This is a genomic window from Paracoccus sp. PAR01 (genome assembly GCF_014851995.1).
In the GTDB taxonomy this organism is placed as follows: Bacteria; Pseudomonadota; Alphaproteobacteria; order Rhodobacterales; family Rhodobacteraceae; genus Paracoccus; species Paracoccus litorisediminis.
Genome location: NZ_JACVAW010000013.1, coordinates 57,672 through 108,748, shown reverse-complemented (window position 1 = coordinate 108,748; position 51,077 = coordinate 57,672). Strand labels below are relative to the sequence as shown.

The following is a 51,077-nucleotide window of genomic DNA, read 5'->3' as shown; positions in this document are numbered from 1 at the left end:
TCAGCGCCTGATTGTAGCTATGCCAGTTGGTGGTCTTGTACGTGGTCTTCGCCGGTCTGCTCATGGCCGCCAGCTATCATGCTGGATTCGCGCAGTGAATCCCTAGCCGCATTTGCGCAACAAGGCCCCTTGGCGGCCTCATGCACAAAAACATCGACTTTATGCGTTGCCGCAAGAGCAAGAAATGTCGAATAAGCCGCTTCGACTGTGTGATCGTCCTCGAGCCCGATCAGGATGTTCGTATCAATGAGATACGATTGCTGGCTCATCTTGAAGGGCCTTTCTCAAATCGTACTTGGCATACAAAAAGGACTGTGGAGGCTCAAAACCGAACTTCTCGCGAAGTTCGTGCAGCGGCAGCGGGCGGGAAAAAGACTTCACATCGCCGAAAACTAGTGCGTAGCCGTGATCGAGACCCTCGAAGTACTTGTCGAAAAGCGGACGTTCGATAAACGCCGTTCTTTCGAACTCGGTCCAGATTTGTTCAACTGGTAGTTTCAGGACGTCACGGATCGAAGCAATGCCTACCATCGCTTTTACGGGCGAACTCGAATAAATATAAGCTAAGGCCCCGTTCGGAACAACGATCGGAAAACGACGTCGCAGCTCGACGGTCTTCATTCCCGCGAGAATTTTCTCCGAATAGACGGGCTTTATCGACAGCACCACGTCTCGTTGCGGTTTGAACGGCTCCTCACCAAATATCGGAAGGACCAATTGATCGTCGTCGCCTTGCTCAAAGTCGAAAGGTGCGCTGTGCAACCGCGCGGCAATCGGGGCGTCGGTCGGAAAGTGCGCGTTCAGGCGTAGCGAAGCACCAAGCGCTTTGACGTAGCGCTCTACGGTGCTGAGGTAGATTTCGCCGCCGTTTTCGATCTTGGATATCGCGGCCTGTTTCACGTCCATGCTCGCGGCGACTTGCTCTTGGGTAAGCCCCGCTATAATGCGCAGCCGCTTGAGCTCGGATCCGACACGTGCTGCTCCCAGAACGCTTTCAACCGCCTCTGCCTCAACGATTTTTCCGATGAGCTTGCCCACTTACGCCCCTTTTCTTTTTTCGAACGTATAGAATTTCCGACTATTCCCTGCAAGGAATATTTTTGTCCTGTTGAACCGCCTCCGCACCACGCGACTGTAAACGATAGAAAGAAAGAGCTTTACGAGAGCACCGGCTCATGGCCCGGAGTAGGTTGATCGCGCGATGGTGGGTATGACCCATCTAGCACGATTTGCAGCAACGGTGCGAAAGGCGGTTTCCACCGAGTAGATCGAATGTGATGCAACGCTCTCGCTTCGTGTGCTGCGCTCGCGAGAGGCAGCGAGGTCCGCATGGTTGCTGCGTCTCAGCCATTAGGATGCAGGCACTACTGATGAAATCCCGCCAGAGGAACCTCTTCGCCTGATCCCTCACCTTGCCGTCATTGACGCGAGGCTGAGGAATGAACGGACCACATTGGACTGACCAGTTCTTGGTGATCGCCGCGCTCGTTTGGGCGTGGTTGACCGGCGAGGCATGGCGCGCCTCGGTGGCCGGCGCTGCTGGCGGGTTTGTTCGCTGGCTGATGTCCGAGCGCCGCCGAATCCGCGAATTCTTCGTTTCGGTCGTCGCGGGCTGGTTGATGGCGACTTATGCCGCGCCCCTGATGCTGGCGATGATCGAAAGCCATTTCGGTCCGCTGAAGGGAGACGCCAGCGGCACGGCGGGTTTTGCCGCCGGTATTGCCGGCATGAGCATCGCCAAGCTGATCCTGGACATGATTGAGGCGCGCACGCGGCGCATCACCGGGGGTGGGCAGTCCGATGCCTGAATGGGTGCGTGCCTGGATCCGTGAAGAACTCAAGACCTGGGCCTTCGTCGGCGTCTGCTTCCTCGCCTTGCTGTCAATCGGTTGGCTCTAGGAGGCGGAATGTCGGGCATCGCAAGGATCATCCTGCACTGGACGGCGGGGCGGAACACGGTTTCCGCGCTCGATCGTCAGCACTATCACTTCATTATCGACGGCGCGGGCATCGTCTGTGAGGGCGTTCATGCACCCGAGGACAATCTCGGGGTGCTGCGCGAGGGCAGCTACGCTGCGCATACGCAGAACTGCAACACCGGCGCGATCGGTGTCGCTCTGGCGGGCATGGCCGGGGCCGAGGAAGCGCCGTTCACAGCCGGGGCGTTTCCGATGGGTGAGGTTCAGGTTGAGGCGCTAGCGGCGCTCAGCGCGAACCTCTGCAAGCGCTACGGCATCCCCGTGACCCGTCAGACCATCCTGTCCCATGCCGAGGTGCAGCAGACGCTTGGCATCGCACAGCGCGGCAAGTGGGACATCGTGTGGCTGCCCGGCATGGCCAAGCCCGGCAACCCGGTCGAGGTCGGCGACAAGATCCGCGCCCGCATCGTCGCCGCCATGGGCGCGGCCCCGGCGCAGATCGAAACGCCCGCCTTGCCCAGTTCCCTGCCCAGCATCCAGCGCGGCGATGTCGGCGAGCTGGTCACGCGCGCCCAGACCATTCTCACCCGGCTCGGCTTCGCGCCTGGCCAGATCGATGGCGATTTCGGCAGGCTCACCCGGGCCGCCGTGGTCGCCTTCCAGAAGGCCGAGGGCCTGCCTGCCACCGGCATCATCACCGCGGCCGTCTGGGTCGCGCTTCTCAAGAGGAAATGAAATGCTGCTCTTTCTCATCCTGGCACTGATCGTCGGCGCAATCGCGTGGACGATCTTGGTGCGCAGCGGGCACGGTGTTGTCGCGGTGCTGACCGCGTTCCTGCTGCTTCCGGCGATGTCGGCATCTGCTGGCACGTTCGATACCATCATCAATGTCATCGCGCCCAGTTCGGTGGAACTCATCGGCGCGGTGCTGACCGCCTTCATCGGCTGGTTGGCGCTTATGTTGCGGCAGCGATTTGGTATCGAGATCGAAGCCCGGCACCGGGAAGCGTTGCATTGGGCGCTCTATAGCGCAGCCCAGCTCGCCATCGCCCAGAAGCTGACCGGCCCAGCCGCCATCAACCTGATCAAGGGCTATGTGATCCGCAGCGTTCCGGACGCGATGGCCAGTCTCAATCCGTCGTCTCAGGTGCTGAGTGATCTGGCCAAGGCCAAGCTCGAGCAGGTCGCGGCCGAGAAGGGGACGGGCAGTTCGGAGGTGGTGGTCGATAAGCTGGCCGAGGCCCTGAAGCGCGCGGTCGCGGCCTGATCCGTGAACAGGTGCCGCATTCCACTGTGGTCGAGGCCTTCCCCCGTCGTGCGGTGCCTGCCGCCAGCGGGCTCTCGGATGCGGGGTGGCGACACGGACCGGTGCCTCTCCGTGCTCGGCAGGGGTGGCTATGTGTAGCATTCGAGCAACACCCCCCCGTGCCACGGGTCCGTCCGCGGGGGGTACGCCATGCGGGGGGCCATTCCCCGCGAAAACTCATTTGTGCGTGGCCGTGCCAGCCGCGCTTTATCTTTATGTTTGAGGGGCAGGGATGAGCCGTAAGGGCAAGCTGGTGTCCCGCGCGGAACTCGCTGATGTCATGGGAGTAACGCCTCCCACTGTCGACCGCTGGGTGGTGCGTGGTTGCCCGGTTGAAAATAAAGGCGGCCGCGGTCGCGCCTATCAGTTCAACACGGCTGTCGTGAAGGAATGGCTCCTCGAAGAGGAAAGGGCTTCCCTCCTTTCGACTGCTGACGCCAGCGAGACCGAGTTACTGCGGCGCGAGCTTTCGGCCAAGACCGAACTGGCAGAGCTCAAGCTGGCCCGGGAAAAGCGCGAGGTCGCACCGGTCACGGAATTGACCCGGGCGCTGTCCATCGCTTTCGCAGGTGTGCGTTCGAACATGCGGACCATCGCCGACAGGGTGCCGCGGATGATCGTCGGCGAGCTCGACGAGCGCCGTATCAAGAATGTCCTGCGGGCCGAGATCGATCAGGCCCTGCTGGTGATGTCGAAGGAGGCGCTGGTCGAGGAAGATGACCTCGAGGAGGACGGCGAGGACGAATGACGATCCAGTTCAGCAACCGCGCAGCGGTGGTTGACGCGGTCTATTCGACCCAGAGCTTCCTTGAACCGCCGCCGGATCTGGCCCCCAGCGTCTGGGCCGAAAGCAGCGTCGTGATCCCGATCGGCAACGCAGTGCCGGGTCCGATCCGTTTCGACAATGCCCCTTACCAGAGAGAGCCGCTGAACATGACCGCGAACCCGGATTGCTTCCGGGTTTCCCTGATGTGGGGCGCGCAGGTGGGCAAGACCCTTCTCGCGCTCTGCGCGCAGGGATACCGGATCGAACAGAATCCCACCTCGCAGATCATGATGCAGCCAAGCCAGGGCGACCTTCACACCTGGCTTGAGACGAAATTCAATCCTCTCGTCGATGCCAATGAGAGGTTGCAGGAGCTGATCGCCAAGCCCCGAGGCCGCGACGGGGTGAACAACCAGCGCATGAAATCCTATCCGGGTGGCTTCATGATGTTCTCATGGGCTGGATCCCCGAAGACCATGCGTGGCCGGTCGGCACCGTTCATCGTTTGCGATGAGACCGATGGTTATGACCGCACGGCAGAGGGTGATCCCGTCGAGTTGCTGGCGCAACGCGCGGCGACCTTTGGCGATCAGCGGCTGATGCTCGATATCTCGACGCCGACCTTCAAGGGAACGAGCCGCATCGAGGCGGCATTCCTTCAGGGCGACCAACGTCGCTTCCATGTTGTCTGTCCGCATTGCGGCCATCACCAGGTGCTGCGGTGGGAGCGGGTGCGTTGGGACAAAGAGGAAGATGGGACAGACCAACCAGAATCGGCACGCTACGCCTGTGACCACCATGATCCCGAGACCGGCGAGATCCGGTGCATGTCGCGCTGGACCGACGGCGAAAGGGTCGCGGCCATCCGGAACGCGGAAGCGCTCGGTGCGGGCTGGAAGGCAACAAAGCCGTTTCGTGGCCATGCATCCTATCACCTCAACGAGCTCTATTCCTGCTTCAGGAAGCTGCGCGAAATCGTCCAGTCCTACCTCGACAAGAAGGCGGCGAACGATCTGCAGACCTTCACCAACGTCTCGCTTGCCGAGACCTGGGAAGAGCAGGGCGAACAGGTCGAGGCGGGATCCCTGATGGCGCGTGCCGAGGACTTTGCTGCTGCTGTCCCCGCAGGGGCCGCTGTCCTGACCGCCGGCATCGACATGCAGCAGGATCGCCTCGAGGTCGAGGTGGTCGGCTGGGGCTTGGGCGAAGAGAGCTGGTCGGTCGATTACCGGGTGCTTTGGGGGGACCCGCTGCAGGGCGAGGTTTGGGACGAACTCGACGCGGTACTTTCGGAAACCTGGCAGCATGAAAGCGGGGCGATGCTGTCGATCGGCGCGGCCTGTCTCGATACCGGTGGCACCGCCGGCATGACGCAGGCAGCTTATGAATATGCGCGTGGCAAGACCGGGCGCCGCCTCTTTGCGGTGAAAGGCGTACCTGGCTGGGGCAAGCCGATTGTGACCTCGCCCATGCGCAAGGCCAGCGGCAAGCGGGCGCGGAAGGTCGATCTGTTCAATGTCGGTGTCGATGAGGCGAAGGTGGTTGTCACCCGCCGCCTCGGGATTCAACGGTCCGGGCCGGGCTACTGCCACTTTCCAATGTCGCGGGAGCCCGAATTCTTCGCGCAGATGACTGCCGAAAAACTGATGACGAAGACCATTCGCGGTTTCAGCGTGCGGGAGTGGCACAAGACCCGTGATCGCAATGAGGCCTTCGACTGCCGGGTCTACGCCACCGCCGCGTTGAAGATCCTCAACCCGAATATCGCGCGCCTGGCAAAGAATTTCGAGGTCGAAGAGGCAGAGGTTGCACCAGCTCCGGCAGCCATCGTCAAGACCACGGTAAGGCTGAAAGACGCCGTGGATGCGATCGCCGCGGCGCGGGCGGCCAGCACTGAAATCCCGCCAGAGGAACCAGAGCCCACCAAACCCCAGTCTGTTGCCAAGCGCGGACAGCGCACGCGCCGTCGCCGGTCTGGCGGCGGGTGGGTAAACGGATGGTGAGGCGTGGCCTGTGTGATCCCTGAGAATTTCGTGGCCGGGACCACGTTTGACCGGCTCCTGACCCTGATCGCCTATCCGGCACCCGACTGGGAGGTCATGCTGTTCCTGCGCGGGCCGGTGGCCGTGGATGTGACCGGGGTGGCCGAGGGCTCGCAGCACCGGCTTGCGGCCGCGGCTGCGGTGACGTCGGATTGGCTGACCGGGCTTTATCTGTGGTCGCTGCGCGCAACCCGTGAGGGCGAGGTGCTGACCGTCGATGAGGGCCGGATCCGCATCGCGCCGGATGTTGCCGCAATCGCCGGTGCGTTCGATCCCCGCAGCCATGCCCGCAAGGTGCTGGATGCGATCGAGGCGGTGATCGAGGGCCGCGCCACCATCGACCAGCAGAAATATACGATCAACAATCGCGAGCTGTGGCGGACCCCGATCGCCGATCTCCTGCTGTTGCGGAGTCGCTATCGCGACGAGGAGCGTCGCGAGAAGCGGGCAGGGCGCCATGGGCAATCCCTGCTTGGCCGCCAAGTGAAGGTGCGCATCTGATGGCGTGGCCATTCACCCGCAATCTCGCTGCCCGGAAGGTTGAACCTGCCTTGGCGCGCGCGCCCGAGATCCTGCCGAGCCGCGTGCCCAAGGTTGTTGCGCGCCGCGGCCCGACCGTGTCGCTGCGCATGTTTGAAAGCGCCGCGACCGATCGACTGACCGCGAGCTGGCCCAGCACGCCGATCCCGGCCGATTTCGTGGTGCGCCGGAACCAGAAGATCCTTGTCGCCCGCTCGCGCGAGCAGGCGGCGAACAATGATTACATGCGCGGGTTTCTCCGCATGGTGCGCCAAAACATCGTCGGCCCGCATGGGGTCAGGCTGCAGGCACAAAGCCGCAACGCCGACGGCACGCTGGAAACCACCGCGAACGATGCCATTGAGTCCGCCTGGGACGAATGGTGTCGGGGCGAGAATTGCGATGTCTCGGGCAAGCGCAGCTTCCGGCTGTTGCAGGGTGTCGCCGCCACCGGTGCCGCGCGCGATGGCGAATTCATGTTCCGCGAGATCTGGGGTGCTGATGCCGGGCCTTGGGGTTATGCGCTCCAAGCCCTCGATCCGCAGCGCTGCCCGCTGGACTATGACGAGGAGTGCCGACCCGATGGCAGCTTCATCCGGCATGGCATCGAGTTCAATCGATACGGCAGGCCGCTCGCCTATCTGTTCACCACCACCGATGAGCAGGAGGCCGATTACATCTATGGCGGGCGTGCCTTCCAGCGCATCCCGGCGCGCGAGATCATCCATGGATTCGTCGAGGATTTTACCGGCCAGAAGCGTGGCCTGCCCTGGGCGACAACCGCGCTCTGGCGCATGCGCATGCTCAGCGGCTTCGAAAACTCCGCCTTGGTCAATGCCCGTGTTGCGGCCAGCAAGGGTGGATTCTTCCAATGGAAGGACGATCACGGACCCGAACCGGATGAGGATGAAGATCTCACCATGGAGGCTGAGCCGGGCGTGTTCCAGGAGCTGCCAGCCGGGCTCGAGTTCAAGGAATGGAACCCGCAATACCCGAATGGCGAGTTTGCGGCCTTCGTGAAAGCCAGCTTGCGCGGCATCTCGACCGGGCTTGGCGTGGCCTACAACAATCTCGCCAACGATCTCGAAGGGGTCAATTTTAGCTCCATCCGCCAGGGCGCGCTCGATGAGCGCGAGCATTGGAAGGACCTGCAGGAATGGCTGATCGAGGCCATGATCGACCGTGTCTATCGCAGCTGGCTTCGTGTCGCCCTGCTCGCCGGCAGGATCCGCGTGGCCGGGCGACCGCTGCGCGCTGAGGGCCTTGAGAAATATCGGGCCGTCGCGTGGCAGGCCCGCCGCTGGGCGTGGATCGATCCGCGCGCCGATGTCGCCGCGGCCGTTGAGATGAAGAACAACCTGATGGGTAGCTTCGGCCAGTTCATCCGGGACCAAGGCCGCGATCCACAGTCGGTTTGGCGCGAAGTGGCCGAGGACATCACGCAGATGCGCGCGGCAGGCATTCCCGAAGACTACATCCTTCAGGCCATGGGCCGGAAGTTGAACCCGAAAATCCCAGAGCAAGAGGGGGATGGCAATGCAACCGGCTGAGTTTAAGCGCGGCGCGACCTTCAAGGCGGATCTGTCCTTCGATGACGACGACGAATGGGCGCTCGTCTATCCGCATGACAGCGTCGAAGCCGCCGTGAAGTTCGGGCATCGGCGCTATCCCCTTGCCATCACGGTCGATCCGGTGAACCGCAAGATCACTGCGGTCGCCGACGATACCGCGAATTGGCCGATCACCGGCACCGGGCTGGCAAGTTTCGATTATTGGATCACCAAGGGTGGCGAGCGGCTGCCCTTCCCAGGATCACACAATGTGCCGCTGAAGATCATCGAGGGGGCGACGCGCTGATGCAGATCACGATCTGGGGGGCCACTACGCAAGCGACGGTTCTGGCAGTTCCACTGCTGGGCGTTCCCACGCTGAAGGGGGACAAGGGCGATCCGGGCGAGGTCTCTCCCGAAGCCCAGGCCCGTATCGACGCGGCGATCGAGGTCAACGCCAACCTGACCGCCGTCCGAGTGGAAATGGAAACCGCTCGCGAGCAATCAGTTGAGGCAGCTGAGGCCGCCGAGCGGCATCGCGCGGCAACCGGGCAGGATCGCACCGCCACGACAGAGGACAGGACAACGACCGGGCAGGATCGGGCGGCGGCGGAGCAGGCGCGTATTGATGCGCAGCTGGCGGCGATCGCGGCGGCGCTCAACGCCAGATATTTCGACACGATTGCTGCGGGACGCGCGGGGGTGGCCGATGACGAGGCTTTCGCGGTGCGTGCTGGTGGCGCGGACGGCCTCACCAGAGCCACCATCTACCGTCGCGACAGCGCTGCCGCACAGTCGGTGATGGTCGAGATCGTGGCATCGAGTGAGGTTGATCGGCTCAACGCCCTGGTCGGGCCGAATGGCAATCAGTTCCTGCTGGTGGCCTATGATTCAGCCGGGCAACCCGTCGCCTATCTCGATGACCTGGCTGAATGGCATCTGGCGCGTCTGGGTACGCGGTCGCTGCAGCAGCATATCGTCGATCTGAACGAACAGGTCGCACAGGTGGGACCGGCGATTGCCAGCATCGACCTGACCACCAGCACCGCCCTCTGGCGCGTCCTGACCAGCGACGGACGGTCGCCGCTGCTGCTGGATGATATCGGCAATCTCTATCTGGCCAAAATGGGCGCGCGCCCGGTTCAGGATCAGATCCGTGCTGCACAGGACCGGCTGGTCGAAGCGGCCCCGGCCATCGACAGCGTCCAGCGCGTCGCATCGCCGCATATCCGCCGCACCACCTCGGCCGAGAACCACGTGATCGACCTGATGGACGAGCTCGGGAACTGGTATGTCCCGCGCCTCGGGCACAAATCGGTGCAGGATCACATTCTGGAGCTGCGCGACAAATTCGCCGAACTGCCCGGCAATGCCGTGGCCGAAATGCTGAAGCGCCGCCGGGTTTACGATGGCGTCCATGATTTTGCGGTCCCGAATGACGGGCTGACCGATGCCTTTCCAAGGATTCAGGCCGCGTTGGACCAGCTTTCCTCGCAGTCCAACCTGCTCGGTCCCAGCATCCTCTATCTGCCGCCGGGCGCCTATCGGCTCGAACGCTATCTCTGGGCGCGCAGCAATGTCACGCTGGTCATGGCGGGTTGGGGCAAGTCCCGTCTGCTGCCGATCGGGCTGAATGGCGGCATCAACTATTCCGGGGCGACGCCGCTGACACGGGCCAATTTCATTGATGTCGAGATCGACGGCAGTGAGCAATTCGACCCGGCCGGCGCGCGTGTCGGCACCAAGGGTATGTTCTTCCAGCGCTGGTCGGACTGCCAGTTCCTGCGCTGCTTCATCCACGATACCTGGGCGACGGGGCTTGGCATCGACTTCTCACCGGGCGGTTCGTGGATTCTCGATGGCCGCTATGAAGGTTGCGGGCGCGGTTCGCAGATCGGCGATCCGGGATCGTCGGGGATCGGCATCGGCACTGGTGTCTATGACAAGGAACCGCTGATCATCAGCCGCAACATATGCCGGTCGAACAAGAACTTCGGCATCTTCCTCGAGCGCCAGCACCAAGAGGCCCATCTCTACGTGTCCCGGCAGAACATCATCTCCGAGAATATCTGCTCGGAGAACGGCTGGGGCATTGGCGAGGTCGGCGGCGGTGGCACCGTGGTCATCGGCAATCAGGCCAACGACAACCTGCGCCACGGGCTCTATCTCTACAGTGGCACCATCCATATCGGGCCGCATGGCGGGCCGCATCCCGGCGTCGAGACAATGTTTGCCGAGAACGTGGCGACTGGGAACGGTCAGGACGGGCTGCGCTATGACGCGACCCGATCCATCGGGCGGGCGGGCTTCTACACCGATCATAACCAGCTTCACCGCAATGCCGGATGCGGGATGCGGATGATCGGCCATGCCTCGCTGGCCATGACCGACTTCGCTTTCCGCAATGACGAGATCAAGGGCAACGGCGCCCATGGCATGCTGTTCGCCCAGGGCAATTTCCGGGCGGTAGACATCCTGCATCCCCGGTTGATCGACAATACCGGGGCGGCGCTGCAGATCGATGCCGCCCTGACCGATAGTCGCATCCTCGGCCTGACCGCCCGCTCCACCCTCGGGACGGCTCTGCAGACCACCGCGCTCGCCGGATCCGGTGCGCTGACCAATGTCGACATCTCGGAATGCGTGCAGACCGGGCATGCCACGCCAACGGCCCTGATCGGGCCGCGTAGCAACCTCACCCTTGGCCGCAACCCCGGCCTCAGCTTCTAGGAGTTCAATTCAATGGATGTCACGCGGCCCGATACGCTCGCCGCCTTTGCCGGTCATGATGTTGGCGAAAGTGTTCTCGACGACACTCTGCATCCCCCCGCGGGCGAGGCCGGTCAGGAAGCTCATGGTGTTCGCGGCGGGTCCACCAAAGGACCAGAAGCAGTCATTGAACCTGCAGCCCATTATCCCTGGCGGTTTGCCTCCGCGGAACACAAGGGTGCAGTTCTCAAAGGTGCACATGGAAAATGCGATGCCATCTATCTCGATGGTTTCGTTCCTGAATGTTTGGTTCTCGATAACCACTGGGTTCCCTCGGGTGATTGCTGCGGCATTCGTCTCGAGGTCGCTCATGATTCGCAAGGAGCTTGAATAATGTCTGTCGTGCTTCGCTCCAACATGCCCTATCGCGGGGCTTTGGCGGACCTGCCGCCGCTCAATGCCCCGATGCCAGCCGATGCCGCTTGGTATGCCGATTTCCTGAACGATCTCTTTATCACGACCGCCGTGCGCGGCACCGATCCGACGCAGATGTTCAATTTCTCCGCGATGCGGGAACGCTATCTGCGCAATGCCGCTGGCGGCTACACGCTGGCCGCGGCCGCCGCTGCCGTCCGCAGCGAATACAATGCCAGCGGCCAGAAGCTCGGCCTGCTGGTCGAGGGCGGCTCCAATCAGCTGCTTCCGGCCGCCATGCGCACCGATCTTAGCCAGGCAACGGCGACCGGCCTGGCCGTGGCGACGGGCGCGGCCCCTGATCAGGTCTGGGACCGCTGGTATAGCCTGACCCCGACCGGCGATGCTGGTCATGATCTACGCTTCGCCTCCGAGGCCGCGGTTGCGGCAAGCCACCGCCGGACCTTCGCCATCGAGCTGAAAAGCGCCGGGCATCGCTTCGTCCAGCTGTCTTCGGGGATGCCGGGCGAGGCGACGGATTTCGCCAATTTCGATGTCGTCAACAAGCTGGTGACCCTGAACGGCGGCGGCGTGACCTTCGCGGGCGTGCTGCCGACGGCCGAGGGCTGCATCTGCTACATTCAATACAGCTCGGCGATCGCCGGGATCGAGGCCCCGACCGTCTCGCTGATCGCCTCGGCCGCTTCGGCCCGGCAGGAAGCGGCGGCTGCCAGTGCGCTCGGCCCGGTGCAGGCGCGGCTGCCGAAGCTCTGGACGAACGCCACGATGACGCGGGTGGCGCCGCGATCACCGCTGCCGGTCAACGCTTCGGTGCTGTCGGATCGTTTGAACCTCGCGGCCCCGTTCATCGTCACCGATTATACCATCGCGCTCCGCGCCCGCTGTTCGCCTTGGCTGAATACCTGGCAGCCGGTGCTGTTCGCGCTGGCGAGCGGACAAAGCGCGACCACGGGCGTTTCCCTGCGCGCGACCACGGCGGGCAATCTGGCGCTGGTCAGCAGGGTGTCGAACACCATCAGCGTGCTGCATGAGTTCAGCCGGGTGCTGCAGCCCAGTGAGATTGTGACAGCGGCGTTTTCGGTGGCCAGCGACGGCACCCTGCGCCTCGTCATGGGGTCGGAAACCTATGAGGGGATGGTTCCGCAGGCAGTCGGCGCGCAGCCCTTCGTGCTGTCCTCGCCGGTCGAGATGGAGGCATTCGACGGCCACCTGCAGCGGGCGATCGGCTGGACCCATGCGAAGACCATCGCACAGATGCAGGCGCTATTGAGCGAAGGCGTCTGAGGCGAGAATAGGAATGAAATGAAGCCTCGCCGGAGCGAGGCGAGGCTTCACTGTCTTCGTCTTTCCGTCTTGTCGGTAAAACAACATTGAGCCCCTGAACGCTGCGCCTGACCTGCGATTCTGTCAATGGCGCGGATTGCGCCGACGATTCCGGCCTGAAATCCCGCCAGAGGAGCGGCGGCTGCGGGGCTACCCGTGCCATGTCCGATGCCGCTCTTTTGGCGATGCGGAAGGCAATGGGTGGTGCGGCGTGATGCAGGCGATCGGTGAACCCCGCTGCCTGTTCTGCAGAGGATGATAGCCGCTGTAGCTGCGCCCGTCCGATGCCTGCCGTCGAGGCTTACGACAGACTGGTGCGAAATCCAGCGAACGATTGCATAAATACTACCTAGTAAGAAATAATTGTGCGGAGATTGCCCCCCACCAGTTGCACCGCCGCAAGTTGTCGGTTCTATCGTGATCGGCAACTATGTTACGGACACCGCTATGAAAAAATTGAATGCCGTGGTGATTGGTGGTTCGAACACCGTTATGCGGCCGGGTTACATGACCGAGCTTTCTCGTTGCTTCCAGCGATATGGAATCGATCTGAACATTGCAGCGAATCTTGCGGTGGGGCACACATCAACGCTGATGGGACTCATTCAGCTCAAGGCAAACCCAGAAATTATTCGTGCCGCAGACGTGTTGTTTGTCGAATACACCCTAAACGATTCAAGTTTTTTTAAGGGAACTGATGGCCTTGAAAAATGGTCTCGTGCATTTGAAGGGGTTGTTCGCTTCGCGCGATCAATAAATCATCACCTAAAGATCGTGCCCATAATATTTGCCTCGCGTGTCGGAGTGCACCGAACTGGAGTTAACCCTCTGCATGGAGGGGTGCATTATTTTTCGTCATATTATGACTTGGCCGTTGCCGACGTGAATGCCACGTTCGTAAAGCGTTTTGGCAGTGAGTTTCCAGAACTCCTCGGGACCTATCAGGACACGGCACATTATCAGCGACCGATTATAACTACTATAGCAGCTGAGATTGTTGCTGAGTGCGCTTATGAGTACCTGCTGTCAGATCGTTCGCCACCCATGCTACCACCCAAAGTCTGTGCGGCGGATTACTCTAATGGTTCTCTGCTCAATCATGCCGAGCTTCCTGATATTCAGGTCGTGAATTTCAAAAATAAAGTCTACGATGAAGATGCGTTTCAGTTGGCCGGAAGTAGGATTGCTCTCGAAATCGAAGACGGAACGCTTCTAGGCGCAAAATATATCTGTGTCGCAGATGCAGCACAGCTTTATATCCAAGGAAATGGTGACTGGTATCAGTGCCAAACACTGCAGCCTGGCTTGGTCAAACCAGCATTTAAATTCCTAATGGCCATGCTAACGTTTGATATCAAGCAAGTCGAAGGCATCAACCGCTTCATGTTGACGACCATCGCTCCGGATGGATCTGAGCCAAGTAAGATGCTCCAGTCGGGAACGCGCCAACCTGTTCGGGAGGAACGCAGCCTGCCCATCGCATGTCTCTTGTATACCGGTAGGCTCGTTTCGGCGAGTGTTACGACGTCGCAGGAGCTCGCTGCTTCCTAGGGATCATCGTCCACGATCCAGACGCCGCTACCGTCTGGATCGTGTTTGAGGTGTTTCAGTTAGTCAGCAAGCTCCGCTGAACCGGTTTTCGAGCCTTAGATTGCTTCAGCCATTTCAAGTGCTGCACCAGTCCGGCTATCGGAGGCAATATCGTCCAGATATGCAGCGGGCTTCAATCCAGCAGAGCGAAGGAAGTCAGTATAGCGCGCGCATTTCATGGACCTATGCTGGTCGTACTGCGCGCCGTCAAATTTGATCAGGTTCCTGAGGTTGGTACGAGTCAGTGGCTCTTTCAAATCCGATGCACGCAAATAGGGGACGCCCGTCTCCCGGCACATTTCCTCTGTGCGGCTGTCAATCGTCACCGTGCAGGCCATACGTTCGGCCTGAATGGCGAGTTGTGCACCGTGGAAACGCGGGCCAATTAGTAGGTCGTGACGGCGCAGATCGTCCATCCACGCTGCGATATCGTAATACGAACGGGCATAGTTCAGTGCCCAAGACTTGAACTGATCTAAGCTGTAATGGGGCACGATATGCCGGTGCAGACGGCTGAGATCTTCAGGTTCGATTTCATCGAACAGGCCCCGCGATGTCTTGATCATGTTCGCCATCGACTGAACGATGTAGATCCCCGGAAATTGCGGGTCCATCATCATCGCAATCAGTTGCTGCTCGATTTCCCGCACATTGGTCCAGGCTTCGTGTCCGCCAGCGACAGCGATGCGCTGCGGCAACGTGTTTCGCTCCCAATGCGCTTGAATGCGACGCCCGAGGTCGGCGCGAGGGTTGATGAAGTGGGTGGGGCAGCCATTTGCTAAGGTCTCGGCACCAGTCAGTTTGCGGATCTGATCGGACGTATACGGCCCACGGGTGTAGACGTTCTGAATTCCATGGCGCTGCCCGTTTTCGATCAGAACATCGAGCCAGGCGCGGGTGCCTTCGGTAAGTTCGACATCGGAATCGAAGGTCTTCGACTGCGCGCCGAGCCCTATCGCAACGATGGGTTTTGTCACCTTGGAGAGAATTGCAGCCGAAGCCGCGAGGTTGGTGTGCTTGCCGAGTTGATTTGCGCAGGGGATAACGAGGAAATCCACCTCATCATTCACACGCTCGGCTTTAACGTTCCATGAATAATGGATAATATCAGCTTCAATCTGATGCTTTACAGCATGAACGAATGCCAAATTTCCGTTGTTGTGCCCGACCTGACGATAAAGGGTCTTAAACTCGGCATTTGAATAAAGGCCTGGATTTTTATTTTCCCAGAGCAAACCAACTTTCATAGGTAATTCCTGCTTTTATACGAGATAACCTGGGCCAGAACTGGCGCTGTTGAGACGAAGAACTTTTTACCAATAACCGAGCTACAGTGCCGTTAGGCGCGGATAGTTCCCGCTTTGTCAACACCAGTCGCCCCAAATCTTGCTAGGTTCGAGCGCGCTCCGGGGGCTGCCTCTTTGACTGGCAATCCCTCCTTGCCGTGACAGAGGGCTTTATCGTGCCTAAAAATTCTTGGTGTATGATAATCCTGATCGGCGTTTGCTTCGGTAAAAGAGGCGCTTATCGTTCAGTCTGCCTCTGCCCTCGCGGACTGCCACCCGGTGGCCGGACGAAAAGAATGAAGCCTCGCCGGTGAGAGGCGAGGCTTCACTGTCTTTGTCTTTCCGTCTTGTCCGCAGAACAAGATTGAACCTCTAAAGGCTGCACCTGACCAGCGATTCTGTCAATGGCGCGGGTCGCGCCGACGATTCCGGCCTGAAATCCCGCCAGAGGATCGGCGGGGTGCGATGCCGCCTAATGCCTTCGTAACTCAAGAGGGCGGCATGAAGCATGCGAGCATCATCGGGTCCTTCCTGACCCGATCCATCACCCCTGAACAGATCAACGCGCGGACCCGCGGGGCCGGTGAGTTCCGGCATCTGGGCGAGGTCCGGCAGATCGATTTCGAGAATCGGACGGTCGAGCTCGCCTTTTCGAGCGAGATGCCGGTGGTGCGGTGGTTCGGCGACGAGGTGCTGGATCACAGGGAGGGGGCGATCCGCATGGATCGTCTTCAAAGCGGCGCAGCGCTCCTGGTCAATCATGATTGGGACGACCAGATCGGCGTCGTGGAAAGCGTGGAGATCGGGGAGGATCGGCGCGGCCGGGCCAAGGTCCGCTTCGGGCGCAGCGCACGGGCCGACGAGATCTTGCGAGATGTGGCTGACGGTATCCGTCGCCATGTGTCTTTCGGCTATGCCGTGCATGCGATCGAGATCGAGAAGCGACATGGCGCGGCCGACCTGGTGCGTGTCACCGACTGGGAACCCTACGAGATTTCCCTGGTCAGCGTGCCCGCGGATCCGACGGTCGGCGTCGGACGCTCGCATGAAATCACGCCAGAGGAACCGAGTGATTTGCCGGGTCAACCTGCGACCACGCGGGCAGCGCCCGATCAGCAACCCCCCAATGGGAACCGTTCCATGAAGAAGAAACTCGTTCGCAATGCCACCGGTCAGCTGGTCTGGGCCGAGCTCGATGATGACGGCAAGATTGTCCGCGAACTGGAGGTGGTCGAGGAGGCCGGGGCCGAACGTGGCGCAGGCGAAACCGCCGAGCGCGCGCGTGTGGGCACGATCCTGGAACTGGGCCGCCAATATGACGCGGGCGATCTGGCCAATGCCGCGGTGCGCGACGGGCGCGGGGTGGACCAGTTCCGGGCCGACCTGCTCGCGCAAATGGGGACCAATCGCGGCCGTCCCCTGACCGAAGGCGGAAACCCGATTGGCATGACCGATGGCGAGGTGCGCCGCTATTCGTTCATGCGGCTGTTCCAGTCGCTGACCAATCCCAATGATCGCGGCCTGCGTGAAGCGGCGGCCTTTGAATTCGAATGCGCCGCGGCCGCGACCGAGCGCGCCGAACGCAGCCCGAAAGGCACCTTGATCCCGGTCGATGTGCTGACCCGGGCGCTGAACACCGGCACCGGTGGTGCCAATGCCGGCGATACTGGTGGCATCCTGGTCGCGACGGACATGCTGTCGCAATCCTTTGTCGACATGCTGCGCAACCGCACGACCCTGCTGCAGCTGGCAACCCCCATCGGCGGCCTTGTGGGCAATATCGATGTGCCGACGCAGGCGGGCGGCGCGTCCGGTTACTGGCTGGGCGAGGACGATGAGGCGACCCTTTCGGCCATGTCCTTCGACCAGTTCGGCCTGCGTCCGAAGACCGTCGCGGGCATGACCGAGGTCACGCGCAAGCTGATCATGCAGTCCAGCCTTGATGTCGAGGCGATGATGCGTCGTGACATGTCAGCGGCGCTGGCACAGGCGGTGGACTATGCCGGCTATTACGGCGCCGGCTCCGATCATACGCCACGCGGCATCGCCCGCACCCCCGGCCTGAATGTCGTCGATTTTGCCGGGGCAAACCCGACCTATGCCGAACTGGTCGCGATGGAGACCGAGATCTCGGCCGACAATGCCGATGTGAACAGCATGGCCTATGTCTTCAATGCCCGCATGCGCGGTCATGCCAAGACCACACCCAAGTTCGCCTCGGGCACTGACCAGGGCGTCATCTGGGAAAGCGGCGGGACGGTGAACGGCTATCGCAGCGAGGTCACGAACCAGATTGCGAACGGCGATGTCTTCCACGGCAATTTTGCCGATGTGCTGATCGGCATGTGGGGCGGCCTCGACGTGACCGTCGATCCGTTCACGCATTCGGCCCGCGGCCGGATCCGCATCGTGATGATGCAGGATGTCGATATTGCCGTGCGCCGCGCCGCGTCGCTGTGCCTGGGCCGGAACCTCTGATCCTGCAACCGCGGGACGACCCTTCGGTCCTGCCAGTCCATGAGGAATCCATGTCGAAGACTTTCAAGGTGAAGCTGTGCTCGGCCGTGGTGGTCGGCGGTGTGCCCACCCGGGCCGGCAGCGTGGTCGAGGTCGATGAGGCCATGGCGCGCCGCTTGCTGGACAACGGCAAAGCCGAGTTGGCGACCGCCGCCGATGTCGATGCCGGTCCATCGAACGAGCCCGGTCCATCGGGCGAACCCACGGTGCCGGACGCACCCGAAACGGCCCCGGCCAAGAACAACCGCACCAAGCCCAAGGCGGCTGATGGCGCGCAGAGCAACGGAGAGGCAAAATGAAACTGTCGATTAAACCGCTGGCCGCGCTGGCGGCGATCAGCGCGACCGCCGGTCTGACCGGGGTGGCGCTGGACGAGTTCCATGGCCATGCCAAGGTGATGCTGATGCACGGCCCGAGCGGTGGCGCGGGCCAGACGGTGGCCGTGAAGCTGCAGCATCGCAATGGCACCGACGCCTGGGAGGATATCGAGGACGCGGTATTCGCGACGATCACCAATGCCGCGGGCGGCAGCCAGATGATCGAGGTCGATGCCGACGGCTTCAAGGACGAGGTGCGCGTGCATTGCACGGTTTCCGCCGGGGCGTCCGCCACGCTGGCGGTCGCTGTGGTCGGCCAGAAGCAATACGGCTGAGGACCGCCCCCATGCCTTTCGTCGAGGATCTGGACAGCTTCCTGCAAGAGGACGAATTCGCCCATGCCTGCGAGCTTCGGCTGGCAGGCGGTGCAATTCGGTCGCTCCGCGGCATCTTCGACGAGCCGTTTCTTGATGCCGAGATGGGCGAATACCGGCTCGATACCACGCAGCCGCGCCTGTTGGGCAAGGCGGCGGATTTTGCCGGGGTCAATCGCTTCGATACGATCATCATCGCGGGCCGGGAGTTTGATATCATGTCCCTGCCGCAGGTCGATGGCACCGGCATGGCGACCTTGCGGCTGGCGCCGAAGCACGGGCAGGGGGCGCGATGAGGCGCTGGAGCCGCCGGATCCGCGGGGCCGATGTTGTCCTCGATCTGGAGGATGACCTCGATCGCGTGATCGCCGAGTTGAAGGCCAGCGAATCCGATGTTCGCAAATCGATGTCGCGGGCGCTGCGCCGCACCGCGACCACGTTGCGGGTTCAGGCCTCGAAACGCGTGGTGCCAGAACTGGAACTGCGCCGGGCAGGCGACTTTCGCCGCCGGCTTCGCGCCATGCGCGCCAGGATCAACCGGGAGGGTGGCACGGTCGGCATCTGGGTCGGCCTGAATGACATGGGCGTGTCGAAGTTCAAGGGAAGGGTCAAGGAAACGGGCGCTGGCGCGTCCTTCCGCGATCAGGAATTCGCGGGCGCATTCGTGGCAAAGGGCAAGGACGGACGGCGCTCGATCTTTCGGCGGAAACGTTCCGCCCGCTTCCCCTTGGCCGAGGAAAAACTGCCAATCAAGGATCAGGTGGACGTGATCCTGGAAGACGAGATCCTGCCGGATGCGGTGGCGATATTCATGAAGCACTTCCTGTCCGATCTCCGCGCCAGGACAGTGTTCCGGGTGGGCAGAAATGGCTGATCCGATTGACCTGGCCGGCCTGTCGGCACCCGATGCGGTCGAAGACCTCGACTTCGAGCTGATCCTTTCCGAAATCAGGGCGCAGCTGTTGGCGCTGGCGCCGGAACTTGCCGACGTGCTCGAGCTGGAAAGCGAGCCGATCAACAAGCTGCTTGAGGTCGGGGCCTATCGCGAAGTGATCATGCGGGCTCGGGCCAACGATTCGGTTCGTGCGGTCTTGCTGGCCACCGCGACCGGCACGGATCTTGAGAATTTGGCGGCGCTTTACGGGGTGACCCGGCAGGTCGTGGTCGCGGCCAATCCCGATGCGACCCCGCCGGTTGCCGAGATCCGCGAAGACGATGCCGCTTTGCGCAAGCGCACCCAGCTGTCGCTCGAGGCGCTGACCACCGCCGGCACGGTCGGGGCCTATAGCTTCCATGCGCTCAGTGCCGATGGCCGCGTGCGCGGGGTGGCCGTCACCAGCCCGGCTCCAGGGCGGGTGCTGATCACCGTGCTGTCCCATGAAGCGGGCGGGATGCCATCGGCCGGGCTGCTCGCCGTCGTCGCCGACGCGCTGGAGGATGTCCGGCCGCTTTGCGATGATCCGGTCGTCGCCGCCCCGAGCTTCACTGACTTCGCGGTGGATGCCACCTTGGTCCTGTCGCATGGACCGGGCGCCGAGGTAGTGCAGGCGGCGGCGCGTGCGGCCGTGCAAGCCTATGTCGCGGATGAGCTGGCTGTCGGTCGGGTCGTCCGATTGACGGCGCTGCTCGCCCGGTTGCACCAGCCCGGAGTCGAAAGCGTGGTGCTGACCTCACCCACATCCGATATCAACCCGGGCCGCACCGGCGTGGCACGGGCCAGTTCGATCGCGATCGGTCATGAGGTGATGTCGTGACTGACCTCTTGCCGAACAATGCGACGGCGACCGAACGGGCGATTTCGACCGCGATGGCACGTGCGAACCTCATCCCAACTCCGGCAGGGCAGATGTGGGACCCGGCCGATGTGCCGGTGGAATTCCTGCCATGGCTGGCCTGGGCGCTGTCCGTCGATGAATGGAATCCCGACTGGACCGAGGCCGAGAAGCGCGCGGCAATGACGGCCTCGATCGCGTTTCACCGCATCAAGGGCACGCGCCCGGCAGTTGGGCAGTTTCTGGCGATGCTCGGCCATCCGGCTGCAATCCTGATCGAGGACCGCGACCTGCCCCGTATCGGAGGCGCGGACCTTGAGTTGGGTGGGGCATGGCGGTTGGGACCGGAAGATCCATTCTGGGCGGATTACTGGATCCAGATCCCGACGCGGATCCGCCACGGTGAGGCAGATCGCATTGCCTTGCGCCTTGAAACCGTGGTTCCGGCGCGGTGCCGGCTGCGGCGCATTTCCCTTTCTGACCAGCGCTATCTGCTCGGCGACGATCAATGGCTGATCGGCAACCGCGTCGCGATTGGCAACACCTATATCTACGAGGGCCAAAATGGTTGATGTCGCATCAGTCCCCACCTTTGCCGAACTCGAGCAGTTCCCCGAGAGCGTGCCGATGCTGCAGAACGGCTGGCAGCCGACCGGTGGCCCGGTGGATCCCGCGGATAACCAAGGCCTGCTGAACTGGCCGCTGCGCGAGCTTACTGATCGCACGCGTTATCTGAAGACCCGGATCGACAATATGGCGGTCAAGGCTGCGGATCTGGTCACGGTCGGGGCAGGTGGGGAATTCCTTACCATCAATGAGGCGCTGATCGCGCTGTCCGAACGCCGACCGGCCTACAAACCGGGAGGCTTCATCACCGAACTGCGGCTGCTCTCGGGCTTCATCATGGCCGAGCAGGTGCTGATTTCAGGCCTCAACATGGGCTGGATCACCATCACCGGAGACGATGCCGAAACCTTCATTGACCGGGCCTATCTGACCCAGCAATTCGGTATCCGCATCCCGGCCTTCGGGGTGCTCGATGGTGGCGTCCTGCCCCGGATCGGGCAGCTGTTCACCATGATGAACACCGGCAGCGCGACCGATCGTTGCGGGGTGTTGTGCGGCGACGGTGGCGGGGCGACGGTGCTCGGCGGTGCCGGGGTCAAGTTGGCCGGTGCAGATGGCGCGAACGTGGCCATGGGCGGGCGACTGAGTGCGACGGGTGCAATCTTCTCGAACGCGGGCGAGAACGGGATCAATGCCGGCGGATCGACCACGGTCAGCGCCATCGATGTCGATGTCAGCGGTTGCGCGGTGCGCGGCGTTCTGGCGCAGAACCTGGCCTCGGTGAATATCGGCAATGGCATCTGTACCGGGGCGGGCTCGGTGGGCATCGAGGCCCGCGACGGCGCGATCATCTATGCAGGGAATGCCCAATGCCGGAAGGGTGCCTCCGACAGCACCAGCGACATTGTCGCGACTCGCGGGAGCCGGATCAGCGCCTACGGTGCCATCGGCGGCACCAACATCGCGGTCAACACCCTGACGGCCAATGGTATCATCTACAGGTGAGGCGCGAATGAGATACGCAGCGCGTCGTTCCATTCAGGTGTGAGGACATAGAATGCCACAGCCGGATACCACGCTGGATCTCGATCGGTTCTTCGCGGCCATCGTGAAATCGATCTGGTCGGCTTACCCCCGGCTTCAGCTGGTGGAGGCGTTCCGGACCGATCGCAGCAACTTGGCGCTGCCCGCCTGCCTGATCGAACTGGTCGAACTGGAGCCGACGGACAATCCCGGAACCGAGCAGCTGGCCGTCGTCGCCCATATCGAGGCGACGGTGATCGTGGACTTTCGGGATATTGGCGCCAAGGTTCAGGTGGCCAAGCTAGCGGCCGATATCGCACATCACGTGCAAGGGCAGCGCTGGGGTCTTCCGGTCGAAGCGGCGACAATCAGCGCGATCGCGCCCAGCGATTTTGATCCAGACCTGGACCAGTTCGAGGTCTGGGCCGTGGAATGGCGACAGACCATCCATATCGGCAGGAGCATCTGGGACGATGGTGATCCCCTCCCGTCCGAGGTGCTGATCAGCCATGCCCCGAATATCGGCGTGCCACATGAGGGGGATTATACCCCCGTTGGGGGCATCTGATGCGCGGTGCCGACATGGGGCAGCTTGCCAGGGCCGAGCTGGAGCGGCGGCTTGCCAACCTGGTCCGCTTCGCGACGATCACCGAGGTCGACCCCGCGGCGGCCAAGGCGAAGGTTACCTTCGGCGGCGAGACCGAAAGCGCCTGGTTGCGCTTCAGCACTGCGCGGGCGGGTGGGGCAAGGATCTGGTCGCCACCGGTGCCCGGGGAGCAGGTCGTGATCTTATCGCCGATGGGTGACACGGGGCAGGGCGTCATCATCGGCAGTCTGCCCAGCGACGCCTATCCGGCACCCAGCTCGAATGGTGGCACCTACCGCATCGACATGCCGGGCGGCGTCTCGATCTCGGTCGCCGGCGGGTCGATATCGGTGACGGCACCGGGCAAGATCATCGTGAATGGCGATGTCGTCGCCAATGGCATCAGCCTGACGCAGCATGTTCATGGCGGGGTCAGTTCGGGCGGCAGCCAAACCAGCGGGCCAGTGGGGTGAGGCAATGGCAGGCATGAATGCCACGACCGGACGCCGTCTCGATGGCATCGATCACCTGCGGCAGAGTATCCGCGACATCCTGACCACGCCGATTGGCACACGCGTGATGCGTCGCGCATACGGCTCGCGCCTGCCCGAGTTGGTCGATGCACCGTTGAACGACGAAACGCTGGTCGATCTCTATGCCGAAACCTTCATCGCGCTGGCGACATGGGAACCGCGCATCGATGTCGAACAGGTCACTGCCAGCATCCCGGCACCGGGCAAGGTTCACCTGTCGCTGGTGGGCGTCTACACCCCAACCGGGACTCCGGTGCGGATCGACGGCATCGAGATCAGTTGAAGTTGATGGCAGAACTATTTCATCTGGCGGAGTAATTCGTGCCGCACGAAGCTGTGGTAGATGAGGTGTCGCGCGAAAACTGAAGACGACCAGAGGATTTGAACGTTATCGAAAGCCGCAGAATAGCTCTCCGCCGCCTTCATCGTCCTGTTTCCCGGGATTCCATCAATTGGACCTGGATCGAATCCGGCGGCCGCTAGACACATTTGTCGTGCTTTCCAAACTTCCATCTCATGCTCTTTGGAGCGGAATTCGGTCGTCGACAGCATTTCTGCGGCTTCTCGTACAATCTCGTCGTTGGTCCCGTGCATCGAGGCGTTGATCGTACAGATGTAAATGGGTTGGGTACGAAGACTGTAAGCAAAATCCATTGGCTCGGGACTGATCGCACAGCTCGCAAGAGCCGAGCCGATAAGGGTCGCAAGCACTGCCTTGACGACATCCTTTGTATCTTTCGAGGTGATCAGAACCCTGGTCCGCGTCTTGCGATAGATGCTCCCGCGTTCGATCTCTTGTCTCTCGAAGGCTATGAGGACGGTTAACCCAAGATTGGGGAGAGAGATCTCATAGCTGTCGTCATACCGACGCCTGAAGCCCAGTTGTGCCAGGAAATTGTCCTGATGATCAGGAAGCTCGGTGAAGGAGTTTTCGAGCGAAAATGACAGAAGGCTTGCAACCGATGGATGTTGCTCGGTTTCGCCAATTGACCACAAGCATCTTGTGATCGCCTCGAACGCGATTGCCTTTTGGGTGGAGAAAGCGATTGCCTCGAGACCAGCGCTGTTTGGATCTGCTGAAGGAGGAACGGCGTTAGTCGGCAAAACTGTCGCGGATGTCGAAACGTCGAGACGAATTGCAATCTCCAGATCTTCCTCGACCTGCATGCTCGAACTCCATCATCAATAACAAACAATGGTTTCAGGGGAACGGTCTGCAACCGGTTTGGCAATCATTTTGTGACTTCAGCTCTCTGAAAAACCGCCAGAGGATTGGCGAGGTGCTGGCGGCCATCCTGCGGGAAGGATTTCAACCCCGCAGGTGAGGCATCATGCCCGAAACTTTCCTTCACGGCGTCGAGGTGATCGAGATCGACACCGGCCCGCGCCCCATTCGCACGGTTCGGTCGTCCGTGATCGGTATCGTCGGGACTGCCCCTGATGCGGACCCGGCCGCGTTTCCGCTCGATACCCCGGTCCTGATCGCGGGCAGCCGCACTGAGGCGGCCAAACTCGACATGACCGAGGCGCAGACCGGGGAGGGGACGCTTCCTGCCGCGCTGGACGGCATTCTCGACCAAATCGGCGCCGTGGTCATCGTGGTGCGCGTCGAGGAAGGCACGACCGAGGCCGAGACTCTGGCCAATATCCTTGGCGGGGTGAATGCGATCAATGGCCAGTATGAAGGCGTGCACGCGCTACTCTCGGCCGAGAGTGTCGTCGGCTATTCGCCCCGGATCCTCTGCGTCCCGGGCTTCACCCATCAGCGTTCCGCGAATGGGATCACCGGCGTCACCATCACTGCCGGCGGTTCGGGATATACCAATGGCATCCACCGCCTGACCGTGACCGGCACCGGTTCGGGGGCCGCAATCGACGCGACGATTGCCGGCGGCAGTGTCACCGCGGTGACCATCGTCAATCCGGGTTCCGGCTATACTTCGGCCCCAACCTTCGCCCTGCCTGCGGGCGCGGGCGTTGGCACCGGCGCGACCTTCACCTCGACCCGCGGCACTGTCGGCAATGCCGTCGTGGCCGAGCTGGTCGGTATCGCCGAGCGCATTCGCGCGGTGATCATCGCCGACGGCCCGAACACCACGGATGCGGCCGCCATCGCCTATGGCGGCGATTTCGGATCGCCTCGCGTCTATGTCGTGGATCCATGGGTGCTGGTTTCCGACAGTGCCGGTGCCCTCACCTCCGAACCGGCCTCGGCCCGCGTTGCTGGCCTGATTGCCAAGATCGACAATGATCGCGGCTTCTGGTGGTCGCCATCGAACCAAGTGATCAACGGCATCGTCGGCACGGTGCGTGCTGTCGACTTCACGCTTGGCGATGCCAATGCCCGGGCCAATCTGCTGAACGAACAGAATATCGCCACGATCATCCGCCAGGACGGCTTCCGGCTTTGGGGCAACCGCACCCTGTCCTCCGACGCGAAATGGGCGTTCCTCTCGGTGCGCCGCACGGCGGACATGCTGAACGACGGCATCCTGAAGGCGCATCTCTGGGCCGTCGATCGCAACATCACCAAGAACTACCTGCGCGAGGTCGAGGAGGGCGTGAACGCCTATATCCGCCAGCTCGTCGCGCAGGGGGCGCTGATCGGCGGTCGCTGCTGGGCCGATCCGGATCTGAACACCGCTGCCGCGATCACCGACGGCAAGGTGTTCTTCAACTTCGACTTCACCGCCCCCTATCCGGCCGAGCACATCACCTTCCGCTCGATCCTGACCACCGATTATCTCGAGGAGCTGGTCTGATGGCCGCGCGCGACGTTCTGAAGAACATCAATCTCTTCGTTGATGGCCGCGGCTATGCCGGCCAGATCGACGAATACAATCCGCCCGACCTCTCGCTGCAGACTGAAGACTATCGTGGCGGCGGTATGGACGGCTTCACCACCCTCGACATGGGGCAGGAGGTCATGGAGTCGTCCTTTGCCCTGATCTCCTATGACGCCGATGTTCTGGCGCTGTGGGGCGTGGCCGAGGGGCAGGTTGTGCCCTTCACCGCGCGCGGTGCTCTCGAAAGCTATGACGGCACGGTCAAGCCGGTGGTTCATACCATGCGCGGCAAGATCGTGACGCTGGCCCGCGGCACCTGGGCGGCGGGCCAGAAGCCTCAGCTGACCGTCACCATGCGCCTCGATTACTACAAGGAAGTGGTCGACGGCGTGGTGATCAGCGAAATCGACGTGATCAACATGATCCGCATCACTGGCGGCACCGATCGCCTGGCAGCTCAGCGCGCCGCGCTGGGTATCTGATCTTCGAAGCGAGCACGCAAATGACCGACAGACATGACTACATCTCCGAAAACGCCGATGGCAGCCTCACCGTTGCGATGCATGGCGGATCGTTTGTGACCATGCGCGAGCCGCTGGTCGAGGATCAGCTGGCCACCAAGGGTACGGCCGAGCAGCGCGAGATCGCCATGCTGGGCAATTTGTGCAGCCTTGCCCCGGATGAGATCGGCAAGCTGACCAGCCGCAATTATCGCCGCCTGCAGAACGCGCTCACCAGTTTTTTGGACTGAAGCCGGAAGAGATCCGCCACTTCGCTTTGGCGCTTGCCTCCCACACCGGTTGGGGCGCCGCAGAAATTGGGGCAATGCCCGTCAGCCGTTTCATCTGGTGGATAGAGGGGCTGCCCCGTGGCCGGAAACCAAAGACTTAATGCAACGATCACCATCGGCGGCGTGGTTGCGGCCACGCTCAGCCGCGCCGTTTCCGAGGCCAATGCCAAGCTTGGTGTGATCGGGAGTGCGCTTGGTTCTGCACAAAACCAGATCGGCACCGCGATCCGCCAGAATGATGCCGCGATCGAAAAGGCCCGCGGTGGCGTGCTCGATGCCGTCGGCGCATTCTATGCGTTGAAAGGCGCAATCGGGGCACCGGTGAAGGCCGCCATGGATTTTGAAAGCGCCATGGCCGATGTCACCAAGGTGGTCGACTTCGACTCCCCGGAAGCTTTGCAACTGTTCAAGAAGGATCTGCGGGACCTGTCGAAGGAAGTCCCAATGACCGTCACCGGCCTGGCCGAGATTGCGGCCGCTGCAGGGCAGGCGGGGATCGCCGGCGATGATCTCATTACCTTTACCGAAAGCGCCGCCAAAATCGGCACCGCATTCGATATCGCCGCGGGCGATGCCGGTGATGCGATGGCGAAGCTGAAGACCGGTCTCGGGCTGACCATCGGCGAGACGGTCAAGCTTTTCGACGCCATGAACCATCTTTCCAATGCCCAGGCGTCGAGTGCGGCAGATGTTCTCGACGTGGTGCGTAGGGTTGGGGCCATGGGCAAGCAGTTCGGCTTTACCGCGGAACAGACCGCGGCCTTCGGTTCGGCCATGCTGTCCTCTGGCGCGCAAAGCGAGGTTGCGGCCACCAGCTTCCTCAATATGGGGCGTGCCCTGACCAAGGGCAGCAGCGCCACCAAGCGTCAGGCCGCTGCCATGCGAGCGCTTGGTCTGGACAGCGAGAAAGTCGCGCGCCGCATGCAGGAGGATGCAGTCGAAACGACCATCGATGTCATGGAACGCCTCGCAAAGCTGCCGAAGCATGTTCAGGCCTCGGTCTCTTCGGACATCTTTGGCGATGAGGCCCGGGCGCTTGGACCGCTGTTGACCAACCTTGATCTGATCAGGGACAGTGTCGGCATGGTCTCGAATGAGGCGAGCTATGCAGGCTCGGCTTTCAAAGAGTTCCAGACCCGGAATGGGGTCTTTGCCTCCCAGCTGATCACCTTCGGCAACCGGATCACGGATCTTGCCATCGCGATCGGCGATGCCCTGATCCCGCCGCTGCGGCAGCTCATGGAGATTTTCGGGCCGGTGATCGATCAAGTGACCGCCCTCGCAGCAGCCCATCCCAAGCTGATCGGTAATCTCGCGCTCGCCGCCGGCGGTTTCATCGCCTTCCGGGGTGCGCTCGCCGCGCTTCGCTTTGCCGGGCTGTTCGCCCTTGGCGGCGCCTTGCGTACGCTCTCCATCGGGCTCAATGCCATTAGCGTCAGCCTCGGTCTTGTTTCGACCGGTTTTCGGCTTGTCTCTCTGGCCATCGCCGCGAACCCGATTGGCGCGACGATCACGGCGATCGCTGGTGCGGCCTACTTGATTTACCGGAATTGGGACACGGTCGGGCCGTGGTTCCAGAAGCTCTGGGGGAATGTCGGCAAGACCTTCATCGGCTTCGCCCAGTTCGTCAGTGGCGTCTTCACCGGCGATCTCGGGCAGGCTTGGCAGGGCATCAAGACCGTCTGGAGTGGGATGACCGGATACTGGGAAACATTGTGGGAAGGTGTGGCGAACATCTTCACCGTGGCGTGGACCAACTGGATCGCGCCAGTTCTCGGCAACCTCGGGATGCTCGAACCGATCAAGGCGGCATGGGACGGATTGAAGGCCTATTTCGGGCCGGTGCTGCAGTGGATCGGCGACAAGTTTGCCTGGCTCGGAGGCGTCCTGAAGCCGGTTCTCGACGGCCTGACATGGGTCAAGGAAAATGGCGCTGCCATCGGGGACAAGGTCTCGGGCTGGTTCACTGGTCGGCAGCCGGGCGAAACCGCCGAAGGTGAATGGAACCGCCGCGTCAATGGCGCGCCGCAGATGCGTGCCGTCGGCGGGGCATTCCGTCCCGGCCCGCTGATCGTCGGCGAACGCGGGCCTGAGGCGATGTACGAACACCGTGCCGGCTTCATTGCCCATAACCGCCAGTTGCTGGCGATGGCCCGCAATGCCGGGAAGATCGCGGCCCTGGGCAGCGCCCTCAGGGCAATGCCTTCCGCAGCGGCCTCGATCGAGGACATCATGCCGGCTGCACCGCGCAGGGCCGCCGGACATCAGGTCGCGGCGACTGCGGCGCCACAGGTTAATGTCGGTGGGATCACCGTCTATGCCCAGCCCGGGCAAGACCCGCGCCAGATCGCCGATGCTGTCCTGCGCGAGTTGGAGAGCCGCGCCCGCGGTGCCCTCTTCGATGGGGGCTATTGATGGGCTCGATCATGATGCGGCTCGGGGTCTACAAGTTCAGCCTGGACACGGCGGCCTATCAGGAGCTGAGCCGGACGGCGGAATACCGATGGGCGCGGCAGGAGCGGATCGGCACCAACGATGCGCTGCAGTTCACTGGTCTCGGTCCTGAAACGCTCGAACTGCGCGGGGTCGTCTTCCCGCTGTTTCGGGGCGGGCTGGACCAGGTCAAGAGGATGCGGGCCCAGGCTTCGCTCGGTGTGCCGCTGCCGCTGATCGACGGTTTGGGAAAGGTCTGGGGGCTGTGGGCCCTCGAACAGATCAGCGAACGGCAATCCATCTTCATGCCGCGCGGTGCGGCCAAGCGGATCGAGTTCGATCTTCGGCTATCACGCTATGATGGAGGCTTGCGTGCGCTTCTACCGTTCTAAGGCAGGCGACACCGCCGATAGCATTGCTTGGCGCGTTTATGATCGCCAGGACGGGTTACTGGTCGAGGGCATTCTTGATGCGAATCCGGGTCTGGCCGGGCAGGGCGAAGAACTTCCCGCCGGCCTGTTGATCCTGATCCCCGATGAGCCGGCGCCAGCACAAGCCGAGGGGGTGCGGCTGTGGGGCTGACGGAATGGAAGCCCGCGCTGAAGGTGACGGTCAATGGCAAGGACCAAACGTCGGCCTTCCTGCCGCGCGTCAGTTCAATCAGGATCTCGGACACCGCCGGGATCCAGTCGGACCAATGCGAGATCGAGCTGACGGATCACCTGCCGCTGATGCCCTTGGTGATCCCGGAAACGGGTGCCGAGATCCAGATCGCCCTCGGCTATCTCTTCAGCTCACAGGTGATTGGCGTCTACATCGTCGATGAAGTCGAGGTGACCGGGCCGCCGAACCGGATGCGGATCACCGCCTATGCTGCGGCCCACGGCACGAGCGATCAGGGCAAGTCGGCGATTTCGAACGCGCGCACCCGTAGCTGGCCGGATGGAACGACGGTGGCGAAGCTGGTCGGGACGATCGCGGCCGAGAGCGGCTTCAAGGCGTCGGTCACCGAGGCGGCCGGCAAGGTGAGCCTGCCGCATATCGACCAGATCGACGAAAGCGACATGAACCTGCTGACACGCATCGCGCGCGAGAACGGGTTGGTGTTCAAGCCCGGAGGCGGTGCCCTCATCGTTTGCCAGACCGGCGAGAGCGTCAGTGGCAAGGGAACGAAACTGCCGGTCATTGCGCTGACCCCAAAACAGGTCTCGGCCTGGTCGATGCGGATCACGCGCCGCGGGGCCTTCGCCAGGGTGATCGCCAGCTATCGTGATTTTGGCAAGTCGGAGCCCGTCGAGGTCGAAGCGGATGGCGTGCCTGCCGGGGTTGCGGGCGTAACGCAAGTGAAGCGGCTGAAGAAGATCTATCCCACCGAAGCGGCAGCCCGGACCGCCGCGGCCGCAGAGGCGCGGCGCGGACAGCGAGGGGCGCGGACACTGCGGCTGCAGCTTCCGGGACGGGCCGGCCTGATGGCCGAGGGCCGTGTGGCTCTTGCAGGTTTCCGAGACGGCGTTAATGGGGAATGGCTGATCTCGGAGGTCGTTCACGCGCTGGGCGCGGCTGGCTGGTCGACAACCGTAAGCGCCGAGATTTCGCAGGACGGATGAACTGTAGAGCTGTTCCCACGTTTCGGGTTTGTTCACGATATGTCTGTGGGATATTTTTGGTTTAGTGGGCTGCAATCATTTGGTTTCTACATGATTACAAATCAGCTGCTCTGTCCGCTGAGCTAAACCGACCCGCGTTCCGGAGGCTGGCGTCATGGCAGGGGCCATGCGTGGGGATTGTGTGGCGCTTGATGCGCGGGGGCTTGCATTCAAGCTGAAAACGGACTAGATGGCGCGCACTTCACAGGTGGGGTCGGGCCGACGAGGGGAGAAATCCCTCGCAGGTCCACCGGTTGGGGCCTTGGTCCCTGAAAACCCCGCCCAGGCTCAAACCGGAAAGGACCTTGATATGGCGCTTCCTGAATTCTCCATGCGTCAGCTGCTTGAAGCTGGCGTTCACTACGGCCACCAGACCCAGCGCTGGAACCCCCGTATGGCCGAGTTCATCTATGGTGAACGTAACGGCATCCACATTTTCGACCTGACCCAGACCGTCCCGATGCTGGACGCCGCTCTGCAGGCGATCCGTGACACCGTCGCCAAAGGCGGCCGCGTTCTGTTTGTCGGCACCAAGCGTCAGGCTCAGAAAGCCGTCGCCGAAGCCGCCGAAAAATCGGCTCAGTACTACATGAACCACCGTTGGCTGGGTGGCACGCTGACCAACTGGAAAACCGTTTCCCAGTCGATCCAGCGCCTGAAAGCCATCGACGAGACCCTGGCCGGTGGCGCCGAAGGTCTGACGAAAAAAGAGCGTCTGCAGATGGATCGCGAGCAGGCGAAACTGCAAGCGTCGCTGGGCGGCATCCGCGAAATGGGCGGCCTGCCGGACCTGCTGTTCGTCATCGACGTGAACAAAGAAGACCTGGCCATCCTGGAAGCCAAGAAACTTGGCATCCCGGTCGTCGCCATCGTCGACACCAACTGCTCGCCCAAAGGCGTTGACTATGTCATCCCGGGCAACGACGACGCCGCTCGCGCCATCGCTCTGTATTGCGACCTGGCCTCGCGCGCTGCTCTGGACGGCATGACCGCTCAGATGGGCGCTGCCGGTGTCGACCTCGGCGCGCTGGAAGCCAGCATCGAGGAAGAGCTGGAAGGCGAAACCGAAGTCGTCGCCGAAGCCTGATCGGGCCACGGCCTGGCCTTGGGCCGGGCCGGTAGCTCCGCCCTTGCGGGGCTTCATGGAACATTCATCAGGCGGGGATAAGCCCCGCCTGACGCAATTTCAGAACAAGGAGACATCGGATGGCTATCACCGCTGCTATGGTGAAAGAGCTGCGCGAAACGACCGGCGCAGGCATGATGGACGCCAAGAAGGCGCTGACCGAGACCGACGGCAACATGGAAGCCGCCATCGACTGGCTGCGCACCAAGGGCCTGGCCAAAGCCGCCAAGAAGGCTGACCGCGTTGCGGCCGAAGGCCTTGTCGGCGTGCAGGTTGTCGATGGCCGCGGCGTTGCGGTCGAGATCAACTCGGAAACCGACTTCGTCGCCAAGAATGCCGACTTCCAGCAGCTGGTCCGCGAGATTACCGATGTCGCGCTGTCGACCTCGAATGATGTCGAGGTGCTGAAAGCCACCCATCTGAACGGCAAGCCGGTTTCGGAAGTCGTGACCGATGCCATCGCCCGTATCGGCGAGAACCTGACGCTGCGCCGCATGCACGTTCTGGAAGGCGACACCGTCGTTTCCTACGTCCATAACGCTGCCGCTGACGGTCTGGGCCGCATCGGCGTTCTGGTTGCGCTGAAAGGCGATGCCGACAAGGCGCAGGCGATTGGCAAGCAATTCGCCATGCACATTGCTGCGACCAACCCGGTCTCGCTGTCGGAAGCGACCCTCGACCCGACGCTGCTGGCCCGTGAGCTGGAAGTTCAGACCGCCAAGGCTCTGGAAGAGAACGCGACCTCGGACAAGCCGAAGCCGGAAGCCGTGATCCAGAACAACATCATCCCGGGCCGGATGAAGAAGTTCGTCGCTGAAAACACCCTGCTGGGCCAGGCTTTCGTCATCAACCCCGACTTGACGGTCGAGGCTGCGGCGAAAGAAGCTGGCGTCGAGATCACCGGCTATGCCCGCGTGATGGTCGGCGACGGCATCGAGAAGAAAGAAGAGGACTTCGCAGCCGAGGTCGCCAAGACCCTCGGCGGCAACTGATCCTGCCCTGTCTTCGATGATTACGAAACGCCGGTCCTCAGGGGCCGGCGTTTTCGCATGTCAGGTCCCGGACGGTTCGTGCCCGGCGGAATCCGGGAACTGCCGATAGGTCCAAGGCCCGGTCGGCCCCCGTCGCCCGGTTTCGCTGACCGCGCTGCAACCTTCGCCCGGATCGACAAAGATCTGGCGCCGGGTGACCGCGATCATTACGGCCTGCGCCGTGGTCCGTGCCCCCAGCGCATGCCGCGCCAGACGCATGTGCTTTTCGACCGTGGCGGCGCTCAGGTCCAGACGGGTGGCGATCTCCTGCGTGTTGAAGCCGATGCCCGCCAGTTCCAGCGCCTCGCGCTGGCGCTCGGTCAGGATCTGCTCGGGGCTGCGGAAGGGCAGGTTGGCCAGCCGCTGATGCAGCAACAGGGTCAGCGTTTCTACCTCGCGCCCGCGGGTCTGCCAGATTCCGTCAAGCTCGGCCTGCGTCGCGCCAATCGGGCCAAGGATCAACGCACCTCCGCGCAGACGGGGGGCGCGATCGGCCAGACTGATCGCCATGCCATGGCCCAGTCCGTGATCGCGAAACAACGCCAGACAGCGGGCATCATCGGGCTGCAGCCGCCCTTGAGCCTGACGCTCGTGCAGCCAGTCAAAACTCTGGCAGCCCAGATTGCGGACGATCCAGCGCAGCATCGGCACGTGATGCATCAGCCCCTGATCCAGAACCTCGGACAGCAGCCGACCGGGCAGCGAGGTCAGCTCGATCGCCTCGTCCACCACGTTCTCCTCTCCCGTGCGGATGATCCGATGGGTGAAGTAAAGCAGATGGGGAAAACCGAAATAGGTCAGTCGCTCGACATATCTGTCCCAGGCATCTTCGACGGTCCTTGCCGACAGGACATGTTTGAAGGAGTCAATTGTCGGCATGGTGTTGTTCGTCATCCTCATCAGCTCTGGAGCGGTAATTATGAACCGTCAGAACCCAGAGGCAAGGCACCCCGGCCACAACCGGTAACGATAACGAACTTGACCAAGGTGCCGCGCGATGGTTAGCCCCCGGTGAAAAGCCGGATCCAACAGGAAAGCCCATATATGTCCTTTACCATTGCCATCGACGGTCCCGCCGCTTCGGGCAAGGGCACCATCGCCCGCGCCCTTGCCGCCCGCTTCGGCTTTGCGCATCTGGACACGGGGCTGCTTTACCGTGCGGTCGGCGCGCTTGGCGGCGATCCGATCCTTGCAGCACGCGAACTCACACCCGATGACCTGCGCCGTGACGACCTGCGCAGCGCCGCTGCCGGACAGGCCGCCAGCCGCGTTGCCGCCATCCCCGAGGTCCGCTCGGCTCTGGTCGATTTCCAGCGCCGCTTCGCGCGGACGGAACCCGGTGCGGTGCTTGACGGGCGCGACATCGGCACCGTGATCTGTCCCGAGGCCGAGGTGAAGCTGTACGTCACCGCCTCGGACGAAATCCGCGCTCGTCGCCGCGCACTTGAGCTTGGCGCGGATGAAGGCGTGATCCTGACCGAACTGCGCGAACGCGACGCCCGCGACGCGGCGCGGGACGTGGCACCGATGCGGCAGGCCGATGATGCGGTGCTGATCGACACCTCGGCACTGAGCATCGACGAGGCGGTTGAGCTGGCGATCAACCTTGCCAGGCGGGCAGGGGCCTGACCCGTCTGGGGCTTTCATCGTTTCTTAAACACCCAATCCGGTTTTGCGGCCCGTGGAAGCTGTCACATCGCTCTTGCTGGCCGCGGAAATACCCGGAAATGCTTGCCAGCCTGTGGATTAATCGCTATATCGCCCGCGTTGGGACAAGAGATAAGGCCATAACAGGCCAAATCACTCAGGGGTCGGGCTTTGCCGCGACCCTTTGTGCTTGACCCAGGGCTACAAAAGACCGGCGGAGCCAACCGCAAGGCCAGAAAACCACGCAAAGGAAACTGTATTACATATGTGCGCTAAAGCGACCATGGAGGAATTCGAGGCCCTCCTGAACGAAAGCCTCGCAATTGACACCCCGGACGAAGGTTCGGTTGTCAAAGGCCGTGTCATCGCCATCGAGGCGGGTCAGGCCATCATCGACGTCGGCTACAAGATGGAAGGCCGCGTTGATCTGAAAGAATTCGCAAATCCCGGCGAAGCTCCCTCGATCGCGGTTGGCGACGAAGTCGAGGTTTACCTCGATCGCGTCGAAAACGCCCGCGGCGAAGCCTCGATCTCGCGCGAGAAAGCTCGCCGCGAAGAGGCCTGGGACCGTCTGGAAAAAGCCTACGCCGCTGAAGAGCGCGTTGAAGGCGCTATCTTCGGTCGCGTCAAAGGCGGTTTCACCGTCGATCTGGGCGGCGCTGTTGCCTTCCTGCCGGGCTCGCAAGTCGACGTCCGTCCGGTTCGCGATGCCGGCCCGCTGATGGGTCTGAAGCAGCCGTTCCAAATCCTGAAAATGGACCGTCGCCGTGGCAACATCGTTGTCTCGCGTCGCGCGATCCTGGAAGAAAGCCGCGCCGAACAGCGCGCCGAAGTCATCGCCAACCTGACCGAAGGTCAGACGGTCGAGGGCGTTGTCAAGAACATCACCGAATACGGTGCGTTCGTTGACCTCGGCGGTGTTGACGGTCTGCTGCACGTCACCGACATGGCCTGGCGCCGCGTCAACCACCCGTCCGAGATCCTGTCGATCGGCGAGACCGTCAAGGTCCAGGTCGTCAAGATCAACAAAGACACCCACCGTATCAGCCTGGGCATGAAACAGCTCCAAGCCGATCCGTGGGATACGGTTGCCAACAAGTTCCCGATCGGCTCGGTTCACTCCGGCCGCGTGACCAACATCACCGATTACGGCGCGTTCGTTGAACTCGAAGCCGGCGTCGAAGGTCTGGTCCACGTTTCGGAAATGTCCTGGACCAAGAAAAACGTCCATCCCGGCAAGATCGTCTCGACCTCGCAAGAAGTCGACGTCATGGTCCTGGAAATCGACGAAGCCAAACGCCGCGTGTCGCTGGGTCTCAAGCAGACCATGCGCAACCCGTGGGAAGTCTTCGCCGAGACCCACCCGGTCGGCACCGTCATCGAAGGCGAAGTCAAGAACATCACCGAATTCGGTCTGTTCGTTGGCCTCGAAGGCGATATCGACGGCATGGTTCACTTGTCGGACATCTCGTGGGATACCCGTGGCGAAGACGCCATCCAGGACTTCCGCAAGGGCGACATGGTGAAAGCCGTTGTCCAGGAAGTCGACGTCGAGAAAGAGCGCATTTCGCTCTCGATCAAGGCTCTGGAAAACGAAGCCATGGCTGAAGCCGTCGAAGGCGTGAAGCGTGGTTCGGTCATCACCGTCGCGGTCACCGCGATCGAAGATGGCGGCATCGAGGTCGAATACAACGGCATGAAATCCTTCATCCGTCGTTCGGACCTGGCCCGCGACCGTCAGGACCAGCGCCCCGAGCGCTTCCAGGTCGGCGACAACGTGGACGTCCGCGTCACCAACATCGACACCAAGACCCGTCGTCTGGGCCTGTCGATCAAGGCACGCGAAATCGCCGAAGAGCGTGAAGCCGTCGAGCAGTTCGGTTCGTCCGACTCGGGCGCTTCGCTGGGCGACATCCTCGGCGCCGCGCTGAAGAACAAGAACTGATCCCCGGATCAGCGTCTTTCGCGCCCCCGGTCCATGTGACCGGGGGCGTTTTCATGTCTGAAACCGTGCCTGTCGCGCGCCCGATAGCTGCCGCCACGTCATGTCGCGCCGTCGATCCGGGCCAGCGGATCGCCCCGACAGGCCGCAAAAGACCGAAATTCGGTCGAAGCGCGTGATCTTTCTGAAAAATTCGGCAACCTTTTGCCCTTGGGCACGTTCAGGCATTGAAAGCCTGTCCCGCTGAATTAAGATTGGGAAAGCAGGTCGTTGTTGGAACTTGCCAAAATTCGGGAACCAAGATGATCCGATCCGAACTGATCCAGAAGATTTCAGAAGAGAATCCGCATCTGTTCCAGCGAGACGTCGAACGGATCGTGAATACGGTCTTCGACGAGATCATTGATGCGATGGCCCGCGGCGACCGGGTTGAACTGCGCGGCTTCGGGGCCTTCTCGGTCAAGAAGCGCGACTCGCGTCAGGGGCGCAATCCGCGCACCGGCGAATCCGTCAGCGTCGACGAGAAGCACGTCCCGTTCTTCAAGACCGGTAAACTCCTGCGCGAGCGGTTGAACGGGCTTGAGGAATAGGCCAGATTGGCGGCGGAAATTTCTGCTGCGAGGTAAGTCATGCGCGTGATCCGGCTGTCCCTTCTTCTTGTTCTGGCCGTGGTGCTGATCCTCGTCGCGCTTGCCAATCGCGATCCGATCACCGTCAACCTTGTCCCCGAGGGGCTGGCCCGCTTTACCAATGGCCAATGGTCGCTGACCGCGCCGGCCTTCCTGGCGCTGTTCGTGGCCATGGTCTTTGGTCTGATCGTCGGGCTGGTCTGGGAATGGCTGCGCGAATCCGGCCAACGCTCGGAAGCCAAGGCCCGCGCCCGCGAACTGGCCCGGCTGGAGCGTGAGCTTGGCGATCTGCGCCGTACGCATGCCAAGCCCAAGGATGAGGTGCTGGCGATCCTCGACGAATCCGCCGCACGTCCCGGTTCGGCCGGGGCCGGCCTGCCGGCGACGCGTTAACCATGTCCGTTTCGGTCAAGATCTGCGGGTTGAACACGCCCGAGGCCGTCGATGCGGCCATCCAGGCGGGTGCGCGCTATCTGGGTTTCGTGTTCTTCCCCAAATCGCCGCGTCATGTGACCCCGGAAACCGCCGCCGCATTGGTGGCGCCGGTTCCCTTGGGGATCGCGCGCGTCGGGTTGTTCGTCAATCCTGACGATCCCACGCTGGAACAGACGCTGGCGCAGGTGGCGTTGGACATAATCCAGCTGCATGGCGATGAAAGCCCGGCCCGCGTGGCCGAGGTCAAGGCCCTGACCGGCTTGCCGGTGATGAAGGCCGTTGGCGTTGCCGAGCCGAAGGATCTGGACGCGCTTTGGGAATACGGTTTGGCCGCGGACATGCTGCTGATCGACGCCAAGGCACCGAAAGATGCGGTGCTGCCGGGTGGAAACGGGCTGGCCTTTGACTGGCGGCTGCTGGCCGGGCGTCAGATCCTGAAGCCCTGGCTGCTGGCGGGCGGGCTGACCCCGCAAAACGTCAACACCGCGATCCGCCTGACCCGCGCGCAGGGCGTCGATGTTTCGTCCGGCGTCGAAAGCGCCCCGGGCGTCAAGGATGCCGAGAAGATCCGTAGCTTCATCGCCCGCGCCACGGCCCCGATCCTGTGACTGCTGTCAGCTTTCGCCCCGCCCAAGCCGCCGACGTGGCCGCGGTGGTGGCCCTGCTGGCCGACGACATTCTGGGCCGGGGACGCGAAGGCACCGACCTTGCACCTTATCTGGCCGCGTTCGAGGCGATGCAGGCCGAGGCCGCGAACCAGCTGATCGTCGGGACCATCGGTCCCGACATCATCGCCTGCTACCAGATCACCTTCATTTCGGGTCTGTCGCTGACCGCGGCCCGCCGCGCCCAGATCGAGGGCGTGCGCGTCGCGCCCGATCTGCGGGGGCAGGGCATCGGGGCAGACCTGATCCACGACGCCGAAAACCGCGCCCGCGCAGCGGGTTGCACGCTGCTGCAGTTCACCACCAACAAGGCCCGCCTTGAGGCCCATCGTTTCTACGACAGGCTCGGCTTTACCGCCTCTCATATCGGCTATAAGAAATCCCTCTGACGGGCTTTCACCGTTTCACAAATACCCAAATCGCGACCGCGCACGAGGAGAGCCATGGCCGAAGATCTCATCAACAGCTTCATGAACGGCCCGGACGAACAGGGGCGTTTCGGCATCTTTGGCGGACGCTTCGTCAGCGAAACGCTGATGCCGCTGATCCTTGACCTGCAGGCCGAATACGAACGCGCCAAGACCGATCCCGGCTTCTGGGCCGAGATGGACGATCTGTGGAAATATTATGTCGGTCGTCCCAGCCCGCTATATTTCGCCCCCCGCCTGACCGAGGAGCTGGGCGGCGCGAAGATCTATCTCAAGCGCGAAGAGCTGAACCACACGGGCAGCCACAAGATCAACAATGTGCTGGGTCAGATCCTGCTGGCGCGCCGCATGGGCAAGACCCGGATCATTGCGGAAACCGGTGCGGGCCAGCATGGCGTAGCCACGGCGACCGTCTGCGCCCGCTTCGGGCTGCAATGCGTGGTTTATATGGGCGCGCATGACGTGGAACGTCAGGCCCCGAACGTCTTCCGCATGCGCCTGCTGGGGGCCGAGGTCGTCCCGGTCACCTCGGGTCGCGGCACGCTGAAGGATGCGATGAACGACGCGCTGCGCGACTGGGTGACCAATGTGCGCGACACCTTCTACTGCATCGGCACTGTTGCAGGCCCGCATCCCTATCCGGCGATGGTACGCGATTTCCAATGCATCATCGGCCGCGAAACCCGCGAGCAACTGGCCGAGCAAGAGGGCGAAGGCCGTCTGCCCGATACCGTCATTGCAGCCATCGGTGGCGGCTCGAACGCGATGGGCCTGTTCCACCCGTTCCTTGATGACGCCTCGGTCCGCATCATCGGCGTCGAGGCCGGTGGCAAGGGCGTCGATGAGCGCATGCAGCATTGCGCCAGCCTGACCGGCGGTCGTCCGGGCGTGCTGCACGGCAACCGCACCTATCTGCTGATGGATCACGAAGGCCAGATCCTTGAGGGGCATTCGATCAGCGCGGGTCTCGATTATCCCGGCATCGGCCCGGAACATGCCTGGCTGAAGGAACAGGGCCGCGCCGAATATGTCAGCGTGACCGATACCGAGGCTCTGGCCGCCTTCCAGACGCTTTGCCGCCTTGAGGGGATCATCCCCGCGCTGGAGCCCAGCCATGCGCTGGCCCATGTCATCAAGATCGCGCCGGAGCTGCCCAAGGACCACATCATCGTGGTCAACCTGTCGGGTCGGGGCGACAAGGACATCTTCGCGGTGGCCAAGCACCTGGGCTTCGACATCAAGACCTGATCGCGGGCGATCAAACCGGATACCAAGGGCGCGACCGCAGGCAACTGTCGGTCGCGCTTTGCGTTCCTGCCCTGTCGCAATGACAGGCCACAGGAGGCCAAGATGTTCACCCGAACCCTGACGATCGCACTGCTTGCCGCCGCGCCGGTATTGGCGGGCGGCATGGCCCATGCCGACAGCTTCATGGCGGTTCGTCACTACCCGCCGCATGAAAGCGCGCGCACCACGGATATGGTGCTGACCGCGCCGCTGCAGCAACAGAACTTCAAGGATCTGCGGGTCTATCACGACCCTGGCCGGGTCAAGGTCATGGGCGACCATGACTACGAACTGGTGACGCTGGTCTATGACAGCTCGACCGGCCGACTGATCGGCGCCAGCGAGCGCTCAGACTGGAAAGAGCTTGCCGACAACAGCTGACCGCGCAAGGGCAGGGCGCGCCTGCGCCTTGCCCTATTTCTTCTGCGCGCGGGCCTCGGCCACCAGTTCGGCCAGATCCTCGGGGGGCAGCGCGCCAAAGACGGCCCGGTCGCCCGCGACAAAGCTGGGCGTCCCCGCCAGCCCGATCTGATCGGCCAGCAGCAGGGATTGTTCGATCTGGGCGGTGATCGCGGGATCGGCCATGTCGCGTTCCAGCCGGTCCACATCCAGCCCGACCTGACGGGCGACGCGCAGGACCGATGCCTTTTCGGCCCGGCCCTTCATCGCCATCAGGGCGCTATGGAATTCGGGATACTTGCCCTGCCGCTGGGCTGCCAGCGCGGCCATCGCGGCCTCACGCGAGCCTTCGCCAAAGATCGGGATCTCATGGACCACCAGCTTGACGTTCGGATCGGATTTCAGGAAGGCCGCCACATCCGGCGCGGTCTTGCGGCAGAAGCCGCAATTGTAATCCGAGAATTCGACCAGCGTCACATCGCCCTTGGGATTGCCCATGACCGGGGCGTCGGGGTCATTGAAGACGCCCTGCTTGATCTCGGCGATCTGCGACTCGGTGAAATCCTGCGCCAGTGCCGGAGACAGGATGAGGGTCAGCACGGTGGCGATTGCGGCAAGGCGGCGATGCATGGGATGCTCCTTGGATATGATCCGATCTGACCGCGCCCGGCGGTCAGGTCAAGCACAAGGCAATGACATTCGCGTGGGAGGGGTGATGCAGGAAGACCTGTTCGGAGCAAACCGCGAGGAAAGCATCGGCCCCGGCGCGATGATCCTGCGCGGCTTTGCGCTGGATGTCGGGCTGCTTGTCGGGATTGCCGCCGTCGCGGCACAGGCACCGTTCCGGCATATGCTGACCCCGGGCGGCAAGCAGATCGGGGTCGAGATGACGAATTGCGGCGCGCTTGGCTGGGTCAGTGACCGTCGCGGCTACCGCTATGCCCCACGCGATCCGCTGACCGACCTGCCTTGGCCAAGGATGCCCGATCTGTTCCTGTCGCTGGCCACTCGCGCCGCGCAGCAGGCGGGCTTTTCCGGCTTTCGCCCCGATGCCTGCCTGATCAACCGCTACGCGCCGGGGGTGAAGATGGGCCTGCATCAGGACCGGGACGAGGCGGGCTTTGACGCGCCCATCGTTTCGGTCTCGTTGGGGTTGCCTGCGACGTTCCAGTTCGGTGGTACGGATCGCCGCGACCCGGTCGCCCGCCATACGCTGCAACATGGCGATGTTGTGGTCTGGGGCGGCGTGTCGCGGCTGGCATGGCACGGCATCTTGACCCTGAAGCCGGGCCAGCATCCCGAAACGGGGGCGACCCGGCTGAACCTGACATTCAGGCAGGCCGGTTACAGGTAGCGGCCGCCGCGCTGCAAAACCTCGATCTGGTAGCCATCGGGATCGGCGATAAAGAAGAAGCGCGCGATCACCTCGCCGCCCGGTGCGAAATCGACCAGCTTGCGCGGGGCAAGGCCGGCTTCCGACAGTCGGGCATGTTCGGCGGTCACATCGGCGACCGAGACCGCGATATGACCATAGCCATCGCCCAGATTGTAGGGCTCGGTCCGGCCCTTGTTCACCGTCAACTCCAGCTCGAACTCGGATTCTGGGTTCGACAGGTAGATCAGGGTGAATGTCTCATAATCCAGCCGCTCGGCCACGGTCAGGCCGAAGGCGGTTTCGTAGAATGCCAGTGAGCGCGCCTCATCCAGCACGCGGATCATCGAATGGATTGCCTTGGCCATGATTGTCCCCTTGTCGGTTTGCGGCACTTTAAGCGCAGGGCGGGGGAATGCGAAAGGGGCCCGAAGGCCCCTTGGCTTAGCGCCACAGTGTGGCGTGACGGTTCACGTCCTTGTAAAGCAGGTAGCGGAAGTTGCCGGGGCCGCCCGCGTAGCAGCATTGCGGGCAGAAGGCGCGCAGCCACATGAAGTCGCCGGGGCCGACCTCGACCCAGTCGCGGTTCAGGCGATAGACCGCCTTGCCCTCGATGACGAACAGCCCGTGTTCCATGACATGCGTCTCGGCAAAGGGGATGGTGCCGCCGGGGGTCAGCGTGACGATGGTGATATGCATGTCATGGCGCAGATCATTCGGGTCCATGAAGCGGGTGGTGGCCCAGCTGCCGCCAGTATCGGGCATCGCAATCGGCGCGATCTCGCGTTCATTGGCGATGATGACATCGGGCTTGTCCAGACCCTCGACCGCCTGCCAGCGTTTCCGCCACCAATGGAAGCGCGAGACCTGATCGCCATTCGCGACAGACCACGCCATGCCCGCAGGGATATAGGCAAAGCCACCGGGGGTCAGTTCGTGGGTCTCGCCGTCGATGGTCAGGGTCACGTCGCCATCGGTGACGAAGATCGCGGATTGCACGCCTTCATCGGTCTCGGGGCGGGTGGAACCGCCGCCGGGCTGCAATTCCACGACATATTGGCTGAAGGTCTCGGCAAAGCCCGACAGGGGGCGGGCGATCACCCACATGCGCATGCCCGTCCAGCCCGGCAGGAAGCTGGTGACGATATCGCGCATCGTGCTGGCCGGGATCACCGCATAGGCCTCGGTAAAGACGGCGGTGTCGGTGGACAGGTCGGTCTGCGGCGGCAGGCCCGCATAGGGTCCGGCGTAAAGGGGGGCGGCTTTCGGGTGGCTCATCTTGTTCATCCTTTCAGCGCGTCCTGCAGGCGCAGCTGGGCGATGCGCATGACCTGACGTTCGGCCGTGTCGCGCTCGGTTTCGGTGTCGTTGGCCAGGCGGGCCTGCATGGCCGCCATGATGCCTGCCTTGTCATGGTCACGCACGGCGATGATGAAGGGGAAGCCGTGCTTGGCCACATATTCGGTGTTCACGCGCTGGAACTCGGCGCGCTCGGTGTCGGTCAGGGCGTCCAAGCCCGCCGAGGCCTGTTCCGAGGTGCTTTCCGCCGTCAGGCGCTTGGCAAGGGCCAGTTTCCCGGCCAGATCCGGGTGGGCGATCAGCACGCCCAGACGTTCCTGATCGCTGGCGGAACGGAAGATCTGCGCCATCCGCCCCGACAGACCCGCGGGGGTGTCGTGGATCGCGCCCATCTCGGCGTCCCAGACGCGCTCGGCGATGAAGGGGGAATGCTCATAGATGCCGCCGAATTTTTGGACGAAGGCATCACGCTCCATCTGCGAGGGGCGCAGGCGCGGGGTATAGGGATGTTCCTTCGCCCAGTGGCGGGCAATGTCCAGACGGGTGGCGAACCAGACGCCTTCATGCGCACGGGCATGCTCAAGGAAGCGTTGTAGGGCAATGGCCCGGCCCGGACGGCCCATCAACCGGCAATGCAGCCCGATCGACATCATCTTGGGCACACCGGCCTCGCCTTCGGCGTAAAGCACGTCGAAGCTATCGCGCAGATAGTCGAAGAACTCGACCCCGGTGCCGAAACCCTGACCCGAGGAAAACCGCATGTCATTGGCGTCCATCGTATAGGGCACCATCAACTGCGGCTTGTCATTGTGCACATGCCAATAGGGCAGGTCATCGGCAATGGTGTCGGCCAGATACTCGAAGCCACCTTCCTCGCAACCAAGCGCCACCGTGTTCATCGAGGTGCGGCCCTGATAGAAGCCGCGCGGGCGTTCTCCGGTGACCCGGGTATGCAGCTCAACGGCGCGGGCGATATGCTCGGCCTCGACCTCGGGCGGCACGTCGCGGTAGTCGATCCATTTCAGGCCATGGGTCGCAATCTCCCAACCCGAGGCCTGCATGGCGGCGACCTGCTCGGGGGCGCGTTCAAGGGCCGTCGCCACGCCATAGACGGTGACGGGCACGTCCTTCAGCATCCGGTGCAGCCGCCAGAAGCCCGCCCGCGCGCCGTAGTCGTAGATCGATTCCATGTTCCAGTGGCGCTTGCCGGGCCAGGGCTGGGCGCCGATGATCTCGGACAGGAAGGCTTCCGACGCGGCATCGCCATGCTCGATGCTGTTTTCGCCGCCTTCCTCGTAGTTCATGACGATCTGGACCGCGATCCGGGCGCCTCCCGGCCAGCGCGGGTCGGGGGTATTTTCGCCATATCCGATCATGTCGCGGCTGTATCGCATCGCCATTTCCTTCTGTTCAGGCCGTTTGCCGCAGTCATCACCCTTGGGCGGGTTCCGGCAAGAGCGGAATTCGTATAAACAAACGCGAGGCGCGGTTGAAAATGCCGTTTCTAAATGACGCGTTGAAACTCTGTCGCCAGAGCCTGCATTTGCGTAACAGGTCACTGATCCTAGTCTGCCGTGATGGCGGGCGAACTGCCAGTGGGAGGATTGATGCTGGAAAAGCAATTCGGCCTAGCGGCCAAGGGGACCAATGTCAGGACCGAGGTGATCGCTGGGATCACTACTTTCCTGACCATGGCCTATATTATTTTCGTGAACCCCGACATCCTGTCAACAACCGGGATGGACCGGAATGCAGTCTTTGTCGCGACCTGTCTGGCCGCGGCGCTGGGCTCGGCCATCATGGCGCTTTGGGCGAACTGGCCCATCGGCATGGCACCGGGCATGGGCTTGAACGCCTTCTTCGCCTTCACCGTGGTGGCGGGCTTGGGCTTTACCTGGCAGCAGGCGCTGGGGGCGGTGTTCATCTCGGGTCTGGTGTTTCTGTTCCTGTCGGTGACGGGGATACGGCGCTGGCTGATCGCGGGCATTCCGACATCCATGCGCAGCGCCATTGCTGCGGGGATCGGGATGTTCCTTGGTCTGATCGCGCTGAAGAATGCCGGGCTGGTCGTCGACAACCCGGCGACGCTGGTTGCCCTGGGCGATCTGACGCAGGCACCGACGTTGCTGGCGGCGGCGGGCTTCTTCATCATCGCGGCGCTGGATGCGCTGAAGGTGCGGGGCTCGATCCTGATCGGCATCCTTGCGGTCACCGTCGTCTCGATCCTGATCGGGGCCAGCGAGTTCGGAGGCATCATGTCCATGCCGCCCTCGATCCTGCCGACCTTCATGCAGCTGGATATCGCAGGCGCGCTGACCGTGGGCATCTTCCACGTCATCCTTGTCATGGTGCTGGTCGAGGTGTTTGACGCCACCGGCACGCTGATCGGCGTCGCCAAACGCGCGGGCCTGCTGACCGAGGGGCCGACCCATACCAATACCGGGCTTGGCCGTGCGCTGATGGCGGATTCGACGGCGATCCTTGCCGGTTCGATGCTGGGGACCAGCTCGACCACCGCCTATGTCGAAAGCGCCTCGGGTGTGCAGGCAGGGGGGCGGACGGGTCTGACCGCGCTGGTCGTGGCGGTGCTGTTCCTGCTGGCGATGTTCTTTGCGCCGCTGGCGGGCTCGGTCCCGGCCTATGCGACCGCGCCAGCGCTGCTTTACGTGGCCTGTCTGATGGTGCGCGAGTTCGAGGAAATCGAATGGCGCGATGTCACGGAAAGCGCGCCCGCCGTGCTGACCGCGCTGATGATGCCCTTTACCTATTCCATCGCCAATGGTCTGGCTTTCGGTTTTGTCAGCTATGCGCTGATCAAGCTGCTGACGGGCCGCGCGCGCGAGGTGCATCTGGCCACCTGGGTGGTCGCCGCCCTGTTCGTCATCCGCTTCGCCTTCTTCATGGAATGAACTTCGCGTCGGGGGCTTTGCGGCCCCCGCGCATTCCCTCTTGACCAATCGCGCCATTACCGCAGTCTCGGGGTGAAACCGGGGGCCGTGCCGCATCCGACAGCATGCGCGCCCCGCAGCAGGGAAAGCCCGCATGTCTCAGCCTGCAATGACCACGGCGGATGTCTATTGGCGCACCCTCACCCTGTTGGGCGGCGAGAAATGGCTGGCCGCGCTGCTGTCGGCAACGGGCGTGGCCATCGCCATCGTGCAACTGGCCGAGCCGGTGCTGTTCGGCCGCATGGTCGACCGGCTGGCAGAAGGGTCGGGGGCCTTCACCCTGATTGGCACATGGGCGGCCTTCGGGCTGTTCGGGATCTTTGCATCCGCGATCACTGCGGTTTCCTCTGACCGGCTGGCGCATCGCGCGCGGCTGTCGGCGCTGGGCGAGGCTTACAGCCGCGCGATCACCCTGCCGATTTCCTACCATGCGGAAAAGGGCACCGGATCGGTGGTGCGCGCCATCCTTGCCGGGACCGACGCGTTGTTCGCCCTGTGGCTGGGCATTCTGCGCGAGCAGCTGACCGCGCTGGCCGGGATCATCCTGCTGATCCCGACAGCGATCAGTCTGGACGCGCGCATGGCCGCGATCCTTGCAATGCTGGGTTTGGTCTATCTGGTGATCAACATCCTTGTCATCCGCAAGACGCGCGAAGGGCAGGCGCAGGTCGAAAAGCACTCGGGCCGTCTTTATGGCCGGGTGGGGGACGTTCTGGGCAATGTCACCGTGGTGCAAAGCTATTCCCGCTTTGCCCGCGAAATGCAGGCGATGCGCCAGATCACCGCGAACCTGCTGGCCGCGCAATATCCGGTGCTGACATGGTGGGGATTGCTGACGGTCCTGACCCGCGCCGCCGCCACGGTGACGATGGTGGTGGTCTTTGCCGCGGGCGCGGTTCTGGCGCAGCGGGGTGAGATCACCGTGGGCGAGATTGTGTCCTTCGGGGCTTTTGCCGGGCTGATGATCGGGCAGCTTGACCGGCTGTCGGCATTCGTCGGCAATATCTTTCGCTCGACCCCGACCATCCGCAGCTATTTCGAGCTGCTGGACGCGCCCGCCGATGTCACCGATACGCAGAAGGCCAAGGCCCTTGTCGCGCCGGTGCTGGGGCAGATCGAATATCGCGATGTCAGCTACTGCTTTCCCGGCAGCGATCAGGGCGTGTTCGACCTGAGCTTTGAGGCAAAGCCCGGCCAGACCATCGCGCTGGTGGGGCCGACCGGTTCGGGCAAGACCACGACGCTGGCCTTGCTGCAGCGCCTGCGCCAGCCGGACGCGGGCTCGATCAGCGTCGATGGGCACGATATTGCCGGGCTGAAGCTGGCATCCTTGCGTGCCAATATCGCGGTGGTGTTTCAGGAGGCCGGGCTGTTCAACCGCTCGATTGCCGAAAACATCCGCGTCGGCCGTCCCGAGGCCACCGATGCCGAGGTCGAGCAGGCCGCCCGTCTGGCCGAGGCGCATCACTTCATCCTGCGCAAACCCGGCAATTACGGCTTCGTCATCGGCGAACGCGGCAATGCCCTGTCCGGGGGTGAGCGGCAGCGGATCGCCATTGCCCGCGCGGTTCTGAAGAATGCTCCGATCCTGATCCTTGATGAGGCCACCTCGGCCCTTGATCCCGCGACCGAGGCCAAGATCAAGCGCGCCATCGACAAGCTGCGCGCCAACCGCACCACCCTGATCATTGCGCACAGGCTGTCCACCGTGGCCTCGGCTGATCAGATCCTTGTGCTTGAGGGGGGGACGGATCGTCGAGCGCGGCAGTTATCATGATCTGGCGCAACAGGACGGGCTGTTCGCCGAACTGGTCCGCGAGGGCCAGATCGTTGAGCCGAAGTCGGATTGACCGCGCCGCGATAGATTGCAAAGCAAGCGGCATGATGGCCGAATGCGGCCAAGGATCGGATTGGGGACGGGATGCGCCTGCTAGTGATTGAGGACGAGGCCGATCTGGCCACTGCCGTCCGCGACCATCTTTGCGCCGCGGGCCATGCTGTCGATATTGCCGTCAGCCGCGATCTGGCCGAGGCGGCGCTGCAGGGCACGGGCTTTGACCTGATCCTGCTGGACCTGCAACTGCCCGACGGGGACGGGCTGGCGCTGCTGCGCTGGTTGCGGCAACGGGGCGACGCCACGCCGGTTCTGATTGCCACCGCCCGCGACCGCATCACCGAACGCATTGCCGGGCTGCAGGCGGGCGCGGACGACTATCTGGTCAAGCCCTATGACCTTGACGAGATGCTGGCGCGCATCGCCGCCATCCGCCGCCGCAGCGATGGCCGCGCCGAACCCGAACGGCGCTTTGGCCCGCTTCGACTGCTGCCCGAACGCAAGCAGGCCCTGCTGGAGGATGTCACCATCCACCTGACCGCGCGCGAATGGGCGCTGCTCGAACGCCTGAGCCGTCGTCCCGGCGTGATCGTCAGCCGACAGGAGCTTGAGGACACGCTGTATGAATTCGGGGCCGAAGTCGAAAGCAATGCGATCGAGGCCCATATCAGCCGCCTGCGCGCCAAGTTGGGCCGCGCCGTGGTCGAGACCGTGCGCGGCATGGGCTACCGGATGGGGCAGGCGTGACGCCGCGTCGTCCGACATTGGCGCGGCGGCTGGCGCTGCTGATCAGCGCGGTGCTGGCGGCGGCATGGGTGGTCGCCATCGCCGCGATGGCGCTGATCCTGCATCATGAGCAGGACGAGCTATACGACCAGATCCTGATCACCTCGGCCGAGGCGCTGCTGCCAACGCTGGCCAGTGACGCGGCCCGGGCCTCGGCCCAGATGTCCTCGGCTCACGACGATCCCAATGAGGCGTTGGTCTGGCGGCTGATCGACCGTCAGGGCCGCGTGCTGGCCGCATCCCCGATGTCCGAGGCCGCGCAATTTCCTGACACGCCCCGGCCCGGCAAGGTCAAGCGGACGCTGACCCATACGGTCTATACGACCAAGTACACGGCGCAGGATATGGCATTGCAGCTGGCCGATCCTCTGGCCGAACGGCGCGAGGCTTGGCGCGAAAGCTTTCTGGCCTTCCTGCTGCCGATGCTGGCGTTGCTGCCCTTGGGTTGGCTGGCGGGTGGCTGGGTGACCCGGCTGGCCCTGCGTCCGGTCGAGGATCTGCGTGCCGAAATGGCGCAGCGCGACGGGCTGAGGCTGGAGCCGATGGATGCCGACGCCCATCCCGCCGAACTGGCCCAGATCGTGACCACGCTGAACGGGTTCATGGCGCGGGTGTCGCAGGCGCTGGATGGCGAGCGCGCCTTTGCCACCAATGCCGCGCATGAGCTGCGCACGCCGGTTGCGGTGGCGCTGGCGCAGGTGCAGCGGCTGGCGCAGGAAACCGGCGACCCCGCCGCATCCGCCCGCATCGCCTCGGTCGAGACGGCGTTGCGCCGTATGGCGCGGCTGGTCGCGCGGCTGCTGCAGCTGGCGCGGGCCGAATCCGGGATCGGTCTGGGCGAAGAGCGCGTCGATGCCGCAGCACTTCTGCCGCATGTGCTCCGCGAGATTGGCCGCGACGCCGACAGGCTGGCGCTGTCGGTGACACAGGGTCCGGTCTGGACGGTGATGGATGCCGATGCGCTGGCGATTGTCGCCGGAAACCTGATCGAGAACGCCTTGCAGCACAGCCCGCCCGACAGCAGGGTCGAGGTCAGCCTGAACGATCAAGGCCTGCTCTCGGTCAGCAATCCCGGTCCGGTTCTGCCCGCTGCGCAATTGGCGCAGATGGGGAAAAGGTTCTCGCATCGCAAGGGCGGTGGCTTTGGCTTGGGCCTGCATATCGTCAGCCAGATTGCACGACAGGCAGGGACGGCGCTGGAACTGGCCTCGCCCGTGCCGGACCGCGATGGCGGATTTCAGGCCCGTATCCAGCTTCCACCCGCCCAGCCGTAAGGTTGCGGTAAGAATCGTCGGGCAGAAGCGCTCCATCGTGTGACGATGGAAGATTTGATGCCTGTTCCCAATCCAGCTAACCGGCCGCTCACCCGCACCCCATTCGGTAGGGTTGGCCTGAAACGGCTTTTGCGACCGCTCCTTTTAGGGGCGGTGCTTTGCGTTGCCGGGGCATCGGGCTGGGCGGCTTGGCTGCAATCCAGTGGGAACTTCCACCCGGTCATCGCCGGAGAGCTTTACCGCTCGGCCCAGCCGGATGCGCTGAAGCTGCAAGATTGGAGCAAGGCCCACGGCTTGCGCAGCGTCATCAACCTGCGCGGCGCATCTGACGCGGCTTGGTACGACACCGAGGTCGCAACCGCGCGCCGCCTTGGCCTGACCCATGCCGATTTCGCCATGAAGGACAGCGAACAGCTTGATCCGGCCCGCGCCGCCGAACTGGTCGCGCTGATCGCAAGCCTGCCCAAGCCTGTCCTGATCCATTGCAAGGCGGGGGCGGACCGTACCGGCCTTGCCGCCGCACTTTACCTTGCCGCGCAAGGCGCGCGCGAACATCTGGCCGAGGGCCAGCTTTCCTTCCGTTTCGGTCATGTCGGGCTGCCGGTCAGCGCTGCATGGGCCATGGATCAAAGCTGGGAAGCCGCCGAGCCGATGTTCGGTTTCGAAAGCTGAAGGAAACAAGATGTCGCTGATCGTTGACAATATCCCAAGCGTGGCCCCCGCCAATCAACGGCTGCGGCTGAACGTATTGCGGCTGGCCTTTGTGGCGGCCCTGCTGCCAATGCTGTGGGGGTACACGCGATGGGCCGAAGGGCCGGCCGCGATCCTGCATCTGGCGGGCACGCTTTGCGTCTTTGCCGCGGTGCTGGGACGGTTCTGGGCGATCCTTTACATCGGCGGTCGCAAGAATGCCGATGTGATGCGGGACGGTCCCTATTCGCTCTGCCGCCACCCGCTTTACCTGTTCTCGACCCTTGGTGTTGTCGGCTTCGGGCTGCTTCTGCAAAGCCTGACGTTGGCGATCGGCTTTGGTGGCGCGGCGCTGCTGGTGCTGTCGCAAACCGCGCGGGCCGAGGAGCGTTTTCTGCGGGGCAAGTTCGGCGAAGCCTATGCCGAGTACCAATCGCAGGTTCCGATGATCCTGCCACGCCTGTCGGGATTCCATACCCGCCGCGAGGTCACCTTC

Annotated in this window: 56 protein-coding genes (1 of these 56 only partly in view); 47 read left to right on the top strand and 9 right to left on the bottom strand. The window is 62.9% G+C overall.

Annotated features, from left to right (window positions below; genetic code table 11):
- Positions 1-17: 17 nt before the first annotated feature.
- Positions 18-269, bottom strand: coding sequence for a hypothetical protein (locus IB235_RS17780; RefSeq protein WP_192337821.1), 252 nt, complete (start codon positions 267-269; stop codon positions 18-20).
- Complete coding sequence (locus tag IB235_RS17775) at positions 244-1,038, bottom strand: helix-turn-helix domain-containing protein (protein WP_192337820.1); 795 nt, start codon at positions 1,036-1,038, stop codon at positions 244-246. Before IB235_RS17775 ends, IB235_RS17780 begins: the two co-directional genes overlap by 26 nt.
- Before the next feature lie 401 nt (positions 1,039-1,439).
- Here IB235_RS17775 and IB235_RS17770 point away from each other — a divergent pair, with 401 nt between their 5' ends.
- The 12 genes from IB235_RS17770 (at position 1,440) to IB235_RS17720 (ending at position 14,120) form a co-directional block, all read left to right on the top strand.
- Positions 1,440-1,808 carry a hypothetical protein gene (locus IB235_RS17770; RefSeq protein WP_192337819.1) on the top strand — a complete coding sequence of 123 codons (369 nt, stop codon included), beginning with the start codon at positions 1,440-1,442 and terminating at the stop codon, positions 1,806-1,808.
- Positions 1,809-1,907: 99 nt separating this feature from the next.
- Positions 1,908-2,654: an N-acetylmuramoyl-L-alanine amidase gene (locus IB235_RS17765; protein WP_192337818.1), complete on the top strand. Its 747-nt coding sequence runs from the start codon at positions 1,908-1,910 to the stop codon at positions 2,652-2,654.
- 1 nt (position 2,655) lies between these two features.
- Complete coding sequence (locus IB235_RS17760) at positions 2,656-3,186, top strand: hypothetical protein (protein WP_225612437.1); 531 nt, start codon at positions 2,656-2,658, stop codon at positions 3,184-3,186.
- A gap of 271 nt (positions 3,187-3,457) precedes the next feature.
- Entirely contained in the window at positions 3,458-3,973 is a 516-nt protein-coding gene (locus tag IB235_RS17755) for a terminase small subunit (protein ID WP_192337817.1), read from the top strand.
- Entirely contained in the window at positions 3,970-5,994 is a 2,025-nt protein-coding gene (locus IB235_RS17750) for a phage terminase large subunit family protein (RefSeq protein ID WP_192337816.1), read from the top strand. Before IB235_RS17755 ends, IB235_RS17750 begins: the two co-directional genes overlap by 4 nt.
- 30 nt (positions 5,995-6,024) lie before the next feature.
- Entirely contained in the window at positions 6,025-6,534 is a 510-nt protein-coding gene (locus IB235_RS25215; protein ID WP_225612436.1) for a hypothetical protein, read from the top strand.
- Complete coding sequence (locus IB235_RS17745) at positions 6,534-8,102, top strand: phage portal protein (protein ID WP_370576932.1); 1,569 nt, start codon at positions 6,534-6,536, stop codon at positions 8,100-8,102. The genes IB235_RS25215 and IB235_RS17745 overlap by 1 nt, the downstream gene beginning before the upstream one ends.
- Positions 8,089-8,409, top strand: a complete 321-nt coding sequence (locus tag IB235_RS17740; RefSeq protein WP_192337814.1) for a hypothetical protein — start codon at positions 8,089-8,091, stop codon at positions 8,407-8,409. Before IB235_RS17745 ends, IB235_RS17740 begins: the two co-directional genes overlap by 14 nt.
- Positions 8,409-10,832, top strand: coding sequence for a right-handed parallel beta-helix repeat-containing protein (locus IB235_RS17735; protein WP_192337813.1), 2,424 nt, complete (start codon positions 8,409-8,411; stop codon positions 10,830-10,832). The genes IB235_RS17740 and IB235_RS17735 overlap by 1 nt, the downstream gene beginning before the upstream one ends.
- 12 nt (positions 10,833-10,844) lie before the next feature.
- Complete coding sequence (locus IB235_RS17730) at positions 10,845-11,201, top strand: hypothetical protein (protein ID WP_192337812.1); 357 nt, start codon at positions 10,845-10,847, stop codon at positions 11,199-11,201.
- Between the two features lie 3 nt (positions 11,202-11,204).
- Complete coding sequence (locus IB235_RS17725) at positions 11,205-12,530, top strand: hypothetical protein (protein WP_192337811.1); 1,326 nt, start codon at positions 11,205-11,207, stop codon at positions 12,528-12,530.
- A 486-nt stretch (positions 12,531-13,016) separates the two neighbouring features.
- Complete coding sequence (locus IB235_RS17720; RefSeq protein ID WP_192337810.1) at positions 13,017-14,120, top strand: hypothetical protein; 1,104 nt, start codon at positions 13,017-13,019, stop codon at positions 14,118-14,120.
- A 95-nt stretch (positions 14,121-14,215) separates the two neighbouring features.
- Here the strand turns inward: IB235_RS17720 and IB235_RS17715 are convergent, their stop codons facing one another.
- Entirely contained in the window at positions 14,216-15,406 is a 1,191-nt protein-coding gene (locus IB235_RS17715) for a polysaccharide pyruvyl transferase family protein (protein ID WP_192337809.1), read from the bottom strand.
- Between the two features lie 540 nt (positions 15,407-15,946).
- Between IB235_RS17715 and IB235_RS17710 the strand changes: the two genes are divergently transcribed.
- From IB235_RS17710 to IB235_RS17660, 11 genes are read left to right on the top strand one after another with little or no spacing between them, the layout of a single operon-like run.
- Positions 15,947-17,923: a phage major capsid protein gene (locus IB235_RS17710; protein ID WP_225612435.1), complete on the top strand. Its 1,977-nt coding sequence runs from the start codon at positions 15,947-15,949 to the stop codon at positions 17,921-17,923.
- A 50-nt stretch (positions 17,924-17,973) separates the two neighbouring features.
- Positions 17,974-18,261: a hypothetical protein gene (locus IB235_RS17705; protein ID WP_192337808.1), complete on the top strand. Its 288-nt coding sequence runs from the start codon at positions 17,974-17,976 to the stop codon at positions 18,259-18,261.
- A complete protein-coding gene (locus IB235_RS17700) occupies positions 18,258-18,614 on the top strand; it encodes a hypothetical protein (protein ID WP_192337807.1) in 357 nt (118 codons plus the stop codon). The genes IB235_RS17705 and IB235_RS17700 overlap by 4 nt, the downstream gene beginning before the upstream one ends.
- Positions 18,615-18,625: 11 nt before the next feature.
- On the top strand, positions 18,626-18,949 hold the full coding sequence (locus IB235_RS17695; RefSeq protein WP_192337806.1) for a hypothetical protein: 324 nt from the start codon (positions 18,626-18,628) through the stop codon (positions 18,947-18,949).
- Positions 18,946-19,527, top strand: coding sequence for a phage tail protein (locus IB235_RS17690; protein ID WP_192337805.1), 582 nt, complete (start codon positions 18,946-18,948; stop codon positions 19,525-19,527). The genes IB235_RS17695 and IB235_RS17690 overlap by 4 nt, the downstream gene beginning before the upstream one ends.
- A complete protein-coding gene (locus IB235_RS17685; protein ID WP_192337804.1) occupies positions 19,520-20,407 on the top strand; it encodes a baseplate J/gp47 family protein in 888 nt (295 codons plus the stop codon). Before IB235_RS17690 ends, IB235_RS17685 begins: the two co-directional genes overlap by 8 nt.
- Positions 20,404-20,997 carry a phage tail protein I gene (locus tag IB235_RS17680; protein WP_192337803.1) on the top strand — a complete coding sequence of 198 codons (594 nt, stop codon included), beginning with the start codon at positions 20,404-20,406 and terminating at the stop codon, positions 20,995-20,997. Before IB235_RS17685 ends, IB235_RS17680 begins: the two co-directional genes overlap by 4 nt.
- Complete coding sequence (locus tag IB235_RS17675) at positions 20,990-21,997, top strand: hypothetical protein (RefSeq protein ID WP_192337802.1); 1,008 nt, start codon at positions 20,990-20,992, stop codon at positions 21,995-21,997. The genes IB235_RS17680 and IB235_RS17675 overlap by 8 nt, the downstream gene beginning before the upstream one ends.
- A gap of 52 nt (positions 21,998-22,049) precedes the next feature.
- Complete coding sequence (locus IB235_RS17670) at positions 22,050-22,583, top strand: hypothetical protein (protein WP_192337801.1); 534 nt, start codon at positions 22,050-22,052, stop codon at positions 22,581-22,583.
- Positions 22,583-23,074 carry a phage baseplate assembly protein V gene (locus IB235_RS17665; RefSeq protein WP_225612434.1) on the top strand — a complete coding sequence of 164 codons (492 nt, stop codon included), beginning with the start codon at positions 22,583-22,585 and terminating at the stop codon, positions 23,072-23,074. The genes IB235_RS17670 and IB235_RS17665 overlap by 1 nt, the downstream gene beginning before the upstream one ends.
- A gap of 4 nt (positions 23,075-23,078) precedes the next feature.
- On the top strand, positions 23,079-23,417 hold the full coding sequence (locus tag IB235_RS17660; RefSeq protein ID WP_192337800.1) for a GPW/gp25 family protein: 339 nt from the start codon (positions 23,079-23,081) through the stop codon (positions 23,415-23,417).
- A 14-nt stretch (positions 23,418-23,431) separates the two neighbouring features.
- Here IB235_RS17660 and IB235_RS17655 read toward each other — a convergent pair whose 3' ends face one another.
- Complete coding sequence (locus IB235_RS17655; RefSeq protein ID WP_192337799.1) at positions 23,432-24,301, bottom strand: peptidoglycan-binding protein; 870 nt, start codon at positions 24,299-24,301, stop codon at positions 23,432-23,434.
- 164 nt (positions 24,302-24,465) lie between these two features.
- Here IB235_RS17655 and IB235_RS17650 point away from each other — a divergent pair, with 164 nt between their 5' ends.
- The 9 genes from IB235_RS17650 (at position 24,466) to tsf (ending at position 32,907) form a co-directional block, all read left to right on the top strand.
- Entirely contained in the window at positions 24,466-25,896 is a 1,431-nt protein-coding gene (locus IB235_RS17650; RefSeq protein WP_192337798.1) for a phage tail sheath subtilisin-like domain-containing protein, read from the top strand.
- On the top strand, positions 25,896-26,402 hold the full coding sequence (locus IB235_RS17645) for a phage major tail tube protein (RefSeq protein ID WP_192337797.1): 507 nt from the start codon (positions 25,896-25,898) through the stop codon (positions 26,400-26,402). The genes IB235_RS17650 and IB235_RS17645 overlap by 1 nt, the downstream gene beginning before the upstream one ends.
- Before the next feature lie 20 nt (positions 26,403-26,422).
- Complete coding sequence (locus tag IB235_RS17640; protein WP_192337796.1) at positions 26,423-26,671, top strand: phage tail assembly protein; 249 nt, start codon at positions 26,423-26,425, stop codon at positions 26,669-26,671.
- A 117-nt stretch (positions 26,672-26,788) separates the two neighbouring features.
- Positions 26,789-29,125: a phage tail tape measure protein gene (locus IB235_RS17635; protein WP_192337795.1), complete on the top strand. Its 2,337-nt coding sequence runs from the start codon at positions 26,789-26,791 to the stop codon at positions 29,123-29,125.
- Positions 29,125-29,535, top strand: coding sequence for a phage tail protein (locus tag IB235_RS17630; protein ID WP_192337794.1), 411 nt, complete (start codon positions 29,125-29,127; stop codon positions 29,533-29,535). The genes IB235_RS17635 and IB235_RS17630 overlap by 1 nt, the downstream gene beginning before the upstream one ends.
- Positions 29,516-29,725, top strand: coding sequence for a tail protein X (locus IB235_RS17625; protein ID WP_370576931.1), 210 nt, complete (start codon positions 29,516-29,518; stop codon positions 29,723-29,725). The genes IB235_RS17630 and IB235_RS17625 overlap by 20 nt, the downstream gene beginning before the upstream one ends.
- Before the next feature lie 23 nt (positions 29,726-29,748).
- The gene (locus tag IB235_RS17620; RefSeq protein WP_192337793.1) at positions 29,749-30,750 is read left to right on the top strand and encodes a contractile injection system protein, VgrG/Pvc8 family; all 1,002 of its coding nucleotides are present in this window, start codon (positions 29,749-29,751) and stop codon (positions 30,748-30,750) included.
- Between the two features lie 349 nt (positions 30,751-31,099).
- Positions 31,100-31,876, top strand: a complete 777-nt coding sequence (gene rpsB / locus IB235_RS17615) for a 30S ribosomal protein S2 (protein ID WP_155040653.1) — start codon at positions 31,100-31,102, stop codon at positions 31,874-31,876.
- Between the two features lie 119 nt (positions 31,877-31,995).
- Positions 31,996-32,907, top strand: coding sequence for a translation elongation factor Ts (tsf, locus tag IB235_RS17610; RefSeq protein WP_155040581.1), 912 nt, complete (start codon positions 31,996-31,998; stop codon positions 32,905-32,907).
- A 60-nt stretch (positions 32,908-32,967) separates the two neighbouring features.
- Here tsf and IB235_RS17605 read toward each other — a convergent pair whose 3' ends face one another.
- On the bottom strand, positions 32,968-33,825 hold the full coding sequence (locus IB235_RS17605) for a LuxR family transcriptional regulator (protein ID WP_192337792.1): 858 nt from the start codon (positions 33,823-33,825) through the stop codon (positions 32,968-32,970).
- Positions 33,826-33,990: 165 nt separating this feature from the next.
- Here IB235_RS17605 and IB235_RS17600 point away from each other — a divergent pair, with 165 nt between their 5' ends.
- The 8 genes from IB235_RS17600 to IB235_RS17565 all read left to right on the top strand — a co-directional run bounded on the left by IB235_RS17600 (position 33,991) and on the right by IB235_RS17565 (position 40,360).
- The gene (locus IB235_RS17600; RefSeq protein ID WP_192337791.1) at positions 33,991-34,575 is read left to right on the top strand and encodes a d(CMP) kinase; all 585 of its coding nucleotides are present in this window, start codon (positions 33,991-33,993) and stop codon (positions 34,573-34,575) included.
- A 283-nt stretch (positions 34,576-34,858) separates the two neighbouring features.
- Positions 34,859-36,538, top strand: a complete 1,680-nt coding sequence (gene rpsA, locus IB235_RS17595) for a 30S ribosomal protein S1 (protein WP_155040578.1) — start codon at positions 34,859-34,861, stop codon at positions 36,536-36,538.
- 251 nt (positions 36,539-36,789) lie between these two features.
- Positions 36,790-37,125, top strand: coding sequence for an integration host factor subunit beta (gene ihfB / locus IB235_RS17590; protein WP_225612433.1), 336 nt, complete (start codon positions 36,790-36,792; stop codon positions 37,123-37,125).
- 39 nt (positions 37,126-37,164) lie between these two features.
- The gene (locus IB235_RS17585; RefSeq protein WP_155040576.1) at positions 37,165-37,557 is read left to right on the top strand and encodes a LapA family protein; all 393 of its coding nucleotides are present in this window, start codon (positions 37,165-37,167) and stop codon (positions 37,555-37,557) included.
- Positions 37,558-37,559: 2 nt separating this feature from the next.
- A complete protein-coding gene (locus tag IB235_RS17580; RefSeq protein WP_192337790.1) occupies positions 37,560-38,207 on the top strand; it encodes a phosphoribosylanthranilate isomerase in 648 nt (215 codons plus the stop codon).
- Positions 38,204-38,653 (top strand): GNAT family N-acetyltransferase, encoded by a 450-nt coding sequence (locus tag IB235_RS17575; RefSeq protein WP_192337789.1) that lies wholly within the window; start codon positions 38,204-38,206, stop codon positions 38,651-38,653. Before IB235_RS17580 ends, IB235_RS17575 begins: the two co-directional genes overlap by 4 nt.
- A gap of 54 nt (positions 38,654-38,707) precedes the next feature.
- Positions 38,708-39,940, top strand: coding sequence for a tryptophan synthase subunit beta (gene trpB, locus IB235_RS17570; protein WP_155040574.1), 1,233 nt, complete (start codon positions 38,708-38,710; stop codon positions 39,938-39,940).
- Between the two features lie 102 nt (positions 39,941-40,042).
- Positions 40,043-40,360, top strand: coding sequence for a hypothetical protein (locus IB235_RS17565; protein ID WP_192337788.1), 318 nt, complete (start codon positions 40,043-40,045; stop codon positions 40,358-40,360).
- 33 nt (positions 40,361-40,393) lie between these two features.
- Here the strand turns inward: IB235_RS17565 and IB235_RS17560 are convergent, their stop codons facing one another.
- Positions 40,394-41,008: a DsbA family protein gene (locus IB235_RS17560; RefSeq protein WP_192337787.1), complete on the bottom strand. Its 615-nt coding sequence runs from the start codon at positions 41,006-41,008 to the stop codon at positions 40,394-40,396.
- An 85-nt stretch (positions 41,009-41,093) separates the two neighbouring features.
- Here IB235_RS17560 and alkB point away from each other — a divergent pair, with 85 nt between their 5' ends.
- Entirely contained in the window at positions 41,094-41,732 is a 639-nt protein-coding gene (gene alkB / locus IB235_RS17555; RefSeq protein ID WP_192337786.1) for a DNA oxidative demethylase AlkB, read from the top strand.
- On the opposite strand, the gene IB235_RS17550 is transcribed toward alkB, so the two are convergent.
- The 3 genes from IB235_RS17550 to puuE form a co-directional block, all read right to left on the bottom strand.
- A complete protein-coding gene (locus IB235_RS17550) occupies positions 41,723-42,118 on the bottom strand; it encodes a VOC family protein (protein ID WP_192337785.1) in 396 nt (131 codons plus the stop codon). The two genes, alkB and IB235_RS17550, sit on opposite strands and share 10 nt — an antisense overlap.
- 76 nt (positions 42,119-42,194) lie before the next feature.
- Positions 42,195-43,028, bottom strand: a complete 834-nt coding sequence (locus IB235_RS17545; protein WP_192337784.1) for a bifunctional allantoicase/(S)-ureidoglycine aminohydrolase — start codon at positions 43,026-43,028, stop codon at positions 42,195-42,197.
- 5 nt (positions 43,029-43,033) lie between these two features.
- Positions 43,034-44,443: an allantoinase PuuE gene (puuE, locus tag IB235_RS17540; RefSeq protein WP_192337783.1), complete on the bottom strand. Its 1,410-nt coding sequence runs from the start codon at positions 44,441-44,443 to the stop codon at positions 43,034-43,036.
- A gap of 213 nt (positions 44,444-44,656) precedes the next feature.
- Here puuE and IB235_RS17535 point away from each other — a divergent pair, with 213 nt between their 5' ends.
- From IB235_RS17535 to IB235_RS17510, 6 genes are all read left to right on the top strand, one after another.
- Entirely contained in the window at positions 44,657-45,958 is a 1,302-nt protein-coding gene (locus IB235_RS17535) for an NCS2 family permease (protein ID WP_155040567.1), read from the top strand.
- A gap of 133 nt (positions 45,959-46,091) precedes the next feature.
- Complete coding sequence (locus IB235_RS17530) at positions 46,092-47,774, top strand: glucan ABC transporter ATP-binding protein/ permease (RefSeq protein WP_225612432.1); 1,683 nt, start codon at positions 46,092-46,094, stop codon at positions 47,772-47,774.
- Positions 47,775-47,918: 144 nt separating this feature from the next.
- Entirely contained in the window at positions 47,919-48,578 is a 660-nt protein-coding gene (locus tag IB235_RS17525) for a response regulator transcription factor (RefSeq protein ID WP_155040566.1), read from the top strand.
- Positions 48,575-49,891: an ATP-binding protein gene (locus IB235_RS25880; RefSeq protein ID WP_192337782.1), complete on the top strand. Its 1,317-nt coding sequence runs from the start codon at positions 48,575-48,577 to the stop codon at positions 49,889-49,891. The genes IB235_RS17525 and IB235_RS25880 overlap by 4 nt, the downstream gene beginning before the upstream one ends.
- A 129-nt stretch (positions 49,892-50,020) precedes the next feature.
- Positions 50,021-50,563 (top strand): tyrosine-protein phosphatase, encoded by a 543-nt coding sequence (locus IB235_RS17515; protein WP_225612431.1) that lies wholly within the window; start codon positions 50,021-50,023, stop codon positions 50,561-50,563.
- Positions 50,564-50,573: 10 nt separating this feature from the next.
- Positions 50,574-51,077 carry the 5' portion of an isoprenylcysteine carboxylmethyltransferase family protein gene (locus tag IB235_RS17510; RefSeq protein WP_192337780.1) on the top strand. It continues 123 nt past the right edge of the window, so the window shows 504 of its 627 coding nt (coding positions 1-504); it begins with the start codon at positions 50,574-50,576; its stop codon lies off the right edge, out of view.

Excerpts from the sequence above, each read along its gene's own strand:
- IB235_RS17600 (WP_192337791.1), top strand. The coding sequence starts at position 33,991 with ATGTCCTTTACCATTGCCATCGACGGTCCCGCCGCTTCGGGCAAGGGC.
- IB235_RS17525 (WP_155040566.1), top strand. The coding sequence starts at position 47,919 with ATGCGCCTGCTAGTGATTGAGGACGAGGCCGATCTGGCCACTGCCGTC.
- IB235_RS17645 (WP_192337797.1), top strand. The coding sequence starts at position 25,896 with ATGGCCGCGCGCGACGTTCTGAAGAACATCAATCTCTTCGTTGATGGC.
- IB235_RS17665 (WP_225612434.1), top strand. The coding sequence starts at position 22,583 with ATGCGCGGTGCCGACATGGGGCAGCTTGCCAGGGCCGAGCTGGAGCGG.
- IB235_RS17675 (WP_192337802.1), top strand. The coding sequence starts at position 20,990 with ATGGTTGATGTCGCATCAGTCCCCACCTTTGCCGAACTCGAGCAGTTC.
- IB235_RS17730 (WP_192337812.1), top strand. The coding sequence starts at position 10,845 with ATGGATGTCACGCGGCCCGATACGCTCGCCGCCTTTGCCGGTCATGAT.
- rpsA (WP_155040578.1), top strand. The coding sequence starts at position 34,859 with ATGTGCGCTAAAGCGACCATGGAGGAATTCGAGGCCCTCCTGAACGAA.
- IB235_RS17755 (WP_192337817.1), top strand. The coding sequence starts at position 3,458 with ATGAGCCGTAAGGGCAAGCTGGTGTCCCGCGCGGAACTCGCTGATGTC.
- IB235_RS17780 (WP_192337821.1), bottom strand. The coding sequence starts at position 269 with ATGAGCCAGCAATCGTATCTCATTGATACGAACATCCTGATCGGGCTC.
- IB235_RS17630 (WP_192337794.1), top strand. The coding sequence starts at position 29,125 with ATGGGCTCGATCATGATGCGGCTCGGGGTCTACAAGTTCAGCCTGGAC.
- IB235_RS17720 (WP_192337810.1), top strand. The coding sequence starts at position 13,017 with ATGAAAAAATTGAATGCCGTGGTGATTGGTGGTTCGAACACCGTTATG.
- IB235_RS17530 (WP_225612432.1), top strand. The coding sequence starts at position 46,092 with ATGTCTCAGCCTGCAATGACCACGGCGGATGTCTATTGGCGCACCCTC.
- trpB (WP_155040574.1), top strand. The coding sequence starts at position 38,708 with ATGGCCGAAGATCTCATCAACAGCTTCATGAACGGCCCGGACGAACAG.
- IB235_RS17685 (WP_192337804.1), top strand. The coding sequence starts at position 19,520 with ATGGCTGATCCGATTGACCTGGCCGGCCTGTCGGCACCCGATGCGGTC.
- IB235_RS17640 (WP_192337796.1), top strand. The coding sequence starts at position 26,423 with ATGACCGACAGACATGACTACATCTCCGAAAACGCCGATGGCAGCCTC.
- IB235_RS17660 (WP_192337800.1), top strand. The coding sequence starts at position 23,079 with ATGGCAGGCATGAATGCCACGACCGGACGCCGTCTCGATGGCATCGAT.
- IB235_RS17745 (WP_370576932.1), top strand. The coding sequence starts at position 6,534 with ATGGCGTGGCCATTCACCCGCAATCTCGCTGCCCGGAAGGTTGAACCT.
- rpsB (WP_155040653.1), top strand. The coding sequence starts at position 31,100 with ATGGCGCTTCCTGAATTCTCCATGCGTCAGCTGCTTGAAGCTGGCGTT.
- IB235_RS17690 (WP_192337805.1), top strand. The coding sequence starts at position 18,946 with ATGAGGCGCTGGAGCCGCCGGATCCGCGGGGCCGATGTTGTCCTCGAT.
- IB235_RS17770 (WP_192337819.1), top strand. The coding sequence starts at position 1,440 with ATGAACGGACCACATTGGACTGACCAGTTCTTGGTGATCGCCGCGCTC.
- IB235_RS17715 (WP_192337809.1), bottom strand. The coding sequence starts at position 15,406 with ATGAAAGTTGGTTTGCTCTGGGAAAATAAAAATCCAGGCCTTTATTCA.
- IB235_RS17670 (WP_192337801.1), top strand. The coding sequence starts at position 22,050 with ATGCCACAGCCGGATACCACGCTGGATCTCGATCGGTTCTTCGCGGCC.
- IB235_RS17655 (WP_192337799.1), bottom strand. The coding sequence starts at position 24,301 with ATGCAGGTCGAGGAAGATCTGGAGATTGCAATTCGTCTCGACGTTTCG.
- IB235_RS17580 (WP_192337790.1), top strand. The coding sequence starts at position 37,560 with ATGTCCGTTTCGGTCAAGATCTGCGGGTTGAACACGCCCGAGGCCGTC.
- IB235_RS17705 (WP_192337808.1), top strand. The coding sequence starts at position 17,974 with ATGTCGAAGACTTTCAAGGTGAAGCTGTGCTCGGCCGTGGTGGTCGGC.
- IB235_RS17535 (WP_155040567.1), top strand. The coding sequence starts at position 44,657 with ATGCTGGAAAAGCAATTCGGCCTAGCGGCCAAGGGGACCAATGTCAGG.
- IB235_RS17750 (WP_192337816.1), top strand. The coding sequence starts at position 3,970 with ATGACGATCCAGTTCAGCAACCGCGCAGCGGTGGTTGACGCGGTCTAT.
- IB235_RS17585 (WP_155040576.1), top strand. The coding sequence starts at position 37,165 with ATGCGCGTGATCCGGCTGTCCCTTCTTCTTGTTCTGGCCGTGGTGCTG.
- IB235_RS17545 (WP_192337784.1), bottom strand. The coding sequence starts at position 43,028 with ATGAGCCACCCGAAAGCCGCCCCCCTTTACGCCGGACCCTATGCGGGC.
- IB235_RS17760 (WP_225612437.1), top strand. The coding sequence starts at position 2,656 with ATGCTGCTCTTTCTCATCCTGGCACTGATCGTCGGCGCAATCGCGTGG.
- IB235_RS17700 (WP_192337807.1), top strand. The coding sequence starts at position 18,258 with ATGAAACTGTCGATTAAACCGCTGGCCGCGCTGGCGGCGATCAGCGCG.
- IB235_RS17605 (WP_192337792.1), bottom strand. The coding sequence starts at position 33,825 with ATGCCGACAATTGACTCCTTCAAACATGTCCTGTCGGCAAGGACCGTC.
- puuE (WP_192337783.1), bottom strand. The coding sequence starts at position 44,443 with ATGCGATACAGCCGCGACATGATCGGATATGGCGAAAATACCCCCGAC.
- IB235_RS17650 (WP_192337798.1), top strand. The coding sequence starts at position 24,466 with ATGCCCGAAACTTTCCTTCACGGCGTCGAGGTGATCGAGATCGACACC.
- IB235_RS17740 (WP_192337814.1), top strand. The coding sequence starts at position 8,089 with ATGCAACCGGCTGAGTTTAAGCGCGGCGCGACCTTCAAGGCGGATCTG.
- alkB (WP_192337786.1), top strand. The coding sequence starts at position 41,094 with ATGCAGGAAGACCTGTTCGGAGCAAACCGCGAGGAAAGCATCGGCCCC.
- IB235_RS17560 (WP_192337787.1), bottom strand. The coding sequence starts at position 41,008 with ATGCATCGCCGCCTTGCCGCAATCGCCACCGTGCTGACCCTCATCCTG.
- IB235_RS17695 (WP_192337806.1), top strand. The coding sequence starts at position 18,626 with ATGCCTTTCGTCGAGGATCTGGACAGCTTCCTGCAAGAGGACGAATTC.
- tsf (WP_155040581.1), top strand. The coding sequence starts at position 31,996 with ATGGCTATCACCGCTGCTATGGTGAAAGAGCTGCGCGAAACGACCGGC.
- IB235_RS17725 (WP_192337811.1), top strand. The coding sequence starts at position 11,205 with ATGTCTGTCGTGCTTCGCTCCAACATGCCCTATCGCGGGGCTTTGGCG.
- IB235_RS17710 (WP_225612435.1), top strand. The coding sequence starts at position 15,947 with ATGAAGCATGCGAGCATCATCGGGTCCTTCCTGACCCGATCCATCACC.
- IB235_RS17550 (WP_192337785.1), bottom strand. The coding sequence starts at position 42,118 with ATGGCCAAGGCAATCCATTCGATGATCCGCGTGCTGGATGAGGCGCGC.
- IB235_RS17565 (WP_192337788.1), top strand. The coding sequence starts at position 40,043 with ATGTTCACCCGAACCCTGACGATCGCACTGCTTGCCGCCGCGCCGGTA.
- IB235_RS17765 (WP_192337818.1), top strand. The coding sequence starts at position 1,908 with ATGTCGGGCATCGCAAGGATCATCCTGCACTGGACGGCGGGGCGGAAC.
- IB235_RS17735 (WP_192337813.1), top strand. The coding sequence starts at position 8,409 with ATGCAGATCACGATCTGGGGGGCCACTACGCAAGCGACGGTTCTGGCA.